We start from the raw sequence: 57,671 nt of genomic DNA on the forward strand, positions 1-57,671 counted from the left end.
CTTGCAACCGTAATAAACGGAATGGCTTTACAAGGTGCTTTGGAAGATGCAGGAATCAAAACAAGACTGCAATCTGCTATCGAAATGGATAAAGTTGCAGAACCTTTCATTAAAAGAAGAGCAGTAAGACATCTTGAAAAAGGTAGAGTAGTGATCTTCGGAGCAGGAACAGGAAACCCATATTTTACAACAGATACCGCAGCAACATTAAGAGCTATCGAAATCGGAGCTGATGTTATCTTAAAAGGAACAAGAGTTGACGGAATCTACGACAGCGATCCTGAGAAAAACGAAAATGCAGTAAAATATAATTCTTTAACTTTCGAAGAAGTTTTTGAAAAAGATCTTAAGGTGATGGATATGACTGCCTTTACTTTAAGCCACGAAAATAAATTGCCAATTATTGTTTTTGATATGAATAAAGACGGTAATTTATTGAAAATTGTTGACGGGGAAAATGTAGGAACTTTAGTTAATTTATAATTAGATAGAAGATAATAGATTTTAGGGATTAGGTTTTTAACATTATAATTACTTATTACCCATTACTTATTACTCATCTTTAATCAATGTGTAACTTATCAAATTTTTATTATATAATGGAAGAATTAGATCTTATCGTAGAATCTGTAAATCAAGACATGGAAGGAGCTCTAAAGCACTTGGATCATGCATTTCAAAGAATCAGAGCGGGACGTGCGTCTACGAGCATGGTTCAGGATGTGATGGTAGAATATTATGGTGCTCCAACTCCTCTTAATCAGGTTGCAAACGTTTCTGTACCGGATGCGATGACCATTTCTATTCAACCTTGGGACAGAACAGCAATTGGTCCTATTGAAAAAGCAATCATTAATTCTAATTTAGGATTTGCACCTTCTAATAACGGTGAAAATATCATTCTGAATGTACCACCTTTAACGGAGGAAAGAAGAAAAGATTTGGCAAAACAGGCTAAAGGAGAAACTGAAGATACTAAAATCGTTGTAAGAAACGCAAGACAAAATGGTTTGAAAGAACTTAAAAAATTGGATGGTGTTTCTGAAGATTTAGTTAAAAATGTGGAAGCAACTATTCAGGAACTTACAGATAAGTTTGTGAAGGCTTGTGACGATCATTTGAAGACGAAGGAAGCTGAAATTATGAAAGTATAACTTTTGGTTTTTAAATATAAAAAAGAGGTTTCAGTGATGAAGCCTCTTTTTCGTTTTATTGAATACAAGTAGTTTTTCCTTTCTTGTCTTTATTTTTTAGAAGAACTTCAAAAGTTTTCTGTAGCTCTGAATACGAACAGTTCTTACTTTGAACATTCTGAACATTTTCAGGTTTCGGATTATTTTTAGAATTAGATTTAAGTGTAAATTTCTTTTCTAAACATTCGATAGGTTTTTCATTGACGATGTAAATTCGTTGCTGCGCAACTTCATCTTTTGTTTCAGGTTTTTCAGGAGTTCCACCGTCGAAATTCCAAACCGTATCATCTTTAAATATAAAATAAGGTTTACCATTTTTCAAGTAATAATTTTCTACTGAAGAAAAATGACTGTCTGCGTAAAAATGTTTGATGCTCTTCAATTCTCCGTTTGAACTGTAATAAACTACATTCCCCGAAATTTCATCACACTCATAATCAAAACTTGTAGAATCTAGTTTTTTAGCGATTAATTGATTATTTAATGATGCATATTCTGCTTTAATTTCATCAATTGTTTGCGGGGAATTATTATTTAAAGAATCTTTTGTTGAAATATTTTGTAAGCTATCTGAAGAAGATTTTACATCAATTGATTCTTTATTTTTGTTTTCACACGAAAATATAAAAATAAGACTTGGTAAAAGAATAAGCTTTTTCATTAAGTAAGATTTGGTTTTTTGAGAGAAGCAAAAAATATGCAGTTCTTTAATTTTAAATAAAAGATGCAGTTGAATTTTCAACTGCATCTTTTAGAGTAAATATTTTATTAATTATTTGGTTCAGCAATAATTCTGTATCCGTAGAATTGTGAAGAATTGGTTGTGGAATATTCTTTCATTAAAGCAATTTTATTCTTAGCTGTAATCCAAATAGACACAGGAATATCATTTTTTATTGATTTTTTGAAATTCTGAGTATATATATCTTTTAGATTTGATGTATTAGCTTCTGTATATTGCGGTATAGAGTAGAATTTCACAAAATAATTGTAAAGAAAATCTCTATCCATTTGTTTTATTTGATCCGTAGTATAATCATTAATATTATCCCATGAATTTGTCACCGATATATATGGATTACTATTTTCAAAACGATTATGAAAAACCAGTGAGTTTTTTGAAAGCGCATTAAAATATCCTATTGGAGTATTCTCAGAAAAATTATTCCAATTAGTTACAAGGAAATCTTTCTGGTTTGAAATTTTTAAATCAATATCATCTTTATAAGTAATCTTTCCACTTTTATATCCTAAAATACTCGCATTATAATTTCCAGGAAAATAAAAATTATGATTGAATTGAATTGTTCCAGTATTACCATTTTCAAGTTTTTCAAAAATCTTTTTTGTTCCATTATAGTCTGAAATCTTGAAAACCAAAGAATCCAAATGCTGAGCGAGATCTCCAAAATAAGTCGATTTATTTTTTTGTTCTAATTTAAAAATAAAACTTTCCAGAATATTACCTTCTTGTTTATCTACAAAAATTTTAAGTCCGATACTTTCTAAATCAGGGTTATTTACTATAGGAGTTTCTACAGAAACTAAATCTTCAATTTGCTCATCTGATTCTGAACATGAAATTAAAAAAATTCCAAGCAAAGATATTTTTAAAATATTTTTTAGCATATATTTAAATTAATTAAATTCACTATTTATTGAATAAATACAACTGCAAATATATTCATTTATTAGTGTTTTCACAACCCTACGAGAATTTTTTGATGAAATAATAGTCATTATATTAGATAATTTGTCTAATAAAAAAATCCGGAACTGAGTCCGGAAGTAAAATTTATTGATAACGTTTATGTTCTTTCTGTTTTACGAAGAGTTTCGTAAGCGGTTTGAAGAAGGTTTTGTACTTTTCAGAATCGAATAGTTGAGAATCTGTCAAAGCTTTGTAAGTCATTAAAATTCCAAAAGGAAATAAGATGATATTCGGAAGCCAAGCTGCAAGATACGGACTCATTTTTCCTGACCATGCAACGTTTTCAAAACCAACATTGATTACGTAGAAAATAATGAATATCACAATTGCGATAATAACCGGAACTCCCATTCCTCCTTTTCTGATAATTGATCCTAAACTCGCACCAATCATAAAGAAAATGATACATGTAAAAGAGTAGGTGAGAATTCTCTGCTGATAAATGACCACTTTACTGAAATATTTCACACTCGGATCAAGCTCTTTGTTTTTTGTATCTAAATTGGTTTTCAAATTATCCAATCTTGAATAGGCATTAGTCAAAATCTGAAGTTTTTTATCACCTTTTATCGAGTCTAATTTATACTGAGATTTTACCGGAGCTTTAGTTTTGTTTTTCTCCATATAAGTAACAACAGAGTTGGTTTGATTGATAATGTCATTACTGATATTTTCTGCAGTCTTGGTGTTATCTTTTTTAGTTTTATCAATGGTCGCTAAAAGTTCTGTGTAAGTCTGAAAACGGTAATCATCTGTAATTTGTTCTTTTTCGATGGCTTTATTAATCAGTTCACTGATGTCAAAATGCGTAACCAACGTATCAAATTTAATGGCTTGATCGGGTTGTTTAGCTCTTACATTATCCGATTTTCCGGCATGAGAATCTTCAATAATATAACCGTCAAATAGTTGAAGCTGCATAAAGTTTCTGTTTTTTGCATTGGCAAATTTTCCTTTTTTTGCAACAATTGTTTGCTGATTTTCAAAATTACTTGCTTTTTTATGGATGAAAATTCCGTCTAAATCTCGACCTTCTTCTCCCTGAATTTTATCAAATTTCACCATATAACCGGGAATCTGATCAATAAATTGTCCGGGAGTGAAATTTAGGGCGGGTTTGGTTTGAGCAATATTAAAAAGCATATTCTTTGCTTTTCTCTGAAAATCGGGAATGATATTATTTGAAAAGAAAAATAACATGACTGCTAAAACTGCAGTTACGCCCAAAAGCGGCATCATTACTCTCGTTAAAGAAATTCCGGCAGCTTTCATCGCAGCAAGTTCGTACCGTTCTCCCAATTCACCGAAAGACATGATACTTGCCAAAAGAACCGTTAAAGGCAAAACCATACTTACAACACTTACTCCAAGATAAAAAAGGAGCTTCATGATCTGTAAAGTCGTTAAACCTTTACCCATAAACTGACCAAGCTGAATCCAGATAATGTTTACAATAAAAATAAAAAACAGAACACTGAATATAAATAAAAACGGACCAAAAAAGGTCTTGATGATATATCGGTCTAATATTTTAAACATTCGCCAAAATTAATGAAAAAGCCACAAAGTTTTCTTTGTGACTTGAAATTTTAATATTTATTTAGAATTATAATTCTGTAACCAGATAATTTTTGAATTTTGCCTTGTCAAAAACAAACATATTCGGATCTAATTGCTGGTTTTCTTTATATTCTTTAATAGAAATTACAGAGATATCTTTGTTGTTTCCGTGTTGTTCAAGTTTAAGCATTTGCTTTTTCGCAGAATCTACATAAAGATATATGTATTTTAATCCGTTTGCTTTTACAGGAGTCAATTTAATTAAATCTGCACTTACGCCATCAACTGTTTTTTTACCGCTATATACTACATTGTAATCTTTTCTGTAAGACGTTAAATAATTGATAGGGGAGAACATCGTACTACTTCCGTTTGGTTTTGCAACCGTAACTTCCATATCCTCTGTATTGATATTGTAGATTTTATTTCCGTCGAAAATCTGTTCTGTTTCCATGATTTTCAACTTATATTTATCTCCTGCAGAATAATAAATTCCGGGTTCTGTTTTAGAAACAGCGCCGTTCATTCCGCTTCCAAAAGCAAATTTAAAATAAGAATTTTTCTTAGAATTGTAGTTTGCCGTAATATCGTCAAGTATCTTTTTTGCTTTAGCATCAATTTTCTGAGCCTGAACCAAACTCATACTTCCCACTACAAATGCTCCTAAAACTATTTTTGAAACTAATTTTTTCATTTTTATTTTTCTAATTTTTCTATTCTTTAGACTTTCATTCAAGCTGAAAGTTAAAAATTTTGATTTTCTGAATTTAATTTCGCAGATCTTCCAAAAACTGTTCCAAAGAATATAGATCACTAATAAGAACTTCTCTTGCTTTTGCACCGTTAAATCCACCAACAATGCCGCTTGCTTCCAACTGATCCATAATTCTTCCTGCTCTGTTATATCCTAATTTCAACTGTCTTTGAAGCATTGATGTAGAACCTTGTTGTGTTGAAACAATAATTCTTGCTGCATCTTCAAATAAAGCATCTTTTTCATTGGGATCAAATGCCCCGACTGTACTTGTTGCTTCTTCAGAAACAAATTCAGGAAGCATGAATGCTGAAGCGTAACCTTTTTGCTCACCGATAAATTCTGCCAATCTTTCAACTTCTGGAGTATCAACGAACGCACATTGAAGTCTTAAAATTTCATTTCCGTTAAAATAAAGCATATCACCTTTTCCAATCAGCTGATCTGCTCCTGTAGAATCCAAAATCGTTCTTGAATCCACACTTGAAATTACTCTGAATGCCGCTCTTGCAGGGAAGTTAGCTTTAATCATACCTGTAATTACGTTGACAGAAGGTCTTTGCGTCGCAACAATTAAGTGAATTCCTACCGCTCTTGCCAACTGCGCCAATCTTGCAATCGGAAGTTCAACTTCTTTTCCGGCGGTCATAATTAAATCTGCAAACTCATCGACCACCAAAACAATGTAAGGTAAATAACGGTGGCCGTTTTCAGGGTTTAATTTTCTTTCACTGAATTTTTTATTGTATTCCTTTAAATTTTTACAGAAAGCATTTTTAAGCAAATCATAACGCTGATCCATTTCGACGCAAAGAGAATTCAAAGTGTTGATTACTTTATTGGTATCGGTAATAATTGCATCATCAGAATCTGGAAGTTTTGCCAAATAATGTCTTTCAATTTTTGAATATAAAGAAAGTTCCACTTTTTTCGGGTCAACCATTACAAACTTCAGTTCACTTGGATGTTTTTTGTAAAGTAGGGAAGTCAAAATTGCATTGATTCCAACAGATTTTCCTTGTCCGGTTGCTCCCGCCATCAAAAGGTGAGGCATTTTAGACAAATCCGCCATAAAAACTTCATTAGAAATAGTCTTACCGAAAACAACTGGCAAATCCATATCTGTATTTTGGAATTTCTGAGAAGCAATCACCGATCTCATCGAAACCATCGTAGGATTTTTTCTAGGAACTTCAATTCCGATCGTTCCTTTTCCAGGCATTGGTGCAATAATTCTGATTCCTAAAGCAGAAAGATTCAAAGCAATATCATCCTGTAATTTTTTAATGGAAGCAACTCTGATTCCTGCTTCGGGAACAATTTCGTATAAAGTAACAGTTGGCCCAATCGTCGCTTTAATTTCAGCAATTCCGACGTTGAAGTTTTTAAGAAGCCCAACAATTTTATTTTTATTTTCTTCTAATTCTTCTTTATTAATAGAAATTTCTTCGTTACCATATTCTTTCAACAAATCGATTGGTGGCATTTGAAATTTAGCTAAATCCAATTTGTGGTCATATAAACCGTGTTGATTAACCAAATCTTGAGATAATTTATCTGCATCATCAATAATATCGATTACAGGAGCAACTTCTACTTTAAATTTAATTTCCTCTTGTGGCGGAGTAGAAAAATTAGAATGAACTTCAAAAGCATCTTCCGGTTTTATAGTAGGAATAATTGGTTTTGTATCTAAGTCTAAATTTAAAGTCGGTGCTAATTCTTTTTCCTGTTCGAAAGAAGTTTGATTGGGTGTTACAATCGTTTCAACATTTGCAACATTCAAATTCTCCTGAATAATTGGTTCAGATTTTACAACAGCTTCTTTAGTTTTTTTATTTTCCGAAATATCTGTTACGGTAATATTTAAATCTTTTTCTTTTTCCTCTTCTCTAATTTCTTCTTCCAATTCCTGATCTGCTTCAAAACTTTGCTCAGAATTAGGCATCATCGATTTTACTTTTCCAATTGTATTTTCGTTGATAGTATCCAATTTTGCTTTAATTGAGCTTGGACGAAGATTAAATTCAAGAATAAAATAAAGCGCAATACTCACAATTAAAACAACCCAAAGACCAACATCTCCAATGATTGCAGAAAGAGAATCCATAATCTGATAACCGTAAACTCCGCTTAAAACACCGCCATTTCCGTTACCTCTTGTAATTGCACCCAATAAAATTGGCAACCAGCAAATGAAAAACAAAGAATGCCCGAATGTCATCCAAGGTTTGAAAATTTTCTTCTTAAGAATCATCGTTCCGAACACAACGAAAAGAAATGCAACAATAAATGAAGCAATTCCTATACTTTCAAAAATGAAAATATTACCGAGCCAATCGCCCAGCTTTCCGAATATGTTGGATGATTTTATGGTCTTGTCTAATATTTTTCCTGCTTGGCTTTGATCTGCCTTCCAATTCATCAGATAGGAGACAAAAGAAAGCGTAAGCACTCCGGCAAAAACAATAAATGTTAATCCGAAAAAAATACGTGGTTTTGATAATATTTTGCCTGTTTCAGGCTGTTCTGGTTGTTTTTTTGGTGATTTCTTTTCCATAATGTCAGTCTGCGCAAATTTAATGTTTTTTTTAGATTTTAAATATTTTTTAGAAGAAAACACGTTTGTTTTTTGATGTGATATTTTATGACTGAAATAACAACTTTATTTTATGTTTTATTTAATTAAAATTCACTTATTAAGAATGTTTCAAAATAAGCTAAATCCCCTTTAAAATGACAAAAAACAGCTTTTTTTATCCGCCTTTCGGTTTATCATGCTTATTTTTGCATGTCAAGTAAAAAAAATATGAAGAAGATCCAAGATATTCTTATTTCAACCAGAACAATGGCAGTTCTATTGCTGGTTTACGCATTTTCTATGGCTTATGCAACGTTCCTTGAAAACGACTACGGAACACCCGCTGCAAAAGCCTTAATCTATGAAGCAAAATGGTTTGAACTCATTATGCTTCTTCTCATCATAAACTTTTGTGGAAATATAGCACGTTACCGTCTTTGGAGAAGAGAAAAATGGCCGGTTTTGGTTTTCCACCTTGCCTTTATTTTTATTTTCATTGGTGGTGCGATTACAAGATACATCAGTTTTGAAGGACAAATGACCATTAGAGAAGGTGAAACTTCAAACGAAATTGTAACAGACAAACAGTTCTTTAAGATTCAGATTGAAAATAAAGGTGATGTACTGAATTATCAGGATGTACCTTATTTGATGTCGCCTTTGCACAAAGATTTTAATGCAACCTATGACTTTCACGGACAAGAAATTAAAGTGAAAACTTTAGATTATGTTCAAAGAAAAAAAGACAGTTTAGTTGCTGATCAAAACGGTGCTGAATATCTTCACTTGGTTTCTACAGCTGAAACGGGAAGACAGAATATTTACATCAAATCCGGGGAAACAAAATCAATCAACGGAACTTTAGTTACTTTCAATAGAGCTATTGATGGTGCTGTTGAATTTAAACAGGAAAATGGACAAATGTTTATTAAAACTCCTGTTGATGCGACGTATATGACGATGGCAACTCAGGCAACCGGAAATACTACGAAAGACAAATTTCAACCTTTGGTTTTAAGAAGTTTATATAGTATTAATGAACTAAAATTAGTTGTTCCTGAGCCTCTTAGAAAAGGAAAATTGATAGCTTTTGAAGGCGATAAGAAGAAAGATCAGAACGTTCCAGACGCAATGACCATCGAACTTCAAGGTCCAAAAACAAAACAAATCGTAGAACTTTCTGTGGAAAGAGGAAATCCTAATGCTTACAAGCAAGTAACAATGGATGGATTGAATATTATGGTTGGTTTTGGTCCTAAAATCTATAACACACCTTTCGCAATTAAACTTGATGATTTCGTGATGGAAACATATCCTGGAAGTTCATCTCCAAGTGCTTATGAAAGTCACGTAAAAGTAATTGACGAAGGAAAACAGACACCCTATAAAATTTACATGAATAATATCCTTGACTATAAAGGTTACCGTTTTTTCCAGGCAAGTTATACGCCGGATAGAATGGGAACTTTACTTTCTGTAAACCACGATTACTGGGGAACTTTGATTTCTTACATCGGTTATACATTCTTATTCGGAGGTATGTTTGTAATGTTTTTCTGGAAAGGAACACACTTCTGGAAACTTAATAAAATGCTGAAAGACATCAATAAAAAAAGAGCAGCAACAGTTGTTTTATTATTCTTAAGCTTAACATTAAGTGCTCAGAAAATTGAAATGCATGGAACAGACGATGGAAGTGGTACCCATGTACATAAAGAAGGAGATAATCATACTCATGAAGTAGCTCCTCAAGCAGTTCAATCACAGGGAAATCAGCAGAATTCTAATTCTTTAGCTGCTCCTTTGACGAAAATGAGGATAATTTCGCCAGACGAAATTATTTCGAGAAATAAAATTAGTGAAGAGCACGCTGACAAGTTTGGCTATCTTTTGGTGCAGAATTATGAGGGAAGAATTGTTCCGATTAATACACAGGCTTTAGATATTTTAAGAAAATTGTATCAAAAAGATAAGTTTAAAGGAACGGACGGAAAATACTTAACAGCTGAACAGTGGTTTTTGTCAATTAATACAGATACACCAAGCTGGACGATGGTTCCTCTTATAAAAGTGGATGCGAAAGGAGGGAAAGCTCTTTTAAAACGTGTAAAGGCAAATGAAGATGGTTATACAACTTTGATGAATTTGTTTCCATCGGATGCTAACGGAAATCTAACTTATATTTTAGATGAAGAATATAACACAGCATTCCGTAAAAAACCAGCATTACAGTCTGAATATGACAAAGAGGTTATTAAATTAAACGAAAAAGTTCAGATTTTCAATGAATTTTTTAGTGGTCAGTTTATGAGAATCGTTCCTGTGAAAAATGACCCAAATCATACTTGGCATTCTTGGCTTGACCAAAAAATGGAACCAGATATGGAATCTCAGAAAGTAATGGGACCTTATTTTGCAGAAGCACTTCAAGCTCAAAAAACAGGAGATTGGAGCAAGGCAGATATTGAATTAAAAAAATTATCAGATTATCAACAGAAATGGGGGAAAGCAGTTGTTCCGGCAAAAGAGAAAGTTGATTTAGAAGTTTTTATCAATAAAGCAAACATCAACTTTTTCTTATTAATTTTCTACACTATTATTGGCGGATTAGTATTTGTTTTAGGTTTTGTGGAATTATTTAAGCCTACCAAAATTCTTAATAATATCATCAAAGGAATTATTTATATTGGACTTGTAGGTTACGTTATACACTTTTTAGGACTTATTGCAAGATGGTATATTTCCGGACATGCTCCTTGGAGTAACGGTTACGAAGCAATCATTTTCATTTCTTGGATAGGAGTTTCAGCGGGAATGATGTTCTATTTCGGATTTGGAAATCCAAAATTGAAACAACAAGATTCTGAAAAGAAATTATCAAATAAAAACCATTCTAATGCATTAATTCCAGCAGCAGGATTTATGGTTGCAGTAATCATGATGGGCTTTGCTCATGGAGCAGTAGCACTTAACCCGCAGATTACACCATTGGCACCGGTTCTTAAATCTTATTGGTTAGTTGTACACGTCGCCATTATTGTATCGAGTTACGGTTTCTTCGCATTGTCGATGATTATTGCCGTAATTACACTGATATTCTATATAATTACAGATAAAAAACAGTTCCAATTGCATAATGATTCTACATTAAAAGAATTGGCAATTGTATCTGAAATGTCTTTAACAATCGGGCTTTTTGCATTAACTGTAGGAAACTTCTTAGGTGGAATCTGGGCAAATGAATCTTGGGGAAGATATTGGAGCTGGGATCCGAAAGAAACTTGGGCATTTATCTCAATTATGGTGTATGCATTTGTTTTACACATGAGATTAGTTCCGGGACTGAGAAGCAGATGGGCATTCAGTGTAGCGACAATGTTCGCTTTCTGCTCAATGGTTATGACGTATTTCGGAGTGAATTATTACTTGAGTGGACTTCACTCTTATGCAGCAGGAGATCCTGTTCCAATTCCGGCTTGGGTATATATCGGTTTAGCAGCCATGTTTACTTTAGCATTAGTATCTTACTTTAAGTTTGTTGCTTTAAAGAAAAAATAAAATTCAATTTATATATTATTAAAAATCCCGAAAGAAATTTTTCGGGATTTTTTTGTTTTAAAATAATTTTAAACTCATCATTTATAATTCAAAATTTATCCATATCTTTATGATATCAAAATAATATCACTTTAAAAATTACAATCATGGAAAAAGTTTTAAAACCAATGTCAGGTTATTTGGCATTAATTCTTTCGTTAATCTTATTGGGAGTTTCAGTTTATCTTTTTATAACAGGAATCAATGACGGGGAAAATGTTGACGTAACTTATATTATTATATCAACTGTTGCTTTTTTTCTAATGTGCTTTTTATTGAAAGGATTAATGATTATTCAACCCAACCATTCCAGAGTTTTGAATTTCTTCGGAAGATATGTGGGAACGGTAAAAGACAACGGAATGTTCTTTATTAATCCATTATATTCATCTCAAAAAATGTCTCTACGTTCTGAAAACTTACAAGGACAAACATTGAAAGTAAACGATAAAATGGGTAATCCCATCGAAATTGGAGTAGTAATGGTTTGGAAAGTTGGAGATACTTATAAAGCAGCTTTTGATGTTGAAAGATATTCAGACTTTGTAAAAATGCAGAGTGAAGCGGCAGTTCGTCATTTAGCAATGAGTTTTCCTTATGACAATTTAGAAGATGATCATGCTCCGATTACTTTAAGAGAAGGTGGTGATAAAATCAATTCAATTCTTGAACAGGAATTAACAGACCGACTTTCAAAAGCAGGAATTATCATTCAGGAAGCGAGAATTTCGCACTTAGCCTATGCATCAGAAATTGCAGGAGCAATGCTTCAAAGACAACAGGCTACAGCAATTGTTGCAGCAAGAACTAAAATCGTTGAAGGGGCAGTCGGGATGGTTGATTTAGCTTTAAAGAAACTTTCAGAAGAAAATATCGTAGAATTGGATGATGAAAGAAAAGCAGCAATGGTAAGTAATTTAATGGTCGTTCTTTGTGGCGAAAAAGCAGCACAACCAATTTTAAATGCAGGAACGTTGTATAATTAAGGTTGAGCTAAGATTGATAACAAAGAGATTGTTGTAATTAATTAAAATTACAGTGTTCTTTGCTGAGTGAAACGCCTTTGCGAACTTAAAAATAATCACATTATAAAAAAATCTTTGCGCTCTTTGCGTTAAAAACAAAGCAATAAGAAAAACAGACAAAATGAAATCAGAAAAAGCTCAAAACTCTCCCGAAAACAAAAGCAAAAAATCTTTCGTGATAAGGATAGATGAATCGACTTATAAACTTCTTGAAAAATGGGCAAATGATGAATTTAGAAGCGTCAACGGACAGATTGAATATCTTCTTAGTCAAAGTTTAATCAATTCGGGAAGAAAGAAAAAAGAATAATTTAGTTTTAAACAAAAATCAAAAGCAGAGAATAATTTCTTTGCTTTTTTTATTCAGCAGCACCGGTAAAATATCCGCTGATAATGCTCCAGAAGTTTTTACCCATGAAATAAATAAGGGTAGAAGTGATGATACCTTTTACCGTAAAAAATACAATTCCCCAAATCCCGAATTTCTTCAGCATTTTTTTCCACCTTGTACTTTTTTCTACATTTTGTTCTTTTAAAACTTCCTTATTTTCCATTTCAGAGTAGTAAATATTGGTGTACAAAGATAGGCATGTTTAAAACGATTCCAAATAATAAATAGGTTAAAAAAAATTAAAATTTCCCAGTTGAGTAATATTTTCTATCTTAGGCAAAACGAAAAGTTAAATTTTTATGTCAAAAAAAATCAAAGATTTCGGAATTGAAAATTCATTAAAAAATTTAGGAATCAAAGATGAAAATAAAGGAACTTCCATTGGCGGAAAATTCTTTGCATCAGGAAAATCGATAGAAAGTTATTCTCCCGCAGACGGAAGATTAATCGGAAAAGTAAAATTGTCAAACGAAAAAGATTACGACAAAGTAATAGAATCTGCTCAAAAAGCATTCTTAGAATTCAGAACAATGCCTGCGCCGAAAAGAGGCGAAATTGTACGCCAACTCGGGCAAAAATTAAGACAATATAAAGAGGATCTTGGAAAACTGGTTTCTTACGAAATGGGGAAATCATTACAGGAAGGTCTTGGTGAAGTTCAGGAAATGATAGACATTTGCGATTTTGCAGTTGGTTTATCAAGACAGCTTCACGGTTACACAATGCATTCTGAAAGACCTGGTCACAGAATGTACGAGCAATATCATCCGCTTGGAATTGTCAGCATCATTACAGCTTTCAATTTTCCGGTTGCAGTTTGGGCTTGGAATACAGCTTTAGCTTGGATTTGTGGAAACGTTACGATCTGGAAACCATCAGAAAAAACTCCGCTTTGTGCAATTGCTTGCCAAAATATTATGAATGAAGTTTTAGCAGAAAATAATCTTTCTGAAGGAATTTCAAGTGTATTGGTTGCAGATCACACCATCGGACAGAAATTAGTTGACGACAAACGTGTTGCCTTAGTTTCATTCACAGGTTCTACAAGAGTTGGAAGAATAGTTTCTTCTAAAGTAGCTGAAAGATTTGGAAAATCTATTTTAGAATTGGGCGGAAACAATGCCATCATTATTTCTAAAGATGCAGATTTGGATATGTCAATTATCGGAGCTGTTTTCGGAGCAGTCGGAACTGCAGGACAAAGATGTACGTCTACGAGAAGATTGATCATTCATGAGTCAGTTTATGACGAAGTGAAAAACCGTTTGGCAAAAGCTTACGGACAACTAAAAATCGGAAATCCATTAGACGAAAATATGCACGTTGGACCGCTTATCGATGTTGAAGCGGTAAATCAATACGAATTAGCAATTGAAAAGTGCAAAAAAGAAGGCGGTAAATTCGTTGTTGAAGGTGGCGTTTTAGAAGGAAAAGACTACGAATCTGGCTGTTATGTAAAACCATGTATCGCCGAAGTTAAAAATTCTTTCGAAATCGTTCAGCACGAAACTTTTGCACCTATTTTATATTTAATTAAATACTCAACTTTAGAAGAAGCGATTGCAATTCAAAATGATGTTCCTCAAGGTTTATCATCTGCAATTATGACTCAGAATTTGAGAGAAGCTGAATTATTCCTTTCTCACGCAGGTTCAGATTGTGGAATTGCAAACGTTAATATCGGAACTTCAGGTGCTGAAATTGGTGGAGCTTTCGGTGGTGAAAAAGAAACTGGAGGCGGTAGAGAATCTGGTTCTGATGTTTGGAAATATTACATGAGAAGACAAACCAATACCATTAATTACACTGCAAGTCTTCCATTGGCTCAGGGAATTAAATTTGATTTATAAATATTTAAAAATTCTGAATTCAGAGATTTAAAAATATTAAACTAATAATATGTAAATCTCTGAATTTCTAAATCTCAAAATTTAAAAAATGGACAATATATTAGAAATTCAGTCAAATAAAATAAAAGAAACCGTAGGAAAACACGTTTTGGCAGACGGTTTTGACTTTGTAATGGATATTGAAAACTCTCACGGATCTTGGATTCATGATTCGGTTTCAGGGAAAAATCTTCTTGATATGTTTTCAATGTTCGGCTCTGCTTCTATCGGTTACAATCATCCATATTTAGTTGAAAAATCTGAATGGCTGGGAAAAATGGCTATTAATAAACCAACTTTAGCTGATGTTTATTCTAAAGAATATGCACATTTTCTTGAAGTTTTCGAAAGAGTGGTTTTACCTAAAGAATTGCAGTATGCATTTTTTATTGAAGGTGGAGCTTTAGGTGTTGAAAATGCCATGAAAGCTTGTTTCGACTGGAAAACAAGAAAAAATTTTGAAAAAGGTTTAGATATTGAAGCGGGAATTTGTATTCATTTCAGACAGGCATTTCATGGAAGAAGCGGTTATACTTTAAGTTTGACCAACACTTCAGACCCAAGAAAATATCAGTATTTCCCGATGTTTGAATGGCCAAGAATTTTGAATCCTAAATTACATTTCCCGATTACTGAAGAAAATTTAGAGGAAACCATTAAAAATGAAAATTTAGCTTTACTTCAAATTACGGAAGCTATTCTTTCGAATCCTGATAAAGTGGCTTGTATTATTATTGAACCAATTCAGGCTGAAGGTGGCGATAATCATTTCAGAGACGAATTTTTTGTTGGTTTAAGAAAAATCTGCGACGAGCATGAAGTTCTTTTAATTTTTGACGAAGTACAGACAGGAATTGGAATTACTGGTAAAATGTGGGCTTTTGAGCATTTAAGTGTGAGACCGGATATTATTTCATTCGGTAAAAAAACTCAGGTTTGTGGAGTTTTAGCGAATAAAGAAAAATTTGACGAAATTCCTAATAATGTGTTCAGAGAAAGCTCAAGAATCAATTCTACTTTCGGTGGAAACTTTATTGATATGCTTCGTTTTCAATTGGTAATGGAAGTTATCGAAAAAGAAAATCTTTTAGAAAACGCTAATATCGTTGGTGAATATCTTTTGGAAGGTTTACAAACTTTGGTTCAAAAATATCCTGAAAAATTATCAAACGCTAGAGGAAAAGGTTTGATGTGTGCAATAGATTTGCCTTCGGGACAACATAGAGATCAAATGAGAAATGAATTGTACAATGACGGTTTAATCATTCTTTCTTGCGGTGATCAGTCAATAAGATTCAGACCACATTTGAATGTTACTAAAGAGGAAATTCAGATTGCTTTAGATAAAATTGAAAATAATATTAATAAGATTTAAAACTACAAATTTGGAATTCTGAAAAAAAAATTCTAAATTTAGATACTCAAAATGGATTTTATATGGAAAGAAACACAAGAGTATCAGTTTTTGAAAGTGACAAACCTGCAGAAATACAGTTGATAAAATCAAAATTAGAAGATGCACAGATCACGAATAATGTAGAAAATAACTATCTTACTTTTACAACAACGCCTACAGCAACAACTTTAAAAGTAATGGTAGATTTGCAGGACGAAAAGAAGGCATTTGACATTATAGATGCTTATCTTCAACAAAATCAATAAAAACAATTTCATAATTTTAAATTTTACTACTTCGAAACCGAAAATTAATTCATTTTAATTTTCGGTTTTTTTTGTACTCAGCAACAAATTATTATTTTCTTAATAAAATTTTAATGTGAAATTTTTGGCATTGATTATGTTATTTCTCAATTTTCAAGTTTGTAATATAAACTTCTTATGACTAATAAAAACGAAATCCAATTTAGAAAAGCAGAATCTTCAGATATTCTAATTATATGGGAAATTATTCAGCAATCTATTGAGCGCCGAAGAAAAGACGGAAGTACACAATGGCAAAACGGATATCCCAATCTTCAAACCATTGAAAGTGATGTTTCTAAAGGGTTTGGTCATGTTTTGACAGTTAATGATGATGTTTCGGTTTATGTTGCGTTGATTTTCAACGACGAACCAGCCTACAGTTCGATTGATGGAGCCTGGTTGACGACGGGAGAATTTGTAGTTGTTCATAGGGTAGCTGTTTCAGAAAACTTTGCCGGACAAGGATTGGCGAAAAAACTCTTCAATTACGTTGAAGAATTTACAAAATCTCAGAATGTTTTGAGTATAAAAGTTGATACCAACTATGATAATCTTGCGATGCTTAAAATTCTGGAATCTAAAGGCTATACTTATTGTGGTGAAGTTTATCTCGTAGGCGGAGAGAGAAAAGCCTTTGAAAAAGTGTTGATTTAAAAAAACACAAAAGGTTAAATCAATTTTCATTGATTCTTTAAGAAACTATTTATTTATAAACTCTATTGAGTTTGTTCGTTTAGTTCCGAACTAATTTTTACATTTGCTAAAAATTATTTTATAATGAAAAAAAGTCTGGAAGTAGATGAGAAAATCTTTCAGGATGCCGTAAAATTTTACGGTACCATTCTCAATCTGCCACCTTTGGCTTCAAAAATTTATTCCTACCTGATTTTCGATTTTGATAAGGTGGGAATTACTTTTGATGAGTTTGTCGAAGTCTTTTCGGCAAGCAAAAGCTCAGTTTCTACCAGTCTTGTTCTTCTTCTGAATGCAGAATTAATCGTCGATGTAAATAAAATGGATGAGAGAAAAAGATATTTTTTCGCCAACGATGATTATAAAAAAATAAGGTTTGAAAAAATCGTTCAAAAAATGCAGGATGAATTGAAACTTTTAGATGCTCTCAAAAATTTCAGAAAAACAGAGCAGAAAGACACCGATGATCGAAACGAAGCCTACAAAGCTCTTTTAAACAAAAGCATATCAAATATTCAGGAATCTCTTAATAAACTATAAAAATGACAAACAAGCTTATACTATTTTCTGTAGCAGCATTTTCACTGACTGCCTGCAAAAAAGAAGCTCCGAAACAGGATGGGCCAAAAACTTTTCCTGTAGTGTCGGTAGAAAATAAAAATATTGTGGGGTACGATATTTTCCCAGCAACAATTCAAGGTAGAGTAAACAATGATGTGAGAGCTAAAATTTCAGGGTATATTACTCAGGTTTTGGTAGATGAAGGTCAATACGTTACAAAAGGACAGCCATTATTTCGTCTGGAAACCAATACTTTAAATGAAACTGCAGCAGCAGCAAAAGCAGGAGTTGGAGCTGCACAATCTAATATTGCAGCGGCTCAAGCGGCAGTAAACGCAGCTCAGGTTGAAGTAAATAAGCTGAAACCTTTGGTTGCAAAAAATATCATCAGTAACATTCAGCTTCAAACTGCACAGGCAAACCTTTCACAAGCTCAAGCTCAGGTTCAGCAAGCAATTGCAGCGAGAGAACAGGCAAACGCCAATTACAAAGGAGCAGCGGCAAACGTTGATTACTCAATCATTCGTGCACCTATTTCCGGAGTTATTGGTAAGCTTCCATTGAAAGTCGGAAGTTTGGTAGGACCAACTGATCAAACAGCTTTAACTACAATTTCAGATACTTCAGAGATATTCGCTTATTTTTCAATGAATGAAAAAGAGTATTTTGATTTTCTTGAAAAATCTATAGGAGCAAGCGTTCCGGAAAAAATAAAGAATCTTCCAATGGTTGAATTGCAGTTGGCAAACGGAAGTATTTATCCTGAAAAGGGGAGAATTGAAGCGATTACCGGTTCAATTGATCCAACAACGGGAACTATTCAGTTCAGAGTATCATTTAAAAATGCTCAAAAACTTTTAAGCAACGGAAACAGCGGAAGCATCAGATTCCCTAAAAGTTATGACAATGTTTTAGTTGTTCCGGAAAGTTCAACTTATGAGCAGCAAGGTATTGTTTACGTTTATAAAGTTGAAAAAGATACGGCAAGAAATACTGTGGTTGAAGTGATTGAAAGAATCGACAATTTAGCTTTAATAAAATCTGGTGTAAAAAAAGGTGATAAGATTATTGCAGCAGGAACAGGAAATATCAAACCTGGAACAGCGGTAAAACCTAAGGAAGTGAAAATGGACAGTTTAGTACAATCAGTAAAACCGAAATTCTAAAATGATAAAAAACTTTATTAACAGACCGGTTTTATCTACTGTAATCTCTATCCTGATCGTTATTCTCGGGGTTTTAGGATTAACAGCGCTTCCGGTGACGCAATATCCTGACATTGCCCCCGCAACGGTGAGTGTAAGAGCAAATTATACCGGAGCCAACGCTGAAACCGTTATGAAAAGTGTCGTTGTTCCTTTGGAAGAACAGATTAATGGTGTTGAAGGAATGGATTATATTACTTCAACCGCTGGAAATGACGGTTCAGCACAAATTCAGGTGTTTTTTAAACAGGGTGTTGATGCAGATATTGCAGCAGTAAACGTACAAAACCGTGTATCAAGAGCATCTCCGCTACTTCCAAGTGAAGTTACGAGAGCCGGTGTTGTAACTCAGAAACAGCAGACAAGTGCATTGATGTACCTTTCTTTTTATTCTGAAAATAAAAATATTGATGACGTTTATCTTCAAAACTTTTTGAATATCAACGTTATTCCAAATCTTCAGAGGATCAATGGAGTAGGTGAAGCCAACGTTTTTGGTGGAAAAAACTATTCGATGAGAATCTGGTTGGATCCTGCAAAATTGGCAGCTTACGGAATTACACCAACTGAAGTTACGACTGCCATCAACGATCAGAGTAGAGAAGCTGCGGCAGGTTCTTTGGGGCAAAACAGTGGAAGTTCTTTCGAATATATCATTAAATATGTCGGGAAATTCAGTGAAAAAGAGCAGTACGATGATATTATCATTAAATCTCTTCCTGACGGACAGAATTTAATGCTGAAAGATGTTGCCAAAGTTGAATTGGGAGGTCTTTCTTATTCTGGTGTTGGTGAAAACGGAGATAATCCTTCAATCAGTATGGGGGTTTTCCAAACTCCGGGATCGAATGCTCAGGAGATTATCGAAAACATCAAAAAACAGCTTAAAGAAAATGAAAGTTCATATCCTGAAGGTGTAAAATATACTTTTAACTTTGATACTAACGAATTTTTGGATGCATCGATTGAAAAAGTAATTCATACTTTGATTGAAGCATTTATCTTAGTATTTATAGTAGTTTATATTTTCTTACAGGATTTCAGATCAACTTTAATTCCGGCAATTGCAGTTCCTGTTTCGATTGTTGGAACATTCTTTTTCCTGAATTTATTCGGATATTCATTAAACCTTTTAACGCTTTTCGCATTGGTATTGGCGATTGGTATTGTGGTAGATGATGCGATTGTCGTCGTCGAGGCTGTACACGCCAAGATGGAAAACGGTATTTCAAATGCTAAAAAAGCAACGGTTGAGGCAATGGACGAAATCACAGGAGCGATTATCTCGATTACTTTGGTAATGGCGGCGGTATTTATTCCGGTAACGTTTATTACAGGTCCAACCGGAGTATTTTATCAGCAGTTTGGGATAACTTTAATTATTGCGATCATCATTTCAGCGGTAAATGCATTGACATTGAGTCCGGTTTTATGTTCATTATTTTTAAAGCCGCACGAAGAACATCACAAAGAATATAAAGATTTAAACTTTATTAAAAAGTTCTTTTATAAATTTAATATCGGTTTCAAAACAGCAACTGACCGTTACGGTAGAGGATTTAATTTCTTAATTAAACATAAATGGGTTACGATGGTAATTCTTATTGCTACTTGTGGAATTATCTATTGGGCAAACGGAAGTATGAAAAAAGGTTTCGTACCAACAGAAGACCGAGGAATTATCTTTACCGATGTACAGCTTCCTCCGGGAGCTTCTATGGAAAGAACCTATAATGTTTTGAAAACTTTGCAGAAAGATGCCATGAAAATTCCTGGAATTCAGAACGTAACTATTTCTACAGGTAGAGGATTGCTTTCTGGAAACGGTAGTAATAATGGTCTTGCTTTCGTTAAATTAAAACCTTTTGACGATAGAAAAGGAGACGGTTTATCTTCAGATGAGATTACAAAACGTTTGTTTGGTTTAGCAGGGAAAGTTCCGGATGCAAAAGTTGTTTTCTTCCAGCCTCCAAGTGTACCTGGTTTTGGTAACAGTGCAGGTTTTGAGATGGTTCTTTTAGATAAATCAGGAGGTGATTTTGCTCAGCTTGATGCTAAAACAAACGAGTTTATCGGGAATTTAATGCAACGTCCTGAAATTGAATTTGCGCAGACATCATTCAATACAAAATATCCGCAGTATATGATGGAAATCAATGTTCCGTTAGCTAAACAGAAAGGTGTTTCGGTGAATGATATCCTATCAACAATGCAAGGTTACATCGGTGGAATTTACGGCGCTGACTTTACAAAATACGGAAAACAGTTCAGAGTAATGATTCAGGCACTTCCGGAAGACAGAGTAAGTGCTGAAAATCTTAATCAGTATTATATTAAAACAAGTTCTGGAGAAATGTCACCAATTTCACAATTTGTGACGTTGACTAAAACGTATGGTCCTCAATCTGTTGGTCGTTACAATCTATTTACTTCGGTAAAAATTACAGGAGCGAACAAAGCAGGTTTCAGTTCTGGTGATGCAATTACTGCAGTTCAGCAAGTTGCGAGCGAAACTTTAGATCAGAATTATGATGTTGAATTTACAGGTCTTACAAGAGAAGAATTAAGTTCGGGATCTCAGACTTTATTGATCTTTGCTTTAAGTTTAGTGTTTGTATATTTTATTCTTTCTGCTCAGTACGAAAGTTATATTTTGCCTCTGGTTGTGGTAATTTCACTTCCTCTTGGGGTAATGGGAGCATATTTCGGACAGAAATTAATGGGACTTGAAAACAACATTTACTTCCAGATTGCATTAATCATGTTGGTCGGATTATTGGCGAAAAATGCGATTTTGATTATCGAATTTGCAGTTCAGAGAAGACATCACGGTGAAACGATTGTTGAATCTGCTATCAATGCAGCTAAAGCAAGATTAAGACCTATTTTGATGACATCATTGGCATTTATCTTCGGTTTATTACCATTGGTTTTGGCAAGCGGTATTGGTGCTGTAGGTAACAGATCAATCGCAACAGGTGCTTCGATAGGACTATTGATAGGTACAATTTTAGGAGTTTTTGTAATTCCAGTGTTGTACGTGGTTTTCCAGACTTTACAGGAGAAAATCAAGCCGATCAAGCACGAAGACATCAATTTAGCTGAATAAGAAATCTTTAAGATTTAAATAATGAAAAATTTATCAATAATAAAAGGAACGGCTTTATCGGTGCTTACCGCTGTAGTAATTACTTCTTGTCATGTACGAAAAGAGTATGAAAGACCTACAGCTGTAGTGGATGAAAAACTTTTCCGAACAGATATGCTTCCACAAGACAGCACGAGTACGGCAAATGTTTCATGGAAAGAAATATTTACCGATCCTATTCTTCAGAAACATATTTCAAAAGCTTTAGAAAACAATTTAGATATAAGAATCGCTCTGCAGAATATCACTTCTGCAGAAGCGTATCTGAGACAAAGCAAAGCTGCATATCAACCGACATTAACCGTTGGTCCTGGTTATACTTTTCAGACTCAGTCTTTGAACACTCAGTTTGGGCAGATCATCGGAGAGAGAAGGTATGTGAACCAGTTTGACATTACCGGAAGCATCGCCTGGGAAGCAGATTTGTGGGGAAAATTAAAATCTCAGGAAAAAGCGCAATTAGCAACTTACTTAGGAAATGTTGCCGCACATCAGTCTGTAAAAAGTGATTTGGTTTCTTCAATTGCTTCAAGTTATTATCAATTATTAACTTTAGACAATCAGAAAAAGATTATTAACGAGACCATAAAAATTCGTGAGAATAATCTTGAAACCACGAAAGCTTTAAAAGAAGCAGGAACTTTAACGGAAGTTGCTGTTCAGCAAAGTCAGGCTTTGGTTTATAATGCACAGTCATTATTAATCGATATCGACACTCAGATTCAGCAGTTGGAAAACACGATGAGTCTTTTAATGGGTGAATCTTCACAGGCAATTGAAAGATCAACTTTAGAAAATCAGACTCTTCCAGCAAACTTTGCATTAGGTTATCCAGCCAATTTGTTGGCAAACCGTCCCGATGTAATGCAGGCAGAATTTAGCTTGATGAATGCTTTTGAATTAACAAATTCTGCAAAAGCGCAGTTTTATCCAACATTAAAACTGACAGGAAGCGGAGGATTGCAGTCTGTTGACATCGATCATTTGTTTAGTGTGAATTCGCTATTTGCAAGTTTGATCGGAGGTTTGGCTCAGCCGATTTTGAATAAAAGACAGATCAAAACCAATTATGAAGTTAGTTTGGCAAATAAAGAAACGGCGTATTTAAATTTTAGAAAAACTGTTCTTACAGCCGGAAAAGAAGTTTCTGATGCTATCAGAGTTTTCTCGGTACAGGATTCTTTTATTAATTTAAAGCAGAAAGAATTAGATTCATACAAAAAATCTGTTGATTATTCTCAGGAATTGGTCAACTACGGAATGGCAAATTATCTTGAAGTTTTAAATGCCAATGTCAATTCTTTAAATGCAGAACTGAATATCTCTAATGCGCAATACAGTAAAATGAAAGCTGCAGTAGATTTATATAGAGCTTTAGGCGGCGGTTGGAAATAAAAAAAGTTAGTTATTATATATTCAATCTTGTTAAGACGTGTGCTGGAAACAGTGCACGTTTTTTTATTAATATTTTTCAAAATACTTGCATATTATCGATAAATACTTACATTTGTACCACTTCAAAACTTGGGGGATTAGCTCATCTGGCTAGAGCGTTAGACTGGCAGTCTAAAGGTGACGGGTTCGATCCCCGTATCCTCCACTTCTTCAAATAAAATATCTCTAATTTTTATCATTCTAAATATACTTGATTATGAAAAATGATCATCTTTTAATTTATTTAATTGAACATAAAAAGAATATTACTTATAGAGATAAGATAATCTTACGTAGGATTAAAATGGATAATCCTTCTTATGTTGAATCTGATGAAGTAAAATATGAATTGTATAAAAGACGCTATATCATTGATGAAAGTGATTGGGAATCAACTCAAGATGAATATGGTGGATTCACCTCAAGACCGTTAGACAAACCTGAAATTATTTCCACATCATTACTAGGAGAAAAAGCAATTTATACTCGTGAGTTAAAATCAGAAACTACAGAAGATTTTTTTGACAAAACTTTTGTAAGAATAGGCTTAGTTATTGGCAGTTTAATGGGGTTTTTGTCATTTATGATAAATATATTTCGATACATTAAAGATAATTGGATGAATTAAAAAACAAAACCTTCCACTACTGGAAGGTTTTTACACTTAATTGAATCTAAATCTCTGTGGTTATTAATTGGCTCAAATCTAAATCTTATATTAACCAAACGTTTATGATTCAAATCATAATTCAAATTTGTTGCTGATTAAAAATCAACTTTCCTTTAACCAAGGTCTTTTGAGAGCAGGAAAAAAAATATAGTATAAAAAATGATGTTTTAAAATAAATTTCTTTCGAATTACTTAAAATATTATCTTAAAAGATTAAACTATAAAATTAAATTGATATATTTGCCCAATTCTAAAAATGTAGAGATAGAACCAATTTCAAAAACTATCTTGAAATTTTAAGACTTTTTTTTAAAGATATATTGACTAAATAAACTTATTTCATAAACTATTGTAAACTATGAAGAAACTTTTTTTACTTTTATTGACAACTTTCTGCCTTATCAGTTGTACTTCAGATGACGAAACACTTACAGACTATATCGGAACTTGGTCGGGTACTTACGAAGGTACAGAAAAAGGTCTCTGGAAATTTGTAGTTGCAAGTGACGGAAAAGTGACAGGAACAATGTATAATGAGAATAGTAATGTAAATTACAATATTTCAGGAAATTTAGACAGATCGGGACAACTTACAGCAGAATTGGTTATACCTGCAGACGGAGAGTTTTCTGGAACATTAAATCTTGAGAAAAAAGGTAACGGAAATTGGAGAAACGATTCTCCAACCCCTTCAAAAAGCGGTTCTTGGACTGGAACAAAAGACAAAACGAAATAGATAAAACTATTATAAATCAAAATCGGCTGTAAACAAAGTTTGCAGCCGATTTTTTATTTTAAACAAATCCCATTTTTATAATCTGAGAATCTTTTTTTGCTACAACAAAATGAAGCACATCATCTTCCTCTGAAAAATGATTTTCAAAAACCATTTCGTTTTGATTCTCATGTAAAGAGATTTTCTCTTCAAAAGATTCCGTGAGAAAATTTTCAAAATCTATTTTTATACTTACAATCGTAATTTCGTCAGCGATAATTGCTTTATCTAAATGTAGACTTTTATCCCACAAACCTAATAAAATATGCGCTTCCTGCCTAAAACTTTGAAATTTACCTAATTCAAAATTTTGAAGTGCAATTTTTCCTTCCTTATTTTTTAAGCCAGACTTTACCGTTCGATTTCCTTTTTCATGTTCTGAATCTAAGTCTTTAATTTCAGTCATCGTCTTCGCAAATCTCTGATAGAGTAGGGCATCTTCCGCCGACTCAATATATTTCGAAATACTTGAACGGATTAATTTCCCAACTTTTGAACAATGACCAAATTCCGAACTGTTTTGTCTTACTTTTTCATAAGTCGGACTTTTCTTGTAGGCAGTTTTATTAAATCCGCTTTTTTTTCGAACTATATTTTTACCATTCAGATTATAAAAAACCAAATCTCCAATTGCTCCGTTGAGCTTTATAAAACTTTCGTAAGTCGCCATATTTTCTAAAACAGGCTCAAATATAGACATTAAAATGGATCAAAACAATATTTATTATATAATTAAAGTATAGTTGTAGTATAGTTATTGTATAATTAAAATAATTAATTTATATTTGTATTGAATTAATATCTAATTGATTTTCAAATGAATAAGGAACTGTGTTTTTCGGAAATTAAATTATATAAGAAACTAACTGTTTTAGCGCTAACTGCTGCAACAATAATATCTTGCGGAAGCTCAAAAAGTGTGGCTGCATCAAAAAAGACACCTTCAAAAACAATTTCAAAATCTGAAAACTTAAGAAAATTAGATTCTAATTTTGACGGAAAAGTTGCAGGTTCTGTAAAAAGCTTATTGAAGGATGCTGAAAGATATTTGGGAACTCCTTATAAATTTGGAGGAAACAATTCTTCAGGTTTCGATTGTTCCGGATTTACGGTAAAAGTTTTTCAGGAAAATAATTTTAATTTACCAAGAAGATCTTCAGATCAGGCAGATTCAGGAAAATCGATTGATATTGAAACTGTAAAACCAGGTGATCTTTTATTTTTTGCCACATCAGGCGGAAGTAGGGTTTCCCATGTTGGAATTGTTCATACGATTGAAAATGATGGCGAAGTAAAATTCATTCATGCTTCAACTTCCAAAGGCGTCATTATTTCTTCTCTAAACGAAAAATACTGGAACAAAGCTTATCTTCATGCACAAAGGGTTTTGTAAAACTTTGCAATAGAATTGCATTTCATTGAACTCTACATTTGTCAAAAATTATTAATTATGACTGATTTTATCAGAGTTTTCATCCCTTTATATTTTATTGTTTTCTTTCTAACGGCGTTTTTCGGAACAAGTCTTATCGTTTCAAAAAGAATTGGAAAAAATCCGAATGTATTACCAAAAGACGATTCTGCTTACGGATTAATCGGAAGATATTTTAAACTTACTTTAGTTTCCCTTTTTATTTACACTATTTTGCTTTTCATTTTTCCAAATGATATTTTCGGAATTTATAATATCAATTTTTTTGAAAGAATTGTCTTTAGATATATTGGAGTTACTTTAATGATTTTTAAGTTTAATTTGGGTTCTTGTCGCGCAGTTTCAAATGAAGAATTCATGGAGAATTGGAATTGATGAAGATCTTAAAACAGAATTAATCACAATTGGACTTTTCAATTATTCAAGAAATCCAATTTTCTTTGGAATGCTATTAAGTTTAATAGGTTTGTTTTTTACACTACCCACTTTAACTTCACTTATCTTTTTCATTATTTCTACTATTTTAATTCAGACCCAAATCAGATTGGAGGAAGAATTTTTATTAAATCAACACGGTAATGATTATCTTCAATACAAAGCCAAAGTAAGAAGATTTTTGTAGCAATATTTAATGAAATTTTAATCATCTACATCTATTCTAAATCATCACTTTTGCACAACTTTTTTGTATATTTGGCAGTGAATTTTTAAAATAAATTTTAAACAATATTATGTCATTACAACAAACTATTGAAAATATCTGGGACAACAGAGAATTATTGCAGAATGAAGACAGCCAAAAGGCAATTAGAGAGGTTATTTCTTTGGTTGATAAAGGAGAACTTCGTACAGCAGAGCCTACAGAAAACGGATGGCAGGTAAATGAATGGGTGAAAAAAGCTGTAGTAATGTATTTCCCGATCCAGAAAATGGAAACTATTGAAGTAGGTCCGTTTGAATTTCATGATAAAATGCCTTTGAAGAGAAACTATGCAGAAAAAGGTGTGAGAGTTGTACCACATGCGATTGCAAGAGAAGGAGCTTACATTGCTCCGGGAGTTATTTTGATGCCTTCATATGTGAACATTGGCGCTTATGTAGATTCAGGGACGATGGTTGACACTTGGGCGACTGTTGGAAGCTGTGCACAGATCGGTAAGAACGTTCATTTGAGTGGTGGTGTTGGAGTTGGTGGTGTTTTAGAACCGCTTCAGGCTGCTCCGGTAATAATTGAAGATGACTGTTTCATCGGTTCAAGATGTATCGTTGTAGAAGGAGTTCATGTAGAAAAAGAAGCAGTTTTGGGTGCGAATGTTGTGTTGACAGCTTCAACAAAAATTATCGATGTTACTGGAGATACTCCAATCGAAATTAAAGGTAGAGTTCCTGCCCGTTCTGTTGTAATCCCTGGAAGTTATACGAAGCAGTATCCTGCAGGAGAATATCAGGTTCCATGTGCTTTGATCATCGGTCAGAGAAAAGAATCTACAGATAAGAAAACATCTTTGAATGATGCTTTAAGAGAAAATAACGTAGCTGTTTAAATCTTTACAGATGGCAATTCCTAAACAAATTTTTCAGACTTTCAAAACCGATAAGCTTCCTTGGCTTACGAAGTTTCATATCAAAAGAATGCTCAAGAAAAATCCTGAGTATGAATATCATTTTTATGATGATAACAGAATTCAGACATTCTTTAAAGATGAATTTCCACCTGAGTATTTGAAAGCTTACAACAGACTGACGATAGGAGCTGCCAAAGCAGATTTTTTCAGATATGCCATTCTTTATAAAAAAGGTGGTGTATATTTAGATGTAGACAGCGGAATCACCAAGCCGATTAAAAAGTTTATTCGTGAAGACGATGTAGCTTTGGTAACGGATGAAATTCCACACACATATTATGTACAATGGGGTCTTGCATATGCTGCAGGACACCCATTTTTACAGAGAACTTTGGAGATGATTTTAGATAATATCAAAAACAATCCTTATCCTCATAATGTACATAAAACAACCGGACCAACCGTTTATACAGACGCAGTTAAAGCCTGTTTAAAAGAAGATCCAACTATTCCACATCGATTTATGGGACCGCATTATGACAATAATATGCAGTTTAAATATAAGCTTGGGAAATTCTTCCTTTACAGTGATAAATCTGAACACTGGAAGAGAAAACAGCTTACCCAAAACATTATAAAACCTGAGAATGAAGATAGCATTTGATGCCAAACGTTTTTTTCATAATACTTCAGGATTAGGGAATTACTCGAGAGATTTAGTCAGAATTTTGTCTAAATATTATCCTGAAAATCAATACTTATTACTCAATAAAAATAAATCGGAAAGAGGTTCCGATATTTTAGAAAATGCAAATGTTACCTTTGTAGAAACCTCCAAAGGAACAATGTCTCGACAGTTTAAAATGGGAAAAGATGCGCAGAAACAAAATGCGGATATTTTCCATGGATTATCAGGGGAATTACCTTTAAAATGGAACAAGAAGTCCATCAAAAAAATCGTCACCATTCACGATTTGATATTCGTAAGATATCCTCAATATTATTCTTTTTTTGATAGAAAGATTCATCTTTGGAAATTCAAAAAAGCAGCAAATTCTGCGGACAAAATTATTGCCATTTCAGAACAGACAAAAAGAGATATTATTCAATTTTTAAAAGTTCCTGAAAGTAAAATTGATGTGATTTATCAAGGTTGCCACAAAGCTTTTAAAGAACAACAATCCATTGAATTAATTCAAGATACAAAGCAGAAATTTAACATTCCAGAAAGGTTTGTTTTAAATGTCGGAACGATCGAAGAACGTAAAAATCTTTTGAATGTCGTTAAGGCTATAAAAGACACTGAAATCCCATTAGTTATCGTTGGAAAAAAAACAAAATATTTTCAAAAAATATCGAATTTTATTGTGAAAAATAAAATGGAAAAACAGGTTCATTTTTTGGAAAGAGTTTCAATGGATGAATTAGCTGTTATTTATAAATTGGCTGATATTTTTGTTTATCCAAGTTTCTTTGAAGGCTTCGGAATTCCTGTGATAGAAGCGCTTTTCTCAAAAACTGTGACCGTTACAAGCAACACAAGTTGCCTTCCAGAAGCGGGTGGACCGGATTCTGTTTACATCGATCCCGAAAATTATTTAGATATTCAATCAAAAATAAAATTTTTATGGGATAATAAATCGGAAAGAAAACGCCGTGCTGATAAGGGTTTTGAGTTTGTTCAGAAGTTTAATGACGAGCCAATTGCCAATCAATTAATGAATCTCTACAAAAAAATAGTGCAATAAAATCTTTGCAGTTTAAAAATAAGTTCTACATTTGTACCACAAAATTTCAACAATGAAACCGAATTTTTTAACATTACATCATTACTATCATCATCTCTGCTAAGACGGAATTGATTGATAGGTAACTATGTTAAAAATCAAAATAATTAAAAACCGTCTGAGTAAACAGACGGTTTTTTTGTTTCTAAATTCTTCCCGGGCAATTTATTTCAATTAATCATTTTCGTTTACTCAGATTTAAAATAATCAAAATGAGTAAATTAAAAATTGCAATACAAAAAAGCGGACGGCTTTACGAAGAATCCCTTCAGCTCCTCAAAGATTGCGGTATTTTCGTCAACAACGGAAAAGATCAGCTGAAAGTTTCTGTAGAAAATTTCCCGATCGAAATTATGTATCTGCGAAACTCCGATATTCCTCAATATCTGGAAGATGGAGTGGTAGATATTGCCATTGTCGGCGAAAATCTTTTAGCAGAAAAACAGAAAAATATTAAAATTATTCAACCTCTTGGATTCTCAAAATGCAGAGTTTCATTAGCAATTCCAAAAGAAGTTGAAACTGACGATATTGCCTATTTTCAAGGTAAAAAAATTGCCACCTCTTATCCGAATACCCTTAAAAATTTTCTTAATAAAAACAATATTTCAGCCGATATTCATGTCATTTCCGGTTCTGTGGAAATTGCCCCAAACATCGGATTAGCAGATGGAATTTGTGATATTGTAAGCTCTGGAAGTACATTATTTAAAAATGGTTTGAGAGAAACAGTAACACTTTTAAAATCTGAAGCAGTTTTGGCAAAAACATCTCAATTGGATATAGAAAAACAGAATATTTTAGAAAAGTTTCTTTTCAGAATTAAAGCTGTTTTGAAGGCTAAAAATTCAAAATATATCTTAATGAATGTTCCGAATGACAAAATTGAAATTATTTCAAAAACTCTTCCTGTTCTTAAAAGTCCGACTGTAATCCCTTTAGCAGAAGAAGGTTGGAGCAGTATTCATTCCGTTATAAATGAAGAGAGATTTTGGGAAGTGATTGACGAACTGAAAGAAAAAGGAGCGCAGGATATTTTAATAATTCCAATTGATAAAATGGTGATTTAATATGAAAATTAGTAAATATCCTGATAAAAACATTTGGTCTGAATTGATAAAAAGACCAGTTTTAAAAAGAGAAGAACTCACAGAAATCATTGTTGATATTTTCAAAAAAGTTCAAGAAAAGGGAGACCAGGCTCTGATTGATTTTAATAAGAAGTTCGACAAAGCTGAAGTTAAAAACATTAAGGTTTCCAATGAAGAAATAGAAAATTCAGAAAACCTCGTAAGTAAAGAATTAAAATTAGCAATTCAACAGGCAAAAGAAAATATTACAAAATTTCACGCTTCCCAAATCTCTGAAATTGAAAAGATTGAAACCACAAAAGGAGTCATTTGTTGGAGAGAAAACCGAGCGATAGAAAAAGTGGGAATCTATATTCCAGGAGGAACAGCGCCCTTATTTTCTACTGTTTTAATGCTTGCAATTCCAGCACAATTGGCTGGATGTAAAGAAATTATTTTATGTACTCCACCGGATAAAAACGGAAATATTAATACTGCAATTTTATATACAGCGAAGCTTTGTGGAGTTGAAAAAATCTTTAAAACAGGAGGCGCCCAAGCTGTTGCAGCCATGACTTTTGGTACGGAAAGCATTCCGAAAGTTTACAAAATTTTCGGACCCGGAAATCAATTTGTTGTTGCGGCAAAGGAATACTGCCAAAAGTTCGGTATTGCCATCGATATGCCTGCAGGACCGAGCGAGGTTTTGGTAATAGCCGATGAACAGGCGATTCCTGCATTTTGTGCAGCTGATTTACTTTCTCAAGCAGAACACGGAAGCGACAGTCAGGTTATTTTTCTTTCTACCGATGAGAAAATTTTTAACCAAACCATTAAAGAAGCGGAAAATCAGCTTAAAGAACTTCCAAGAAATGATTTGGCGAAAGAATCATTGAAAAACAGTCATTTTATTTTATTGAATACTATTGATGAAGCTTTGGAATTCAGTAATTTATATTCTCCAGAACATTTGATTTTAGCTTTGGAAGACTTTGAAAAATACATTCCGAAAATTCAAAATGCAGGTTCAGTATTTCTGGGAAATTATTCATGTGAAAGTGCAGGAGATTATGCTAGCGGAACCAATCATACACTTCCAACTAACGGATTTGCAAAAAATTACAGCGGAGTTTCTTTAGACAGTTTTGTGAAGAAGATTACTTTCCAGAATTTATCAAAAGAAGGACTTCAAAACTTAGGGAAAACAATAGAAATCATGGCAGAAGCAGAAGGATTATTTGCTCACAAGAATGCCGTTTCAATCCGATTAAATCAAGAAAATGAAAGAATTTAATATCAATAGTTTAGTAAGAAAAAATATCCTTGAACTGCAGCCTTACATCAGTTTCAGAGATCAAAATGAGTTTAAAGATCCTGTTTTATTGGATGCCAATGAAAGTCCGTTTGGTGAATTGAATCGTTATCCAGATTCCACGCAGAAAAAATTAAAGCAAAAACTCTCAGAAATAAAAAATATTTCATCTGATCAAATGGCAATCGGAAACGGAAGTGATGAGTTGATTGATTTAATTATTAAAGTTTTCTGTGAACCAAAAAAAGATTCAATTTTAATGATGAATCCATCATTCGCAATGTATGGATTTTACGCTTCCATTAATGAAAACAGAGTTGTCAAATTAAATTTAAATGAAAATTTTGAAATTGTAAAAGAGAATTTTTTAAATATTATAAAGGATAATCAGTTAAAAATTTTCTTTTTGTGTTCACCCAATAATCCGACAGGAAACAGTATTGATGATATTGAGTTTTACATTAAAAATTTCAAGGGAATTGTAGTTGTTGACGAAGCATATATTGAATTTTCAGGAAAAAAATCATGTATTGAATTACTGGAAAAATATCCAAATCTTGTCGTTCTTCAAACCTTTTCAAAAGCATGGGGAATGGCGGGAGCAAGAGTTGGGGTAGCTTATTCGTCTCAGGAAATTATTAAGTTAGTCAATACTGTAAAAGCGCCTTATAATGTTAATTCTTTAAGTTTAAATAAAATAATTGAAGTTATTAATAGAAAGGAGGTTGTAAATTCAAATATAGAAAATACTTTAAATGAAATTTCGTGGTTAAAAAATGAATTTCAAACGTTGAATTGTATTAAAAAAATATATCCAACCGATGCAAATTTCTTTTTAGTTCAGTTTGAAAATGTGGAAAAAATTTATGAAAACCTATTGGAAAAAGAAATTCTCACCAGCAAAAGGAGTCCTAAAATTCCAAATTGTATTCGTATAAATGTTGGAAATAGAGAAGAAAATATTCAGTTAATTAACGTCTTAAAAAGTATTGAATTATGAAAAAAGCATTATTTATAGATAGAGACGGAACATTAATTATTGAACCAAAAACTGATTTTCAAGTTGATTCTTTAGAGAAATTAGAGTTTTATCCCGGAGTTTTTCAAAACCTTTCAAAAATTGTTAAAGAGCTTGACTATGAATTGATAATGGTAACGAATCAGGATGGTTTGGGAACGAAGAGTTTTCCTTACGAAGATTTTATAAAACCTCATGAAAAAATGTTGAAAGCCTTTGAAAACGAAGGAATTATTTTCGATGATATTTTGATTGATAAGAGTTTTGAAAGCGAAAATCTAGCTACCAGAAAACCGGGAATCGGGATGTTCGGAAAATATATTTATGGGAATTATGATTTGGAAAATTCTTTTGTAATTGGGGACAGATTGACAGATATTCAGTTAGCGAAAAATTTAACTTCAAAAGCGATTTTCATTAATAAAATTCAAAATGATGATGTAGAATTGACAACAGATAGCTGGAGTGAAATTTATCAATATTTAAAGCAAATTCCACGAAAATCTAAAGTTTCAAGAAAAACAAATGAAACAGATATTGAAATTGAAGTTAATCTCAACGGAAGTGGAAAATCTGAGATCTCGACAGGTTTGTATTTTTTTGATCATATGCTTGAACAGATCTCAAAACACAGTAATTTAGATTTAAAAATTAAAGTTAATGGTGACTTACAAGTCGATGAGCATCACACGATTGAAGATACCGGAATTGTTTTAGGAGAAGCTGTTTCGAAAGCTTTAGGAAATAAAAAAGGAATTGAAAGATATGGCTTTCTGCTTCCCATGGATGATTGTCTGGCACAGGTTGCCATTGATTTTGGAGGAAGATCTTGGCTGGTTTGGAATGCAAATTTTAAAAGAGAAAAAATAGGAGATGTTCCAACGGAAATGTTTCAACACTTCTTTAAATCTTTCACCGATTCGGCGAAATGTAATGTAAATATTAAAGTGGAAGGAGAAAATGAACACCACAAGATTGAATCGATTTTCAAAGCCTTTGCAAAAGCAATAAAAATGGCTGTTAATCAAACAGATCAGAACTTTAATTTACCATCAACCAAGGGAAGTTTATAAAATGATTGCAATAATAAAATACAACGGGGGGAACGTAAATTCCGTGCAAAATGCATTGAACAGACTGGGTTCAGAATCGATTATTACAGATAATTTTGAATTAATTCAAAATGCAGATAAAGTTATTTTTCCAGGAGTTGGTGAAGCGTCTTCTACGATGAAAATTTTACAGGAAAAAGGCTTAGATCAGTTAATTCCAACTTTGAAACAACCTGTTTTGGGAATTTGTCTGGGAATGCAATTAATGTGTAAAAATAACGAAGAAGGAAATACTGTCGGAATGGGAATTTTTGATATTAATGTCAAAAAGTTTCCTGCAAAAAATATCGTTCCGCACATGGGTTGGAATACAATTTCGGATTTTAATTCAGACCTTTTTTCAGATGTAAAAGAAGAAAGCGACGTCTATTTTGTTCACAGTTTCTATTGTGAATTATCAGAAAATACAACTGCTGTCTGTGATTATATTTTGCCTTTTAGCGCGTCTTTGCAGAAAGATAATTTTTATGCGATGCAGTTTCATCCTGAAAAATCTGGTAGAATCGGAAGTCAATTATTACAACACTTTTTAAAACTTTAAGTATGAAAATTATTCCTGCAATTGACATTATCGACGGAAAATGTGTACGTCTGTCAAAAGGTGATTACGGAACAAAGAAAATTTATAATGAAAATCCTATAGAAGTTGCTAAAGAATTCGAATATTTTGGAATAAAATTTCTTCATTTAGTTGATTTGGATGGAGCAAAATCCAAACATATTGTCAATCAAAAAGTATTGGAAAATATTGCAAAAGAAACGTCTTTACAAATTGATTTCGGAGGTGGTTTGAAAACCTTAGAAGATATCGAAATTGCTTTTAATTCAGGGGCAAAACAGATTACCATCGGAAGTATTGCGGTTCAAAATCCTGAGTTTTGTTTTGATTTAATTCAAAAATTTGGATCAGAAAAAATTATTCTGGGAGCTGATTGTGAAAATAGGAAAATAAAAACTTCAGGCTGGCTGGAAGAAAGCGAGAAAGATGTTATTGATTTTATTCTCCAATATCAGAAAAAAGAGGTAAAAAATACAATCTGTACCGATATTTCAAAAGATGGAATGTTAGAAGGTCCTTCAACAGATTTATACCAAGATATTTTAGCTCAAACTTCCATTCAATTGGTTGCGAGTGGTGGAATTTCGGGTATTGAAGACGTTTACAAAATGAAAGAAATCGGATGTTCCGGAACGATCATCGGAAAAGCGATTTATGAAGGCAGAATCAGCTTAAAACAACTTCAAAATTTTATTGAGAATGCTTAAAAAGAGAATTATTCCATGTTTGGATATAAAAGATGGAACAACGGTAAAAGGAATCAATTTTGAAGGATTGAGAAATGCCGGAAATCCTATTGAACTGGCGAAAAAATATGAAAATGAAGGCGCCGATGAATTAGTTTTTCTGGATATTACAGCAACTATTGAAGAGCGAAAAACTTTTGTTGAATTGGTAAAAGAAATTGCAAAAGAACTAAGCATTCCCTTTACAGTTGGAGGCGGAATTTCGACGATCGAGGATGTCAGAAAATTACTGGAAGCGGGAGCGGATAAGATTAGTATTAATTCTTCGGCAGTTAAAAATCCACAATTAATTTCTGATTTGTCTAAGGAATTTGGAAGCCAATGCATTGTTGTTGCGATAGATACAAAGCTTATTAATCATTCGGATTGGATTCATGTAAAAGGTGGACGAGAAATTACAGATTTAAAGACTTTGGATTGGGCAAAAAAAGTAGAAGAATTGGGAGCTGGAGAAATTCTTTTAACTTCAATGGATGGAGACGGGACGAAAAATGGTTTTGATTTGAGAATAACAAAATTAATCTCTGAAAATGTAAATATTCCTGTCATTGCTTCAGGAGGAGCAGGAAATATGGCTGATTTTGAAAATGTTTTTAATAAAACAAAGGCAACAGGAGCTTTGGCTGCGAGTGTTTTTCATTTTGGAGAAGTGAAAATCCAGGATTTGAAAAGTGAATTAAAATCTAAAAAAATTGCAATACGATGAATATAAATTTTAATAAAAGTGATGATTTGGTTCCAGTCATTATTCAGGATTACAGAACGTTGCAAGTCTTGATGTTAGGCTACATGAATGAAGAAGCTTTTGAGAAAACAAAAAGTGAAGGAATTGTTACGTTTTTCAGCCGTTCAAAAAACAGACTTTGGACAAAAGGTGAGGAGTCCGGAAATTTTTTAATTGTAAAAAGTATTGATATTGATTGTGATAACGATACGATTTTAATTAAAGTGATTCCTAAAAATATAGTTTGTCATACTGGAAGTTTCAGTTGTTTTGGCGAGAAAAGTTCTAAAGGGTTTCTTTATGAATTAGAGAGAAAAATCAATCAAAGAATCGATGAAAAAACAGAAGGATCTTATACTTATTCGTTATTTCAGAGTGGGATCAATAAAGTAGCTCAAAAAGTAGGAGAGGAAGCTGTGGAATTAGTAATTGAAGCAAAAGATAGCAATGATGAGCTATTTAAAAATGAGGCTGCAGATTTGCTATATCACTTTTTGATTTTATTGAAAGCAAAAAATACGAGTTTAGAAGATATTGAAGAAATACTTTTAGTCAGAAATAAATAAGCCTGCAATTTGCAGGCTTTAAAGTTATATTATTCTATGATTACTTTTCTAACGACAGTGTGATTATTAGCTGTTATTTTTGCCAAATAAGCACCTTTTACAATACTTGAAATATTTATCTTAGACTCGTTTTCTGTCTTCAATATCGTTTGACCAGGTAAATTTATTAATTCAAAACTAAAATTTTTCACCGTTTTCGGTAGTTCAATATTTAAAAAATCTTTTGCAGGATTGGGATAAATTGATATTTCTTCAAGCTGATTTACAGAACTTTCAGCAGTAGATAAAATCGTCGTCGATGCAACGGCAAAATGTTGAAGAGCACCAACTGACGCTTTTCCAACCTTGTAAATATAAACAGGATCTGTATTGGCAAAAGTATCGTTTGCAGTGTGAGGGTAATTACTTCTAATTCTTTCAAAATATCCTGTAATCACTTCACCTTTCAATTCAAAAGGAATATAATCGGTATCTTCAGCTTCGTCAATATCAGTCAATAACGGTGAATAAAGACCTGTAAGAGTTACCAATTCCTGAGTTGCAGCAACGGAAGCAGCAGTATTGTTGGGATTTCCCCCCATATCTTCGTCACAATAAATTGTATTATTATTGTTACCCATTTTACCTCCGACCTGATCCAGATTGAAAACCAATTTGATATCCAAAACACGGTTTGTACCTTGATAAGCTACATTATTTGCATAATGAGTACTGCCTCTCAAGCCTTGTTCTTCTCCTGAGAAATGGATGAACTTGATAGAATATTCTGTTGGAACATCTTTCAAAATTCTTGCTGCCTCCAAAATAATTGAAGTTCCGCTTCCATTATCATTTACTCCAGGACCATTAATACTGTCGAAATGTCCACAGATAATTACAAATTTGTTAGGATAAACTGTTCCGGTTTTTGTAATGACAAGATTTTTCGAATTAATTGTATTTCCTCCTTGCGTATAAGAAAAAGGATCTTCTACAATCTGGTTTGTAGAATAACCGTAAGAAGCATATTTATTTTTAAGCCAATTTAATGCATTGGTATTATTTACAGAACCGGTAGTTTTAACTCCGAAATTTGAGAACTCTTGTAAATTTGTAGTAATATTAGTTTGGGTAACCTGATCTGCTCTCGTTTGATAAGCCTGAATAAAGCTTTGTGCGTTTACATTTTGAAGCCCGAGAGACAAAACAAAAATACCAAGTATTTTCTTCACTTTTTAATTTTTGCAAATGTATAAATAAAATGATTCCAAACGAAAGTAAGGAATCATTATTTTTTATTTAATAAAAAGTTTGAATTAATAAATGATTTTTTAAAAATTCAATTTATTTTTATTTATCGATAATTATTTTTTTGGTCATTGTTTCACCATCAGACTTTATTGTACAAAGATAAACTCCGTTTGGTAATTTAGACACATTAATCTTGCTTTCATTTTCATGAGTTGAAATTAATTTTCCGCTCATATCATTGATTTCAAGAGAGAAGTTTTTAATATTACTTGGAAGTTCTACATTCAGAATATCTTTAGCAGGATTAGGATAAATCTTTATTGATTCCAACTTATTTACAGCAGATTCATTAGTACTTAAAACAGAGGTTGCCACAGCAAAATGCTGAAGCGCTCCAACTGCTGCTTTCCCTACATTAAAAACATAAACAGGATCAATATTTGCAAAAGTATCATTTACAGTATGTTGATTTCCGCTCACCGGAGTTTCATAAAAACCTGTAATAATATCTCCTTTAGCTTCAAAAGGTACATAATCTGATGCATAGGCATTTGACAGAGTTGTCTGGAGAGGAGAGTACAACGTCGTGCAATTTGCCAATTGCTGAGTCATCGCAAGTGATGGTGCATTATTGGCCGTTCCTCCTGCTGAACTTTGATCGCTTTCACAAACAATCGTATTACTTGGATTTGAAATTTTCCCTCCAACCTGGTCGATATTAAAAACAACTTTCAAATTAAGTTGACGAACATTATTATTGAAAACAACATTATTCACATAATGATTACTTCCAATCAAACCTTGCTCTTCACCCGAAAAATGAATAAACTTCACCGAATATTCTGTAGGAACATCTTTCAAAATTCTTGCAGCTTCCAACAAAATTGAAGTTCCGCTTCCGTTATCGCTTACTCCTGGACCGGTAATGGTGTCGTAATGTCCACAAATGATCACGTAAATATTTGGATAAACTGTTCCTGTTTTAGTAATAATTAAATTCTTAGAAGTTGTACTTCCGTAAGTAAAAGTATCTTCTGTAATCTGGCTCGCATCGTAACCAAAAGACTGATATTTAGCTCTAAGCCAATTAAGTGTATTTGTATTGGCTGTAGAACCTGTAGTTTTCACACCGAGATTTGAAAATTCCTGAAGCAGCGTGGTAATATTCGTTTGAGTAACCTGATTGGCTCTCGTCTGATAAGCCTGAATAAAACTTTGTGCCTGCAAACCGTATGAAGCCAAAGAAAGGAGCAGAAGACCTGTTAATTTTTTCACTTTAAATGTACTACTTTTTAATATTAAGCAAATGTAGATAATAAAAAAATCCCGAGCAAAAAACCCGGGATTTATATTGATAACAAAAAATTTTACATTATTTTACTTGATCTACAACTGCTTTGAAAGCTTCAGGATAGTTCATCGCTAAATCAGCTAAAACTTTTCTGTTTAATTCAATGTTGTTCTTTTTAAGAGCTCCCATAAACTGAGAGTAAGACATTCCGTGCTCTCTAGCTCCTGCGTTGATACGCATGATCCAAAGTGATCTGAAGTTTCTCTTTTTCTCTTTTCTTCCACGGTAAGCATATTGCATTGCTTTTTGTACCGCGTTTTTAGCAACAGTCCAAACGTTCTTTCTTCTACCGAAAAAACCTTTAGCTTGTTTCATTAATTTTTTTCTGCGTGCTCTAGAAGCTACGGCATTTACTGATCTTGGCATAATTTAAATTGTTTTTTTGAAAAGGGCGGCAACTTTTGTTACTCTTTGGTGCACCGTTTCAGGGTTAAAATGTTGAATTTGTTTGAATTCTTATAAACCGAATAAGGATTTATAAAAACTACTTAATTGCTAATTGACGTTTAACGCCTTTCTCATCCACTTTAGCTACGTAAGAAGTAGTAGTAAGATTTCTCTTCTGCTTAGTTTCTTTCTTAGTTAAGATGTGGCTTTTGTAAGCGTTCTTTCTTTTGATCTTTCCAGAACCGGTAAGAGCAAAACGTTTCTTAGCACCTGATTTCGTTTTTAATTTTGGCATTGTTTGCTTTTTTATGTTTTTGTTATCAATATTTTAGCTATCGGCTAAAAGCTTTTGGCTATTAGCTTTTTGGGCGTGTCCCTCACTCGTTCATTCCGCTTCGCTGCATTCACTCATTCGGGTCGGGCTATTCATTACAAGTCCTCGCTCTTCCGCATATTCCGTCGCTTGCTGTGGGCTTTTCATTACTATCCCTCACGCAGATAATTGGTGTGCAAAATTACGAAAAATAATAATACGAAAAGAGACTTTCAAAGAAAATCTCTTTTATATATCGTAAACCAAAAATATCAAAGTCTAAAACTTCAAATATTTTGGTGTCATTAATGTATTATTTAGCCGGTTTCTTAGGACTCATCATCATAATCATTCTTTTACCTTCAAGCTTTGGTAACTGGTCTACTTTTCCAACGTGCTCCAGTTCCTGAGCCAATTTTAGAAGTAAAATTTCACCTTGATCTTTAAAGATAATAGAACGGCCTTTGAAAAATACGTAGGTTTTCAATTTTGAACCTTCTTCCAAAAACTTTTCAGCATGTTTTTTCTTAAAATCATAATCGTGTTCATCAGTTTGAGGTCCGAAGCGAATCTCTTTAACGACAACTTTGATTTGTTTTGCTTTAAGTTCTTTTGTCTTTTTCTTTTGCTCGTATAAAAACTTTTTATAGTCTAATATTCTCGCAATAAACGGTTCAGCTTTATCTGAAATTACAACCAAGTCAAGTTCCTGTTCTTTGGCAATCTGTCTTGCTTTATCGATAGGGAAAATTCCTGGCTCTACGTTATCGCCCACCAAACGAAGTTCTCTTACGCGAATCTTATCGTTTATCATGTGTAAGTCCTCTTGTACAGGACGTCTTTGTGGGCCTCTGTTGTTAAATCGTTGTGCTATTGTATTAAATTTTATTGGTTAACTTTCTATTTAAATAATTTTGAATGATATTATTCTCATTCAAAATAACTCTTCGGGTTTAAGCTTGATACTCAACTCCGGTTTTTGATGCTTCTTTGAAATAAGTAACAAAATCTTCAAGACTCATTACTCCAAGATCTCCTTCACCACGTCTTCTTACAGAAATTGTGCCATCCTTCTCCTCATTTTCTCCTACTACAAGCATGAATGGAATCTTTTTCAATTCTGCATCACGGATTTTTTTACCCGTTTTTTCATTTCTGTCGTCAATCAGACCGCTAATATCGTGATTTTCTAAAAGTTGTGAAACTTTTTTAGCATAATCTACATATTTTTCACTGATTGGCAATATTGTAAACTGATCCGGAGCCAACCACAATGGGAAATCTCCGGCAGTATTTTCTAATAATATAGCAATGAAACGTTCCATAGAACCAAATGGTGCTCTGTGAATCATTACTGGTCTGTGTTTTTCGTTATCGCTTCCAACGTAAGTAAGATCAAATCTTTCCGGTAAATTATAATCCACCTGAATTGTTCCCAACTGCCATTTTCTTCCCAAAGCATCTTTCACCATGAAATCTAATTTTGGACCGTAGAATGCAGCTTCACCATATTCCGTCACGGTATTCAATCCTTTTTCTTTAGCGGCAGTTACAATTGCATTTTCAGCTTTTTCCCAGTTTTCATCGCTTCCGATATACTTTTCAGTATTTTCCGGATCTCTTAATGAAATTTGAGCCGTAAAATCAGCAAAACCTAATGAGCCGAAAACGTAAAGAACCAAATCAATCGTTTTCTTAAACTCATCCATCAACTGATCTGGAGTACAGAAAAGGTGCGCATCGTCCTGAGTAAATCCACGAACTCTCGTTAAGCCGTGAAGTTCTCCACTTTGTTCATATCTGTAAACAGTACCAAACTCTGCATATCTTTTAGGCAAATCTCTGTAGCTCCATTGTGAAGTTTTATAAATCTCACAGTGATGCGGACAGTTCATTGGTTTCAGCATAAATTCTTCTCCTTCATTTGGAGTTTTAATGGGCTGAAAACTATCTGCTCCATATTTATCCCAGTGTCCTGAAGTTACATACAATTCTTTTGCTCCAATGTGAGGAGACATTACAAATTCGTAACCACCTTTTTTCTGGGCATCAGATAGGAAATTTTCTAATTTTTTTCTCAAAGCTGTACCTTTTGGCAACCAAAGCGGTAAACCTGCACCTACTTTTTCTGAGAAAGCAAAAATTCCTAATTCTTTACCTAATTTTCTATGATCTCTTCTTTTTGCCTCTTCTAATAACTCAAGATATTCTGTCAGTTCTTTCTGTTTAGGGAAAGAAATACCATATACTCTTGTCAATTGAGGATTTTTCTCATTTCCTCTCCAATAAGCACCTGCAGCATTCAAAACTTTAAAAGCTTTTACAATGGATGCATTTGGAATGTGACCTCCACGACAAAGATCTGTAAAGTTATCGTGTGTAACAAAAGTGATTTCACCGTCATTAAGATTAGAAATCAAGTCAACTTTGTAAGGATTGTCAGCATATGTTTTTAAAGCTTCTTCTTTAGAAACCGGGTATAATGAGAATGTTGATCCTTTTTTAGCGTTTTCTAAAACTTTCTTTTCGATTTTTTCGAAATCTTTATCAGATAAACTTTCGTCTCCGAAATCTACATCATAATAAAAACCGTTTTCGATAGCTGGACCAATTGTTAACTTAGCATTAGGAAAAAATTCAAGGATAGCCTGCGCCAAAAGATGGGCAGAAGAATGCCAGAAAGCTTTCTTTCCAAGATCATCATTCCAGGTTAATAGCTGTACCGTAGAATCTGTGGTTATAGGCGTGGTAATTTCGACTTGTGTGCCGTTTACAACTGCGGAAATGGTATTTCTAGCCAATCCCTCGCTTATAGATTTTGCCACATCTAAAGGAGTAACTTCTCCTTCAAATTCCTTGACGCTATTGTCTGGAAGTGTAATTTTTATCATTGTTTACTAAGAAATTTTAAGTTGCAAAAATACGCATTTTTTACGTCTTTAAGAAATACTGATGGTATATTTCGCGAAAAATGCAATTTATTTTAAAATTTTGCGTTTGTTAAAATTAAATTTTCAAAATTTGATTTACTTCTAAACAAAAAAATACTAAGCTTTCACTTAGTATTATCTGTTTTTCCTGATTTGTTTTTTGAAGATTTCTGAACGTCTTCTTTATCAACATCCGGCGGATTTTGTTTTTCTGATGAAGCAGGAATATCACGAAAATCTTCATTCTGCTTTTTTGTTTCTGCTGAATTGGCAGAGTCTTTCTTTTTTTTATCGTCTTTTGAATCCATAGTTTTGAATTTTAGAGTCCAAGAACGCCGAGTTTCCCGGTTTGATCTTCTATTTTATAATTCAAAGCCTTTGCCAAAACGAAAATATTATTAAGATTTTCCATTAATTGTTGGTGTCCTTCACCTCTCAGTTTGTTTTGATCAACAGATTTTATAGCAGTTTGTTTTGCTTTATTCTGAACATTTTTAATATCCTGTTCAGAAATTCTATTGATAAAAGAATCATCTAAAGACTGAATTTCCACGCTTGGTACAATTCTAATTTCTGCATTCGGAAGGTCTGTAATTATAAGTTTTTTATTAATAGAATCTACTTCCATTTTCATTTTATTCAAATCATAAGAAACCTGCGCATTCGTTTTGGTATAAGTAATAATACTATTGCTCGTCATTTCTTTCCCAAGAAATTCATAGCCGAATTTTGTTTTTTGCATTGCAGAAAAATCCTGTTCCAAAACAACCATTTTATTCATTTTGGAAATCTGATTGGTCAGAATATAATAATCTGACTTTTCAGTTTTTTCAGTTGGTTTAAAGCAAGATTTGAAGCTGAAGAACAGAATCAACATCAGCAGAATTCCTCCAACAAACGGAATAATTAATCTTAAATTTTTCAATTTTCTTTTTTAAATATTTCTCTGATTACCGATGGGTCATCTTTTTTCAAGATTTCAACAAGATCTCTTTCAATATAACCACTTGTCGGCATTTCAATAATTCTTCCAATTTCCTTGCCATATTTTTGAACAATGATTGTAGGAACTTTAGAAACATTATATTTTGATTCTTCTCCGTTTGGAGATTCTTTCTTACGATTCACCGCAATAATCGTCATTCTGGAATCCGGATATTTTACTTCTTCCAAAATTTTCATCAGTCTTGGAAAATCACGGTGACTGTCTTCACACCATGTTCCTATAAAAACGATAAGATCATAAGTCGTAATTTTATTTTTTTTCAGTTCACTTACTGCTTTCTGATCTATTTGATATTCGTTAAATTCCTTTGTGTACCATTCTGAATATGGCTCTTTAACGAACTGGTCTTTCAACTGTGCTCCCAAAAGCATTTTTCCGTCATTAGTAGTTTCCACTTCACGGTTTACCACCGCTTTTTGAGCAGAAAACTGTTGTGCAGTAACAGTCAACACTGAAACGGTAAAAATATTCGTAATTAATTTTTTACAAATCATATTTCTATTATTTTTCATTGTATTAGTGAATCTTTGATTTCATCTATTTTTCAATTATTGTTTTTAAATCTGCAGGAGAGTAATATTTGTTTTTTAAAACTTTATGGTCAGTTTTTCGGTAAACATTAAATTTTTCTCCTGATTTTTCATAGAAAGATTCGACTCCTTTCGCTGCATAAAACTCAACGGTTTCATTCGCCTGTTCTTCATTATCACAAGCTTTAGACATATTAGAACGCTGAACTTCATTGAATAATTCAACAAATTTATCCCCCAAACCGAATTCTAAAACCGCACCGCTTAAAACATATTGCAAATCACATAAAGCATCAGCAATTTCTACAATATTATTATCAGCAATTGCTTGTTTTAATTCGTTTAATTCTTCCTGCAAAAGTTCAACTCTAAGGTTACATCTTTCCTGAGAAGGAATTTGCGGAGTATCTAAAATAGGTGCTTTAAAGGTTGTGTGGAATTCTGCTACTTGGTTCAGGCTGTCAATTTTATCCATGAAATTTATTATTTAAGGCAAATATAAAAAAGATAAATGATAATTTATGAATGATAAATGATGACAAATTCAAAGATGTCAATTATCATCTATTAATTATCATTCATAGAAAAAGCTGCTCGTTTCCGAACAGCCTTCCTATCTCAAGGTTAATTAAGATGGTAATTAGTTTTTAATAAATCTTTTTGTGATTTCTCCAACCTGAATCATATAAGCTCCTTTTACAAGATTACTTACATTTACGGAACCTCTTTCCAATTTTCCAGAATTGATTAGTTTTCCTGCCATATCGAAGATTTTATAATCATCACTTATTGCATTCGATACATTTAAAATATCTTTTGCTGGATTTGGATATAATTTAAGATCAGTAATTAAATCTTTAGTATTAAAATCGTCACCTCTTCCTGATGAAACAATATTTAAAGTATAATCTTCAACCTGTCCGTAAGTATAAGATCCGCAAGATGATGAAGGAACAGAGTTGTACTGCATCATCACTCTCATTCTGGTTGTTCCAAGAGTTGCAGTTGATGGAATTGTGATCGAACCTGTTACCGGAGTTGTCTGTGAACCTGTTTTTGTCCAAACTAATTCTCCGCTGTCTGTGAAATCACCATCTTTATTGTAATCAATGTAAACCGCATACGCTTCATTATATTTGGTCGAAGTCCAAACCGGTGTTACAGAAATCGTATAAGCTGTTCCTCTGGTAACATTTGTAGAAACTGAAGTGAAGTTTTCGTAACCTGCAGTTCCTGTTGAAGTATTGTTAATCGTTCCGAATTTTACATTTCCAATTCTTTCATCTGCTGTATTGGTCGCAGTTGCCGAACAATAAGTTACCGCGCTTCCGGCAAGAGTTGTCACAGAAACCGTATTGCTGGAAACTGAATTATTTCCTGCCGCATCTTTAGCTTTAACCGTGAAACTATATGTTGTAGAAGGCGTTAAACTTGTTACAGAATAAGAAGTCGTTGTCGAAGAACCAATTAATGAAGTACCTTGGTAAACATCATAACCTGTTACCGCAACATTGTCTGTCGCTCCAGACCAAGAAAGATTCGTTGTAGTAGAAGTTGTTCCTGAAGCCGCCAAAGTTGGCGCAGTTGGTGGAGTAGTATCTGTAGTTACAGAACCAGCATTTACTGTAATATTCGCATTATTTACATCAAAGAAAATATGATTAGAACCTTTTACCATAATTCTTCCTGTAGTTGTAGAAGTATTTGGAATTGTTACCGCTTGAGAACCATCATTCGGAGTTCCGGAAAGTAGAGTAGTCCAAGTATTTCCGCTGTCTGTAGACCAAAGAATATCAACGTTGGCTGCATTTACTCCGTTTGCAGTAGTTCCTGCAACATTCCAAGTTATTGTTTGAGAAGTTCCTCCCGAATAAGTGGTTGCAGTATTTTGAGAACTTACACTAAATGGCCCTGCTGTTCCGTTTACTGTAATTACTGCATCGTCAGAATTATTCCCAGAACCTCCCGCTCTGTTATCACGAACCGTAAATCTAAAATTATAAGTCCTCGCAACATTTGATAATGCTTCAACTGTAATTTCTGAACCAGCTGTCGTCGTTGCTCCCGTTAAAACTGAAGCCATTCTTGGGAAATATCTTGTAGGAGTCGTTTGTGGAGTCCAAGATCTGAAAGTAGGCCCTGTTGCTTTTGTAGCACTTGCTGCAGAACTTGCTCCCGTTTGAGAAGATGAAGCGTTATTCATCTGTTCCCAAATATAAGTTAAAGAATCTCCATTCGCATCGGTTCCTGAACCGGTTAACATAAATGGTGTTCCTTTTGGAATGGTATAATCTGAACCCGCATTCGCTGTAGGAATAGCATTTCCTGTATTTGTGCTTGTTGGGCAAGTTTTAGCTTTAATATTATCCGTAATCTGCTGAATACTTACCGCATGAAAAAACGAATCTGAATGCGCCTGGATATCCTGACCTGTAATTCCCGCATATCCCATAATCGTAGATCCTGAGCCCGGCTCCATATTAACACCTGTTCCTTCGTTAGAATGAGAGAAAGTGTGGTTTCCGCCGAACTGGTGTCCTAATTCATGAGCAACATAATCAATATCGAAATTATCTCCTGAAGGAATTCCGTCTGCCGGAGAGGTATAACCGCTTCCTTTTGATCCGTTCACACAAACACACCCGATACAGCCTGCATTTCCGCCACCTCCGGAAGCTCCGAATAAATGCCCTACATCATAATTTGCTTCACCAATTACCGAAGTTAAAGTTGATTGCAGTTGAGAATTCCAGTTGTTCATTTGCGCAGCAGCAGAATAGGGGTCTGTAGAAGCGTTCGTATAAATTACTGCATCATTATTAGCAATTAAAACCATTCTTGCCGAAAAATCTTTTTCAAAAACTCCGTTTACACGGGTCATTGTATTATTCATGGCAGCTAAGGCAAGTGCTTTTGTTCCTCCAAAATAGGTTGTATATTCTCCCGTTGAAGATAGTGCAAGTCTGAAAGTTCTTAATTTTGCATCATCCGCATTTGGTCTTGCCTGAAGATTATCAATGCTTGAAACTCCTTTCTGAGCAACGTCAATTACGGTACATTCAAATTTGTTTAAATCATCTTTTTTGTCTGATTTTTTATAAACAACATACGTTGAAAGATCTTTAGAATAAGGCTCAATGAAAACCGCTGATTTATCTCCATAAATTTCCATCGACGATAATCCTAACGGAGAAATACTGAAATATACTGTGGAATTTGAATCGCCAAAACTTTCTCCTATATAAGATTTGATATCCGGATATCTTGCAGCTAGTTGAGGATCAAAATTAGAATTTTCTCTTACTTTGAAATTTTCCATTTTTCCATCAGAATTTGGGAAAGAAATAATGATTTCTGATTTTTCTCCTATTGCTAATCTTTTTGGAGCTTTTTCTAAAGCATTTTTCAACCCGTTGATATCTAAACTATAGATTTTCGGATTAATGATGGAAGATTTGTTTTCAAAAGTTTCTGAATTAGTTTTTCTGGAAGTTTCAGACCAAAGATGGTCTGTCTGTGCGAAAGAAATGCCTGAAATCAACATTCCAATCACCAATAGTTGTTTTTTCATATAATATCTATTTTGATTGTGGAATACCAAAGCTAATAAAAATTATATTACGAAAAACAAAATTATTTAAGAAAATTTTAGATAATACCAATAAAATAATATGCAATACACTCAATATACATTAAAATATTTCTCTATAAAATGAAAATAGCATACGAAAATCTCGTATGCTATTGCTATTTCTTATATAAAAGTGAATTATTACATCAATTACTTTGTAATATCTCTACCGATAACCAATCTTTGGATTTCAGAAGTACCTTCTCCAATTGTACACAATTTAGAATCTCTGTAGTATTTTTCAGCAGGGAAATCTTTTGTATAACCGTAACCTCCAAAAATCTGAACTGCATTGTTAGAAATTCTTACACAAGCTTCAGAAGCATACAATTTTGCCATTGCACCTTCTCTTGTCATTTTCTGTTTTGCATTTTTCAAAGTAGAAGCTCTTTGGATCAATAATTCTGCAGCATCAATTTCTGTCGCCATATCTGCCAACATAAAATTAATTGCCTGGAAATCTGAAATTGATTTTCCAAACTGTTTTCTTTCTTTAGCATATTTTAAAGCAGCTTTATAAGCTCCTTTTGCTGTACCTAAACTCAATGCAGCAATAGAGATTCTACCTCCGTCAAGAATTTTCATTGCCTGTTTGAAACCTTCACCAACTTCACCTAAACGATTTGCATCTGAAACACGAACATTATCAAAAATAAGTTCGGCAGTTTCTGAAGCTCTCATTCCAAGTTTGTTTTCTTTTTTACCAGAAGTGAAACCAGCCATTCCTTTTTCTAAAACGAAAGCTGTAGAGTTATTTTTAGCACCGATTTCTCCAGTTCTTGTCATTACAACAGCAATATCACCAGAAATTGCGTGAGTGATAAAGTTTTTAGCACCGTTAATAACCCATTCGTCACCGTCTTTTACTGCAGTAGTAGACATTCCACCTGAATCTGAACCCGTGTTGTGTTCTGTCAATCCCCAAGCTCCGATTACTTTTCCGGTAGCTAATTGTGGAAGCCATTTGTTTCTTTGCTCTTCGTTTCCAAATTCATAAATATGATTGGTACAAAGTGAGTTGTGTGCTGCAACCGAAAGACCGATTGATGGGTCAACCTGAGAAATTTCATCTAGAATAGCAACATATTCGTGATAACCAAGACCAGAACCTCCATATTGCTCAGGAATTACAATTCCCATGAAACCCATATCACCTAACTGGTGAAAAAGTTCTTTAGGAAAAGTCTGACTTTCGTCCCATTCCATAATATTGGGTCTGATGTTCTTTTCAGCAAATTCCTTTGCTGTTTCCGCGATCATTTTAATGTTGTTAATCGTTTCTGTGTTCATATTACATTATACTTATGCGCCAAAGATACTTAAATTGCCGAAATACGAAAATTATTTATTATTAAGATGCAATACTATAATTAAGTTATTAATTTACAATAAATTATATTTCAACAATTAACATAATATTAATGAGATTCTTTGGTTTTCAATATATAAATTTCATACTTTAGCCGTCCAATTTTTACTAAATGAAAAAACTTTTACTTCCTATATTTTTAATATCTGCATCTGTTTCAGCTCAGATTCCTGCAGGATATTATGATGGAACTACAGGATTAACAGGCTATGCATTAAAATCAAAACTTCATGATATCATATCTTCAAAAAACATCAATTGGCATTATGGTGATTTGACAAATTATTATAATCAAACTGATTTAGATATATATTATGATCACGGACCTTCGAATACAACTATTTTATTAGATATGTATTCTGAAATTCCTTCCGGACCCGATGCTTACGAATATACAACAGCAAACATTATTGGATCTGCCGGAGCAGAAGGACTAGGATGGAATAGAGAGCACATGATGCCTCAAAGCACTTTTTACAGTAACTATCCAATGTATTCAGATTTGTTTTATGTTGTTCCGACCGATGCAAGAATCAATCAGTTAAGAAGTAATTACCCTTACGGAATTGCAGGGGCAACAAATTATTACACTTTTACAAATACTTCAAAAATCTCAAATAGCGCAATCCCTAATTATGTTTACACAGGTCGTGTTTACGAACCAATTAATGAGTTTAAAGGAGATGTAGCAAGAAGTTTATTATATTTTGCGGTAAGATATGAAGGAAAATTGGGCAGTTTTAATTATAACAACAGCGCAAATCCGGCTTCCGACACCAATCCATTAGATGGAACCGAAGAGAGATCTTTTGAACCTGCATATATTGCAATGCTTCTTCAATGGCATCAGCAAGATCCTGTTTCTCAAAGGGAAATTGATAGGAATAACTCGGTTTATAATTTACAGAAAAACAGAAATCCGTTTATTGATAACCCAATTTGGGTGAATGCAATTTGGGGGCAAACTCCAGATTCTGTGGCACCGTCAAATCCAAGTAATTTAACGGTAAGTCAAAACAGTGCTTATTTTACAACATTAACTTGGATACCAAGTACAAGCACAGATGTAATTGGGTACAAAATTTATCAGAACGGAACTTTAATTGGCTCTTCAAAAGGAAATTCTTTCAGCGCAGACCATTTAACGCCTTCTACAGCTTATACTTACACTGTTAAAGCTTATGATAACGGATATTTACTTTCTGGAGATAGCAATATAGCTTCAGCAACAACTTTAGCAACAGATATTTACGCCAAAGATTTGATCGTGACAAAATATCTTGAAGGAACATCTAATAATAAAGCAATTGAAATCACCAATAAAACAGGTCATGCCGTCAATTTAAATGATTACAGATTATCAATTCAGTTTCCGAGTGGAAGCAATTATTATTTTCCGGCACCTTTTGAATTAGACGGAACTGTTCAGAACAATGAAACTTTTGTAATTCTAAACCCTGAGGCTAATTTTTCTTGTTTTACAATTAATCAGGCGAAATTTGTTACTGCAGCTCCGCAAATGACATATTCAGGAAGTCAATATTTAGAATTGCGATATAAATCTACAACAGTGGATGCAATCGGAGTTTCCTCACAGAATAACTCTTCGGTTTTAGGAAATGTTTCATTATATAGAAAAGCAGCAATCAACCAACCTGCAACTACTTTTGATATTGCAGAATGGGATTCTTATGCAAGCAATTACTGTCAGAATTTAGGAACACTTGCAACTTCTGAATCTGAATTATTAGCTGCAAAAGAACTAAAAATTTATCCAAATCCTGTTAATGAAAGCATTTTTGTTAGTGGAACAACTGAAAATATTCAGACAGCACAAGTTTTAGATTTTTCAGGGAAATTAATTTACACAGAGAAAACTCCATTTAAATACAAGAAGAATATTTCTGTTCAGAATTTAAAAAAAGGTTCTTATTTATTAAAACTTGATAATAAAGTGTATCAGTTCATCAAAAAATAAGTTTAAATACTATAATAATTTTACGAAGACTTTGCTTACAATCAGGCAAAGTCTTTTTTATTTAAATTGAACAAAATTATAAGCTTAAAACCTAATATTTTCTTTATATAAGTAAATTTGCTTATATATTTTATTTATAAGTAATAATGATTATATTTGCAAAATGATAGCGGTCATCACTGGTGATATTATTAATTCGCAACATGCAGACACAGAAGTTTGGATTACCAAACTTAAAAATCTCCTAGAAAATTGGGGGAGTGCCCCACAAACATGGGAAATATACAGAGGTGACGAATTTCAGTTTAAATGTAATATCGATGACGTTTTTTGGCGTTTCTTAGCTATCAAATCATTAATAAAAAGTCAGGAAAATTTAGATGTAAGAATGGCAATTGGTATTGGCCAGGAAAACTTTTCGTCTGAAAAAATCACAGAATCCAACGGCTCGGCATATGTCAATTCAGGAAGATTACTTAATGATTTGAAGAGTGATGGTCATACCGTTTCTATTAAAACTTCCAACGATTCTGTTGACAGAGATTTGAACATCCTTTTAAAATGGGCTTCAAAAGATTTTGACAACTGGACGATGGCAACTTCAGAAATCATTCACGAAATGATTATGAAACAAGATACTACGCAGGAAGACTTGGCGAAGAAATTTGCAATTTCGCAGTCATCAATCAGCCAGAGACTGAAACGTGCAAACTACGAACTTATCGTAGAAACCAATCAATATTTTAGAAAGAAAATTTCAGAATTATAAGATGATTTTTATTCAACTCATATTGGCACATTTACTCGGAGATTTTATTCTTCAGCCAAATTCTTGGGTTGCAGACAAAGAAAACCGCAAACTGAAAAGTCCTTATTTGTACATTCATGTTCTGATTCACATCATTTTAAGTTTAATTTTTCTTTGGGATCTGAAACTTTGGTGGGTTGCTATTTTGGTAGGAATTTCTCATTTTATTATTGATGCGTCTAAATTGACTTTTCAGAACAATCAAAACAAAAAAAGATGGTTTTTCATCGATCAAATTCTTCATGTAGCAGTAATTGGTGGAGTTTCTCTTTATTTCAATGAATTTAATTTTGAATTTTTTAAAGATCAGAATTTCTTAAAAATTGTAATGGGAGCTTTATTTTTAACAACACCTGCTTCAATTTTCATTAAAATATTATTATCATCTTGGACTCCGGTTACGGAAGAAGAAGGCAATATGCAAACAGAATCTTTATCAAGTGCAGGAAAATATATCGGAATTTTAGAACGATTATTAGTCTTCACATTTATCGTTGTCAATCATTGGGAAGGTGTAGGATTTATGGTGGCGGCAAAATCTGTTTTCAGATTCAGTGATTTGGCACAGGCAAAACAGAGAAAACTGACAGAATATGTATTAATTGGTACATTATTAAGTTTCGGAATTGCTGTTTTAACAGGAATTTTAATTAAATAAAAAGTAATAAATCTAACTATAACAGAAAACTTTGGTTTGGAAGTTTTCTAAAGTAAAAAGTAAAAATTATGAGTCAAAAGCTAGAAATGTTGTATGAAGGTAAAGCAAAACAAGTATTTGCAACCGAGAACCCTGAAGAAGTTGTAGTACGTTTCAAAGACGACGCAACTGCATTTAATGCTCAAAAAAGAGGATCAGTAGATTTAAAAGGTGAAATGAATAATGCCATCACTACTCTTATTTTTGAATATTTAAATGAAAAAGGAATCAAAACTCATTTCATCAAACAAATAGACGAAAGAGAGCAATTGGTAACAAAAGTATCAATTATTCCTTTGGAAATGGTGGTAAGAAACTATTCTGCGGGAAGTATGGCTCAAAGATTAGGAGTTGAAGAAGGAATTAAATCTCCGGTAACAATCTTCGATATCTGCTACAAAAAAGACGAGTTAGGAGATCCTTTGATCAACGATCACCACGCTGTTTTCTTAGGAGCTGCAACGTATGAAGAACTTAACGAAATGTATGCTTTAACAGGAAAAATCAACGAAATTCTGATCGATCTTTTTGATAAAATGAATATTATCTTGGTTGATTTCAAAATCGAATTAGGAAAAACTTCTGCAGGCGAAATCATCTTGGCTGACGAAATTTCTCCTGATACATGCAGACTTTGGGACAAAGACACAATGAAGAAGTTGGACAAAGACAGATTCAGAAGAGATCTTGGTGAAGTTACTGAAGCTTATGTAGAAATTTACAATCGATTGAAAAATTTACTTGGTAAGTAAATTTTTAGAAGTTAGAAGTTAGATATTAGAATTTAGATGAAATCGCACCGAATAGAAGATCTTAAAGTTTGGAGTAAATCAATGGCTTTAGTAAAAGAAGTTTATTTGGTTACCGCAGAATTACCAAGTGAAGAAAAATTTGGTTTACTATCACAAATTAGAAGATGTGCTGTTTCAATACCTTCAAATATTGCAGAAGGAGCAGGAAGAAATAATAAGAATGAATTTTATCAATTTCTTGGAATTGCGTTTGGCTCAACTTATGAGTTGCAAACACAGCTACAATTATTGATTGATTTAAATTTTATTTCCGAAATCAAAATAGTTCCTTTAAAAGAACTTTTGACTGAGATACAGAAAATGATTTATTCATTAAAGACAAGTTTAAAATTATAATTGAAGTTAACTTAGACTAATTTCTAACATCTAATATCTAACTTCTAATTTAGAAAAAATAGAAATGAAAAGTTTAGACATTCATAAAAGTGAATATTTAAAACAGTTTGAAACTCAAACCTACGGTAGAAATCTTTTCAGAACGCAGGAAGAAGAAAGACTGGATGCTCCCAATGAGGAGTGTGGTATCTTCGGAATGTATTCTGACAACGATCTCGACACGTTTTCTCTTTCACAGTTCGGGCTTTTTGCGCTACAGCACAGAGGTCAGGAAGCTTGTGGTATTTCTGTTCTTAAAGACGGAAAAATCACCAATATGAAAGATGAAGGTTTGGTTTTGGATGTTTATAAAGAGATCCAAGATCCTGAAACTTTTATGGGAAATTCTGCAATCGGTCACACTCGTTATACGACTGCAGGAGACAAAAAGAAATATAATTTTCAGCCATTTTTCGCCAAAAACGAATATGACCAGATTATACTTTCTATTGCTCACAACGGTAACCTTACTAATGCGAGAGAATTAAAAACTGAATTGGAAGCTGAAGGCGTAGTTTTCAGAGCAACTTCGGATTCTGAGGTTATTTTAAGATTAATTCAAAAAAATCTTGATTTAGGTCTTCGTGGAGCGATTAAAGCGACCATGGAAAAAATAGAAGGTGCATATTCAGTTGTCGGAATGACGAGAAATAAGTTCTTTGCATTCAGAGATTTCAACGGAATCAGACCTTTGGTTTTAGGAGCTACTAGTGAAAACTCTTACGTTGTCGCCTCTGAATCTGTGGCTTTAGATGCCGTCGGAGCTCAATATGTTCGTGATATTTTACCGGGAGAAATCGTTTACACCAACGAAAACGAACCAGGTAAACTTAATTCTTACATGGCAGATGAAGCAAGAGGAAAGCAGAGAATTTGTTCTTTTGAGTACATTTATTTTGCAAGACCTGACTCATCTTTAGAAAACATCAATGTTTACGAAATCAGAGAAAAATCTGGTGAAAAAATCTGGGAACAGGCTCCTGTAGAAGCTGATTTAGTGATTGGAGTTCCTGATTCGGGAGTTCCTGCTGCGATTGGTTTTTCTAAGGCTTCGGGAATACCTTTCCGTCCGGTTTTGATTAAAAACAGATACATCGGAAGAAGTTTCATCGTACCGACTCAGGAAATGAGAGAAAGAGTAGTTAACTTAAAACTAAACCCTATTATTTCTGAGATTAAAGGAAAAAGAGTTGTAATTATTGATGATTCAATCGTTCGTGGAACAACTTCAAAAAGATTGGTAAAAATCTTAAAAGAAGCTGGTGTGAAAGAAATTCACTTCAGAAGTGTTTCTCCACCAATTATTGCGCCTTGTTATTTAGGAATTGATACGCCATCGAAAGATGATTTAATTTCAGCAAATATGTCAACTGAAGAGTTGAGAGATTATTTAGGCGTTGATTCTTTAGAATTCTTGAGTACAGATAATTTAAAAGAAATTTTAGGTTCTTCCAATCATTGTTTTGGATGTTTCACAGAAGAATATCCTGTTGCAAAAGGTGAGGAAATAGAATTATTTAGTTAAGAATAAATGATTTAATATTAAAATGTCAGACTTATTTCTAAGTCTGACATTTTTTATTGAAATTAAGATTGTTTCTGATTAGAATTTGAATGCTAAACCAACCTGGAAGTTGTTATTTCTAGTAGCATCAGATCCACTTGGTCTGTCTTTCGCAACATCAGTTACACCTGCTGTATATCTTGCAGTTAAACCAATATTATCTGTAAAATAATAACCTGCACCAATACCTACACCAAAGTTAAAAGTATTTAGGTTATCTTTATTGATATCATCTGTGTAGCTTGCTGTAGAAGTACTAGTTCCTGAGGCATTTGTTACAGTTGTGGTTCTGTCTCCTTTGTTTTTTGCTGAAACCATAAATCCAAATTCGGGACCTGCTTCTATATAGAAATTAGGTACAAAATTATACTGGAACATTACCGGTACTGAGATGTAATCTAAATTTGTAGAATAAGACTGTACATTTCTTGTTGTTGTACCAAGAACCGTAAATTCGTCTCTGCTTTCAACTTTTGCTCCTAACTGGTTGTATAAAACCTCTGGCTGAATGCTAAAAGATTCTGCAATTGGAATATTTGCAAATACACCTGCATTAAAACCAATTTTAGATTTTTGATCTTCCAAACCTGCATCTTTAGATAAAGAAGCTACGTTCATTCCCGCTTTAAGACCAAATCTTACTGGAGATGAAGATGATGTAGAAGTTGGTGTCGTCTGAGCAAATGCCAATGAAGTTGACAATACTGCAATTCCTAAGATTAACTTTTTCATAACTTAAATTTTTTAATATTTTACTAATTCTAATTTTAAATTTTACTACCAAACTTTTTCAGTTTGACGAGTCGTATCTTTCAAATTGCTTGCCAAAAAAATAATTAAGATAGAAAACAAATAATAACCATTCACAATAGTAAATGGTTATTATTATAATTAATTGAAAATAAATAAATTATGATTAAAATAATTAATATGCTTCAAATAGTAATTTAGTAAATATATTATCTAAAACTTTAGTTTAAAAATTAAAATTCGCTCAGTTTTTTATAGAAATTAATTGATTTTTGAATGTTTTCTGTTGAACATTGATGGTCAAATACACAAGAACCAATTCCCGAAAGCAATGAAAAATTGATTTTTGCGTCTGAGTTTTTCTTATCATTTAATAATAAACTGAAAATATCTTCATCTTTAAAGTCACCCAAATCAATAAAAGAGAAATATATCTGAATATTTTCTATAATTAAATCTGAATCTTCTTTAGAAATCAAACCTTCAAGATAAGAAAGATGGCTTTCGCAAATCATTCCCAAAGCAACCGCTTCACCATGAAGAATAGGATTTTCACTTTGAAGACACAAGCTTTCAATTGCATGACCGATTGTATGACCGAAATTCAAAGTTTTTCTTACATTTTTTTCGTGGAAATCAGCATTCACAACTTCCTGTTTAATTTCCATTGATTGCGGAATGAACGGTTCAATTCCAACAGGATCTAAATGCTGCAACTGAATCAAATCTTCCCAATGTTTTTTATCAGCAATTAAACCGTGTTTTAACATTTCAGCGAAACCACTTTTTACTTCTTTAGCAGGAAGTGTATCTAAAAATCTTGGATAAACATAGATTTGTTCGGGAAAAGAAAAAGTTCCCACCATATTTTTATAGTGCATCAAATCAATTCCTGTTTTTCCACCAATTGAAGCATCACACATGGAAAGTAGAGTAGTTGGGATATTGATAAACTGAATTCCTCTTTTATAGGTTGACGCTACAAAACCACCCATGTCTGTAATAACTCCACCTCCAAGATTGATGATTAAAGCTTTTCGGTCAGCCTGCATTTCCGTCAGAATTTCCCAAAGTTGGTTGGCTGTCTGAATATTTTTCATTTCTTCACCTGCCTCAATTTCAAGAATTTCAAACGCAAGATCGGTTTCTAAATTTCCT

The 57,671-nt window shown here is 33.1% G+C and carries 56 protein-coding genes and 1 tRNA gene (2 of these 57 cut by a window edge); 36 read left to right on the forward strand and 21 right to left on the reverse strand.

Annotated features, from left to right (window positions below; genetic code table 11):
- Both pyrH and frr read left to right on the forward strand, forming a co-directional pair.
- Nucleotides 1-483, forward strand: partial view of a UMP kinase gene (pyrH, locus tag OF897_RS12935; RefSeq protein ID WP_066675610.1) — the 3' portion only. The gene continues 225 nt to the left of window position 1, outside the view; the window shows 483 of its 708 coding nt (coding positions 226-708); the start codon falls outside the window, past its left edge; it ends in the stop codon at nt 481-483.
- 116 nt (nt 484-599) lie between these two features.
- Nucleotides 600-1,154, forward strand: a complete 555-nt coding sequence (frr, locus tag OF897_RS12940; RefSeq protein WP_267266106.1) for a ribosome recycling factor — start codon at nt 600-602, stop codon at nt 1,152-1,154.
- Nucleotides 1,155-1,209: 55 nt separating this feature from the next.
- On the opposite strand, the gene OF897_RS12945 is transcribed toward frr, so the two are convergent.
- The 5 genes from OF897_RS12945 to OF897_RS12965 all read right to left on the reverse strand — a co-directional run bounded on the left by OF897_RS12945 (nt 1,210) and on the right by OF897_RS12965 (nt 7,778).
- On the reverse strand, nt 1,210-1,854 hold the full coding sequence (locus OF897_RS12945) for a hypothetical protein (RefSeq protein ID WP_267266107.1): 645 nt from the start codon (nt 1,852-1,854) through the stop codon (nt 1,210-1,212).
- A 107-nt stretch (nt 1,855-1,961) separates the two neighbouring features.
- On the reverse strand, nt 1,962-2,822 hold the full coding sequence (locus OF897_RS12950) for a hypothetical protein (protein ID WP_267266108.1): 861 nt from the start codon (nt 2,820-2,822) through the stop codon (nt 1,962-1,964).
- A 166-nt stretch (nt 2,823-2,988) separates the two neighbouring features.
- Complete coding sequence (locus tag OF897_RS12955; RefSeq protein WP_267266109.1) at nt 2,989-4,443, reverse strand: LptF/LptG family permease; 1,455 nt, start codon at nt 4,441-4,443, stop codon at nt 2,989-2,991.
- A gap of 67 nt (nt 4,444-4,510) precedes the next feature.
- Entirely contained in the window at nt 4,511-5,158 is a 648-nt protein-coding gene (locus OF897_RS12960; protein WP_267266110.1) for a LolA family protein, read from the reverse strand.
- A 73-nt stretch (nt 5,159-5,231) separates the two neighbouring features.
- Nucleotides 5,232-7,778, reverse strand: a complete 2,547-nt coding sequence (locus OF897_RS12965) for a DNA translocase FtsK (protein WP_267266111.1) — start codon at nt 7,776-7,778, stop codon at nt 5,232-5,234.
- Nucleotides 7,779-8,027: 249 nt separating this feature from the next.
- Here OF897_RS12965 and ccsA point away from each other — a divergent pair, with 249 nt between their 5' ends.
- The 3 genes from ccsA (at nt 8,028) to OF897_RS12980 (ending at nt 12,731) form a co-directional block, all read left to right on the forward strand.
- Nucleotides 8,028-11,357: a cytochrome c biogenesis protein gene (gene ccsA, locus OF897_RS12970; RefSeq protein ID WP_267266112.1), complete on the forward strand. Its 3,330-nt coding sequence runs from the start codon at nt 8,028-8,030 to the stop codon at nt 11,355-11,357.
- A gap of 146 nt (nt 11,358-11,503) precedes the next feature.
- Nucleotides 11,504-12,382, forward strand: coding sequence for an SPFH domain-containing protein (locus OF897_RS12975; RefSeq protein ID WP_267266113.1), 879 nt, complete (start codon nt 11,504-11,506; stop codon nt 12,380-12,382).
- 160 nt (nt 12,383-12,542) lie between these two features.
- Nucleotides 12,543-12,731 carry an Arc family DNA binding domain-containing protein gene (locus tag OF897_RS12980; RefSeq protein WP_267266114.1) on the forward strand — a complete coding sequence of 63 codons (189 nt, stop codon included), beginning with the start codon at nt 12,543-12,545 and terminating at the stop codon, nt 12,729-12,731.
- 49 nt (nt 12,732-12,780) lie between these two features.
- Here the strand turns inward: OF897_RS12980 and OF897_RS12985 are convergent, their stop codons facing one another.
- Nucleotides 12,781-12,975: a hypothetical protein gene (locus tag OF897_RS12985; protein WP_267266115.1), complete on the reverse strand. Its 195-nt coding sequence runs from the start codon at nt 12,973-12,975 to the stop codon at nt 12,781-12,783.
- A gap of 136 nt (nt 12,976-13,111) precedes the next feature.
- Between OF897_RS12985 and amaB the strand changes: the two genes are divergently transcribed.
- The 11 genes from amaB (at nt 13,112) to OF897_RS13040 (ending at nt 24,852) form a co-directional block, all read left to right on the forward strand.
- Complete coding sequence (gene amaB / locus OF897_RS12990; RefSeq protein ID WP_267266116.1) at nt 13,112-14,662, forward strand: L-piperidine-6-carboxylate dehydrogenase; 1,551 nt, start codon at nt 13,112-13,114, stop codon at nt 14,660-14,662.
- A gap of 88 nt (nt 14,663-14,750) precedes the next feature.
- Entirely contained in the window at nt 14,751-16,076 is a 1,326-nt protein-coding gene (gene lat, locus OF897_RS12995; RefSeq protein WP_267266117.1) for an L-lysine 6-transaminase, read from the forward strand.
- A 62-nt stretch (nt 16,077-16,138) separates the two neighbouring features.
- Nucleotides 16,139-16,363, forward strand: a complete 225-nt coding sequence (locus OF897_RS13000; RefSeq protein WP_267266118.1) for a DUF2007 domain-containing protein — start codon at nt 16,139-16,141, stop codon at nt 16,361-16,363.
- A 177-nt stretch (nt 16,364-16,540) separates the two neighbouring features.
- On the forward strand, nt 16,541-17,059 hold the full coding sequence (locus OF897_RS13005; RefSeq protein WP_267266119.1) for a GNAT family N-acetyltransferase: 519 nt from the start codon (nt 16,541-16,543) through the stop codon (nt 17,057-17,059).
- 123 nt (nt 17,060-17,182) lie between these two features.
- Nucleotides 17,183-17,638, forward strand: coding sequence for a P-loop NTPase family protein (locus tag OF897_RS13010; RefSeq protein WP_267266120.1), 456 nt, complete (start codon nt 17,183-17,185; stop codon nt 17,636-17,638).
- Nucleotides 17,639-17,640: 2 nt separating this feature from the next.
- The gene (locus OF897_RS13015; RefSeq protein WP_267266121.1) at nt 17,641-18,825 is read left to right on the forward strand and encodes an efflux RND transporter periplasmic adaptor subunit; all 1,185 of its coding nucleotides are present in this window, start codon (nt 17,641-17,643) and stop codon (nt 18,823-18,825) included.
- A 1-nt stretch (nt 18,826) separates the two neighbouring features.
- A complete protein-coding gene (locus OF897_RS13020) occupies nt 18,827-21,973 on the forward strand; it encodes an efflux RND transporter permease subunit (protein ID WP_267266122.1) in 3,147 nt (1,048 codons plus the stop codon).
- A gap of 21 nt (nt 21,974-21,994) precedes the next feature.
- Complete coding sequence (locus OF897_RS13025; protein ID WP_267266123.1) at nt 21,995-23,407, forward strand: efflux transporter outer membrane subunit; 1,413 nt, start codon at nt 21,995-21,997, stop codon at nt 23,405-23,407.
- Between the two features lie 131 nt (nt 23,408-23,538).
- Nucleotides 23,539-23,612, forward strand: a tRNA-Ala gene (locus tag OF897_RS13030).
- 51 nt (nt 23,613-23,663) lie between these two features.
- The gene (locus OF897_RS13035) at nt 23,664-24,074 is read left to right on the forward strand and encodes a hypothetical protein (RefSeq protein ID WP_267266124.1); all 411 of its coding nucleotides are present in this window, start codon (nt 23,664-23,666) and stop codon (nt 24,072-24,074) included.
- 400 nt (nt 24,075-24,474) lie between these two features.
- Entirely contained in the window at nt 24,475-24,852 is a 378-nt protein-coding gene (locus OF897_RS13040; protein WP_267266125.1) for a hypothetical protein, read from the forward strand.
- 58 nt (nt 24,853-24,910) lie between these two features.
- Here OF897_RS13040 and OF897_RS13045 read toward each other — a convergent pair whose 3' ends face one another.
- Complete coding sequence (locus tag OF897_RS13045) at nt 24,911-25,591, reverse strand: hypothetical protein (protein WP_267266126.1); 681 nt, start codon at nt 25,589-25,591, stop codon at nt 24,911-24,913.
- 117 nt (nt 25,592-25,708) lie between these two features.
- Between OF897_RS13045 and OF897_RS13050 the strand changes: the two genes are divergently transcribed.
- From OF897_RS13050 to hisIE, 14 genes are all read left to right on the forward strand, one after another.
- Nucleotides 25,709-26,284, forward strand: coding sequence for a C40 family peptidase (locus OF897_RS13050; RefSeq protein ID WP_267266127.1), 576 nt, complete (start codon nt 25,709-25,711; stop codon nt 26,282-26,284).
- Nucleotides 26,285-26,341: 57 nt separating this feature from the next.
- Nucleotides 26,342-26,698 carry a hypothetical protein gene (locus OF897_RS13055; RefSeq protein WP_267266128.1) on the forward strand — a complete coding sequence of 119 codons (357 nt, stop codon included), beginning with the start codon at nt 26,342-26,344 and terminating at the stop codon, nt 26,696-26,698.
- Nucleotides 26,670-26,945: a methyltransferase family protein gene (locus tag OF897_RS13060; RefSeq protein WP_267266129.1), complete on the forward strand. Its 276-nt coding sequence runs from the start codon at nt 26,670-26,672 to the stop codon at nt 26,943-26,945. Before OF897_RS13055 ends, OF897_RS13060 begins: the two co-directional genes overlap by 29 nt.
- A gap of 109 nt (nt 26,946-27,054) precedes the next feature.
- Complete coding sequence (locus OF897_RS13065; RefSeq protein ID WP_267266130.1) at nt 27,055-27,867, forward strand: 2,3,4,5-tetrahydropyridine-2,6-dicarboxylate N-succinyltransferase; 813 nt, start codon at nt 27,055-27,057, stop codon at nt 27,865-27,867.
- 10 nt (nt 27,868-27,877) lie between these two features.
- Nucleotides 27,878-28,552 carry a glycosyltransferase family 32 protein gene (locus OF897_RS13070; RefSeq protein WP_267266131.1) on the forward strand — a complete coding sequence of 225 codons (675 nt, stop codon included), beginning with the start codon at nt 27,878-27,880 and terminating at the stop codon, nt 28,550-28,552.
- Complete coding sequence (locus OF897_RS13075) at nt 28,536-29,636, forward strand: glycosyltransferase family 4 protein (protein ID WP_267266132.1); 1,101 nt, start codon at nt 28,536-28,538, stop codon at nt 29,634-29,636. The genes OF897_RS13070 and OF897_RS13075 overlap by 17 nt, the downstream gene beginning before the upstream one ends.
- Nucleotides 29,637-29,887: 251 nt before the next feature.
- On the forward strand, nt 29,888-30,745 hold the full coding sequence (hisG, locus tag OF897_RS13080) for an ATP phosphoribosyltransferase (protein WP_267266133.1): 858 nt from the start codon (nt 29,888-29,890) through the stop codon (nt 30,743-30,745).
- 1 nt (nt 30,746) lies between these two features.
- Entirely contained in the window at nt 30,747-32,039 is a 1,293-nt protein-coding gene (gene hisD, locus OF897_RS13085; RefSeq protein WP_267266134.1) for a histidinol dehydrogenase, read from the forward strand.
- On the forward strand, nt 32,026-33,057 hold the full coding sequence (gene hisC / locus OF897_RS13090) for a histidinol-phosphate transaminase (protein ID WP_267266135.1): 1,032 nt from the start codon (nt 32,026-32,028) through the stop codon (nt 33,055-33,057). The genes hisD and hisC overlap by 14 nt, the downstream gene beginning before the upstream one ends.
- A complete protein-coding gene (gene hisB / locus OF897_RS13095; protein WP_267266136.1) occupies nt 33,054-34,148 on the forward strand; it encodes a bifunctional histidinol-phosphatase/imidazoleglycerol-phosphate dehydratase HisB in 1,095 nt (364 codons plus the stop codon). Before hisC ends, hisB begins: the two co-directional genes overlap by 4 nt.
- Nucleotide 34,149: 1 nt before the next feature.
- On the forward strand, nt 34,150-34,728 hold the full coding sequence (gene hisH / locus OF897_RS13100; RefSeq protein ID WP_267266137.1) for an imidazole glycerol phosphate synthase subunit HisH: 579 nt from the start codon (nt 34,150-34,152) through the stop codon (nt 34,726-34,728).
- Nucleotides 34,729-34,730: 2 nt separating this feature from the next.
- Nucleotides 34,731-35,453, forward strand: a complete 723-nt coding sequence (hisA, locus tag OF897_RS13105) for a 1-(5-phosphoribosyl)-5-[(5-phosphoribosylamino)methylideneamino]imidazole-4-carboxamide isomerase (RefSeq protein ID WP_267266138.1) — start codon at nt 34,731-34,733, stop codon at nt 35,451-35,453.
- Complete coding sequence (gene hisF / locus OF897_RS13110) at nt 35,446-36,198, forward strand: imidazole glycerol phosphate synthase subunit HisF (RefSeq protein WP_267266139.1); 753 nt, start codon at nt 35,446-35,448, stop codon at nt 36,196-36,198. The genes hisA and hisF overlap by 8 nt, the downstream gene beginning before the upstream one ends.
- Entirely contained in the window at nt 36,195-36,782 is a 588-nt protein-coding gene (hisIE, locus tag OF897_RS13115; RefSeq protein WP_267266140.1) for a bifunctional phosphoribosyl-AMP cyclohydrolase/phosphoribosyl-ATP diphosphatase HisIE, read from the forward strand. Before hisF ends, hisIE begins: the two co-directional genes overlap by 4 nt.
- A 29-nt stretch (nt 36,783-36,811) precedes the next feature.
- On the opposite strand, the gene OF897_RS13120 is transcribed toward hisIE, so the two are convergent.
- From OF897_RS13120 to OF897_RS13175, 12 genes are all read right to left on the reverse strand, one after another.
- A complete protein-coding gene (locus OF897_RS13120; protein WP_267266141.1) occupies nt 36,812-37,993 on the reverse strand; it encodes a M28 family peptidase in 1,182 nt (393 codons plus the stop codon).
- 118 nt (nt 37,994-38,111) lie between these two features.
- Entirely contained in the window at nt 38,112-39,287 is a 1,176-nt protein-coding gene (locus OF897_RS13125; RefSeq protein WP_267266142.1) for a M28 family peptidase, read from the reverse strand.
- A gap of 97 nt (nt 39,288-39,384) precedes the next feature.
- A complete protein-coding gene (rplT, locus tag OF897_RS13130; protein ID WP_047444038.1) occupies nt 39,385-39,729 on the reverse strand; it encodes a 50S ribosomal protein L20 in 345 nt (114 codons plus the stop codon).
- A 118-nt stretch (nt 39,730-39,847) separates the two neighbouring features.
- Nucleotides 39,848-40,045, reverse strand: coding sequence for a 50S ribosomal protein L35 (gene rpmI / locus OF897_RS13135; RefSeq protein ID WP_230669123.1), 198 nt, complete (start codon nt 40,043-40,045; stop codon nt 39,848-39,850).
- 331 nt (nt 40,046-40,376) lie between these two features.
- Complete coding sequence (gene infC / locus OF897_RS13140; RefSeq protein WP_115596428.1) at nt 40,377-40,877, reverse strand: translation initiation factor IF-3; 501 nt, start codon at nt 40,875-40,877, stop codon at nt 40,377-40,379.
- 139 nt (nt 40,878-41,016) lie between these two features.
- A complete protein-coding gene (thrS, locus tag OF897_RS13145) occupies nt 41,017-42,954 on the reverse strand; it encodes a threonine--tRNA ligase (RefSeq protein WP_267266143.1) in 1,938 nt (645 codons plus the stop codon).
- Between the two features lie 164 nt (nt 42,955-43,118).
- The gene (locus OF897_RS13150; RefSeq protein WP_267266144.1) at nt 43,119-43,301 is read right to left on the reverse strand and encodes a hypothetical protein; all 183 of its coding nucleotides are present in this window, start codon (nt 43,299-43,301) and stop codon (nt 43,119-43,121) included.
- Between the two features lie 11 nt (nt 43,302-43,312).
- The gene (locus tag OF897_RS13155) at nt 43,313-43,918 is read right to left on the reverse strand and encodes a DUF4230 domain-containing protein (RefSeq protein ID WP_267266145.1); all 606 of its coding nucleotides are present in this window, start codon (nt 43,916-43,918) and stop codon (nt 43,313-43,315) included.
- Nucleotides 43,915-44,493: a TlpA family protein disulfide reductase gene (locus tag OF897_RS13160; RefSeq protein WP_267266146.1), complete on the reverse strand. Its 579-nt coding sequence runs from the start codon at nt 44,491-44,493 to the stop codon at nt 43,915-43,917. The genes OF897_RS13155 and OF897_RS13160 overlap by 4 nt, the downstream gene beginning before the upstream one ends.
- Before the next feature lie 43 nt (nt 44,494-44,536).
- Nucleotides 44,537-45,004 carry a nucleoside triphosphate pyrophosphohydrolase family protein gene (locus tag OF897_RS13165; RefSeq protein ID WP_267266147.1) on the reverse strand — a complete coding sequence of 156 codons (468 nt, stop codon included), beginning with the start codon at nt 45,002-45,004 and terminating at the stop codon, nt 44,537-44,539.
- A gap of 165 nt (nt 45,005-45,169) precedes the next feature.
- Nucleotides 45,170-48,100, reverse strand: coding sequence for a reprolysin-like metallopeptidase (locus OF897_RS13170; protein WP_267266148.1), 2,931 nt, complete (start codon nt 48,098-48,100; stop codon nt 45,170-45,172).
- 210 nt (nt 48,101-48,310) lie between these two features.
- Nucleotides 48,311-49,450, reverse strand: coding sequence for an acyl-CoA dehydrogenase family protein (locus OF897_RS13175; RefSeq protein WP_267266149.1), 1,140 nt, complete (start codon nt 49,448-49,450; stop codon nt 48,311-48,313).
- 191 nt (nt 49,451-49,641) lie between these two features.
- Between OF897_RS13175 and OF897_RS21605 the strand changes: the two genes are divergently transcribed.
- The 6 genes from OF897_RS21605 to purF all read left to right on the forward strand — a co-directional run bounded on the left by OF897_RS21605 (nt 49,642) and on the right by purF (nt 55,724).
- Complete coding sequence (locus tag OF897_RS21605) at nt 49,642-51,507, forward strand: endonuclease (protein WP_323809059.1); 1,866 nt, start codon at nt 49,642-49,644, stop codon at nt 51,505-51,507.
- Between the two features lie 163 nt (nt 51,508-51,670).
- Nucleotides 51,671-52,276, forward strand: a complete 606-nt coding sequence (locus OF897_RS13190; RefSeq protein ID WP_267266150.1) for a SatD family protein — start codon at nt 51,671-51,673, stop codon at nt 52,274-52,276.
- A 1-nt stretch (nt 52,277) separates the two neighbouring features.
- Nucleotides 52,278-52,973 carry a DUF3307 domain-containing protein gene (locus OF897_RS13195; RefSeq protein ID WP_267266151.1) on the forward strand — a complete coding sequence of 232 codons (696 nt, stop codon included), beginning with the start codon at nt 52,278-52,280 and terminating at the stop codon, nt 52,971-52,973.
- Between the two features lie 68 nt (nt 52,974-53,041).
- Complete coding sequence (gene purC, locus OF897_RS13200; RefSeq protein ID WP_267266152.1) at nt 53,042-53,764, forward strand: phosphoribosylaminoimidazolesuccinocarboxamide synthase; 723 nt, start codon at nt 53,042-53,044, stop codon at nt 53,762-53,764.
- Between the two features lie 36 nt (nt 53,765-53,800).
- Entirely contained in the window at nt 53,801-54,160 is a 360-nt protein-coding gene (locus OF897_RS13205) for a four helix bundle protein (RefSeq protein ID WP_267266153.1), read from the forward strand.
- Nucleotides 54,161-54,224: 64 nt separating this feature from the next.
- Nucleotides 54,225-55,724, forward strand: coding sequence for an amidophosphoribosyltransferase (gene purF / locus OF897_RS13210; RefSeq protein WP_267266154.1), 1,500 nt, complete (start codon nt 54,225-54,227; stop codon nt 55,722-55,724).
- Between the two features lie 78 nt (nt 55,725-55,802).
- Here purF and OF897_RS13215 read toward each other — a convergent pair whose 3' ends face one another.
- Together OF897_RS13215 and aroB are read right to left on the reverse strand one after the other, a co-directional pair.
- Entirely contained in the window at nt 55,803-56,495 is a 693-nt protein-coding gene (locus OF897_RS13215; RefSeq protein ID WP_267266155.1) for a porin family protein, read from the reverse strand.
- A gap of 251 nt (nt 56,496-56,746) precedes the next feature.
- Nucleotides 56,747-57,671 carry the 3' portion of a 3-dehydroquinate synthase gene (gene aroB / locus OF897_RS13220; protein WP_267266156.1) on the reverse strand. It continues 122 nt past the right edge of the window, so the window shows 925 of its 1,047 coding nt (coding positions 123-1,047); its start codon lies off the right edge, out of view — the gene reads right to left on this strand; the stop codon is at nt 56,747-56,749.

This window comes from Chryseobacterium formosum (assembly GCF_026460885.1).
In the GTDB taxonomy this organism is placed as follows: Bacteria; Bacteroidota; Bacteroidia; order Flavobacteriales; family Weeksellaceae; genus Chryseobacterium; species Chryseobacterium formosus.

Bases quoted from the DNA above. Each gene is read 5' to 3' on its own strand.
- amaB (WP_267266116.1), top strand. From the start codon at position 13,112: ATGTCAAAAAAAATCAAAGATTTCGGAATTGAAAATTCATTAAAAAAT.
- OF897_RS13015 (WP_267266121.1), top strand. From the start codon at position 17,641: ATGACAAACAAGCTTATACTATTTTCTGTAGCAGCATTTTCACTGACT.
- OF897_RS13035 (WP_267266124.1), top strand. From the start codon at position 23,664: ATGAAAAATGATCATCTTTTAATTTATTTAATTGAACATAAAAAGAAT.
- OF897_RS13010 (WP_267266120.1), top strand. From the start codon at position 17,183: ATGAAAAAAAGTCTGGAAGTAGATGAGAAAATCTTTCAGGATGCCGTA.
- purF (WP_267266154.1), top strand. From the start codon at position 54,225: ATGAAAAGTTTAGACATTCATAAAAGTGAATATTTAAAACAGTTTGAA.
- OF897_RS13050 (WP_267266127.1), top strand. From the start codon at position 25,709: ATGAATAAGGAACTGTGTTTTTCGGAAATTAAATTATATAAGAAACTA.
- rpmI (WP_230669123.1), bottom strand. From the start codon at position 40,045: ATGCCAAAATTAAAAACGAAATCAGGTGCTAAGAAACGTTTTGCTCTT.
- OF897_RS12980 (WP_267266114.1), top strand. From the start codon at position 12,543: ATGAAATCAGAAAAAGCTCAAAACTCTCCCGAAAACAAAAGCAAAAAA.
- OF897_RS12960 (WP_267266110.1), bottom strand. From the start codon at position 5,158: ATGAAAAAATTAGTTTCAAAAATAGTTTTAGGAGCATTTGTAGTGGGA.
- hisB (WP_267266136.1), top strand. From the start codon at position 33,054: ATGAAAAAAGCATTATTTATAGATAGAGACGGAACATTAATTATTGAA.
- OF897_RS13060 (WP_267266129.1), top strand. From the start codon at position 26,670: ATGAAGAATTCATGGAGAATTGGAATTGATGAAGATCTTAAAACAGAA.
- OF897_RS12950 (WP_267266108.1), bottom strand. From the start codon at position 2,822: ATGCTAAAAAATATTTTAAAAATATCTTTGCTTGGAATTTTTTTAATT.
- OF897_RS13160 (WP_267266146.1), bottom strand. From the start codon at position 44,493: ATGATTTGTAAAAAATTAATTACGAATATTTTTACCGTTTCAGTGTTG.
- OF897_RS13020 (WP_267266122.1), top strand. From the start codon at position 18,827: ATGATAAAAAACTTTATTAACAGACCGGTTTTATCTACTGTAATCTCT.
- rplT (WP_047444038.1), bottom strand. From the start codon at position 39,729: ATGCCAAGATCAGTAAATGCCGTAGCTTCTAGAGCACGCAGAAAAAAA.
- OF897_RS13055 (WP_267266128.1), top strand. From the start codon at position 26,342: ATGACTGATTTTATCAGAGTTTTCATCCCTTTATATTTTATTGTTTTC.
- OF897_RS12945 (WP_267266107.1), bottom strand. From the start codon at position 1,854: ATGAAAAAGCTTATTCTTTTACCAAGTCTTATTTTTATATTTTCGTGT.
- purC (WP_267266152.1), top strand. From the start codon at position 53,042: ATGAGTCAAAAGCTAGAAATGTTGTATGAAGGTAAAGCAAAACAAGTA.
- OF897_RS13170 (WP_267266148.1), bottom strand. From the start codon at position 48,100: ATGAAAAAACAACTATTGGTGATTGGAATGTTGATTTCAGGCATTTCT.
- lat (WP_267266117.1), top strand. From the start codon at position 14,751: ATGGACAATATATTAGAAATTCAGTCAAATAAAATAAAAGAAACCGTA.
- OF897_RS13150 (WP_267266144.1), bottom strand. From the start codon at position 43,301: ATGGATTCAAAAGACGATAAAAAAAAGAAAGACTCTGCCAATTCAGCA.
- frr (WP_267266106.1), top strand. From the start codon at position 600: ATGGAAGAATTAGATCTTATCGTAGAATCTGTAAATCAAGACATGGAA.
- OF897_RS13165 (WP_267266147.1), bottom strand. From the start codon at position 45,004: ATGGATAAAATTGACAGCCTGAACCAAGTAGCAGAATTCCACACAACC.
- OF897_RS13000 (WP_267266118.1), top strand. From the start codon at position 16,139: ATGGAAAGAAACACAAGAGTATCAGTTTTTGAAAGTGACAAACCTGCA.
- OF897_RS13175 (WP_267266149.1), bottom strand. From the start codon at position 49,450: ATGAACACAGAAACGATTAACAACATTAAAATGATCGCGGAAACAGCA.
- OF897_RS13005 (WP_267266119.1), top strand. From the start codon at position 16,541: ATGACTAATAAAAACGAAATCCAATTTAGAAAAGCAGAATCTTCAGAT.
- hisF (WP_267266139.1), top strand. From the start codon at position 35,446: ATGCTTAAAAAGAGAATTATTCCATGTTTGGATATAAAAGATGGAACA.
- OF897_RS13195 (WP_267266151.1), top strand. From the start codon at position 52,278: ATGATTTTTATTCAACTCATATTGGCACATTTACTCGGAGATTTTATT.
- OF897_RS13070 (WP_267266131.1), top strand. From the start codon at position 27,878: ATGGCAATTCCTAAACAAATTTTTCAGACTTTCAAAACCGATAAGCTT.
- OF897_RS21605 (WP_323809059.1), top strand. From the start codon at position 49,642: ATGAAAAAACTTTTACTTCCTATATTTTTAATATCTGCATCTGTTTCA.
- OF897_RS13075 (WP_267266132.1), top strand. From the start codon at position 28,536: ATGAAGATAGCATTTGATGCCAAACGTTTTTTTCATAATACTTCAGGA.
- OF897_RS13040 (WP_267266125.1), top strand. From the start codon at position 24,475: ATGAAGAAACTTTTTTTACTTTTATTGACAACTTTCTGCCTTATCAGT.
- hisA (WP_267266138.1), top strand. From the start codon at position 34,731: ATGAAAATTATTCCTGCAATTGACATTATCGACGGAAAATGTGTACGT.
- OF897_RS13045 (WP_267266126.1), bottom strand. From the start codon at position 25,591: ATGTCTATATTTGAGCCTGTTTTAGAAAATATGGCGACTTACGAAAGT.
- OF897_RS12955 (WP_267266109.1), bottom strand. From the start codon at position 4,443: ATGTTTAAAATATTAGACCGATATATCATCAAGACCTTTTTTGGTCCG.
- OF897_RS12975 (WP_267266113.1), top strand. From the start codon at position 11,504: ATGGAAAAAGTTTTAAAACCAATGTCAGGTTATTTGGCATTAATTCTT.
- infC (WP_115596428.1), bottom strand. From the start codon at position 40,877: ATGATAAACGATAAGATTCGCGTAAGAGAACTTCGTTTGGTGGGCGAT.
- hisH (WP_267266137.1), top strand. From the start codon at position 34,150: ATGATTGCAATAATAAAATACAACGGGGGGAACGTAAATTCCGTGCAA.
- OF897_RS13065 (WP_267266130.1), top strand. From the start codon at position 27,055: ATGTCATTACAACAAACTATTGAAAATATCTGGGACAACAGAGAATTA.
- hisG (WP_267266133.1), top strand. From the start codon at position 29,888: ATGAGTAAATTAAAAATTGCAATACAAAAAAGCGGACGGCTTTACGAA.
- hisIE (WP_267266140.1), top strand. From the start codon at position 36,195: ATGAATATAAATTTTAATAAAAGTGATGATTTGGTTCCAGTCATTATT.
- OF897_RS13205 (WP_267266153.1), top strand. From the start codon at position 53,801: ATGAAATCGCACCGAATAGAAGATCTTAAAGTTTGGAGTAAATCAATG.
- ccsA (WP_267266112.1), top strand. From the start codon at position 8,028: ATGAAGAAGATCCAAGATATTCTTATTTCAACCAGAACAATGGCAGTT.
- OF897_RS13190 (WP_267266150.1), top strand. From the start codon at position 51,671: ATGATAGCGGTCATCACTGGTGATATTATTAATTCGCAACATGCAGAC.
- OF897_RS12985 (WP_267266115.1), bottom strand. From the start codon at position 12,975: ATGGAAAATAAGGAAGTTTTAAAAGAACAAAATGTAGAAAAAAGTACA.
- OF897_RS12965 (WP_267266111.1), bottom strand. From the start codon at position 7,778: ATGGAAAAGAAATCACCAAAAAAACAACCAGAACAGCCTGAAACAGGC.
- hisC (WP_267266135.1), top strand. From the start codon at position 32,026: ATGAAAGAATTTAATATCAATAGTTTAGTAAGAAAAAATATCCTTGAA.
- OF897_RS13215 (WP_267266155.1), bottom strand. From the start codon at position 56,495: ATGAAAAAGTTAATCTTAGGAATTGCAGTATTGTCAACTTCATTGGCA.
- OF897_RS13025 (WP_267266123.1), top strand. From the start codon at position 21,995: ATGAAAAATTTATCAATAATAAAAGGAACGGCTTTATCGGTGCTTACC.
- thrS (WP_267266143.1), bottom strand. From the start codon at position 42,954: ATGATAAAAATTACACTTCCAGACAATAGCGTCAAGGAATTTGAAGGA.
- hisD (WP_267266134.1), top strand. From the start codon at position 30,747: ATGAAAATTAGTAAATATCCTGATAAAAACATTTGGTCTGAATTGATA.